Below are 57,671 nucleotides of genomic sequence, written 5' to 3' on the forward strand. Positions count from 1 at the left end.
GATTAAGATAAACAACCTCTCCGATCATCGGAGTAAGGATATGCAGACCTTTTTCTTTTCCTAAACCGGTAATTTTTTGTAGCGGCTCATTCCATGGGTGCAGTGCCAGTGCAAATTTTGACGAGTGAACCGGCAGGATTGTTTTTGCATTAAGATCTATACTTGCCTGGACAACATCTTCAGGTAGTGTATGAATGTATCTCCAGGCCTCTCCGTACTGTCCGTTCTCAAGAATTGCATAGTCAAAGGGACCATACTGTTCGCCGATCATTTTAAAGTGTGAATCATATCCGCTGTCACCACCCAGGAATATTTTTTTTGTCGGAGTTTCCAGTACATAGGATGTCCATAGGGTGTCATTTTGTTTTAATCTTCTGCCTGAAAAATGTCTTGCAGGAGTAAATGTAATTTTTATCTTATTCTTTAATTCAGCGGAAACGCCCCACTCTTCCTCAATAAGCTGAGATTCTTTATATCCCCATCTTTCAAGGTGTGCTCCTACTCCCAGCGGAACAATTGCATTTGCGGTGCGGTCTCTAACAGAATGTACAGTTGGGTAATCCAGATGGTCAAAATGGTCATGAGTGATCACCAGGTAATCCAAAGCCGGAATATCTTCAGGTTTAAAAATATCCGAACCTTTAAATGCTTTATTAAAAAATTTAAATGGAGAACCGTAAGAACTGAGAACAGGATCAATAAGGAATGAAACACCATCGGTCTGCAAATAATATGATGAATGCCCCAGCCAGATAAACACATCATCATTCTTATCTATATTTTTTATATCGGTTTGTATTGAAGGAATGTTTTTCAGGGGTTTTAACAAGGGATGTTTTTTACCGAAAAAGAAATCATAGGTAACTTTTGACATTTTATATCCTTCGGCAATAGAAGGGGTATGGCTGATATTCTGAAATTTTTTGTCTCTGTAAAGCTTCGACTGTCTGATCCGTTTTAATCTTTGCCCCTTCGGAACCGCTCCAAAAACCCTCATGTTGATCACTATACAAAAAGTAGCAGCAAGAACAACAATCGTTGTTATAATCCAATAAACCATCTTATCATAAATAAACATCAAATGTATTGACTTTTGCTTTTAAATAAAAATAACAAGAATTTATCTTCAAGTTTTTAACTAAATTTATTACGTTTTTCAGAAAATTTATCACTCATTTAAGTGGTGATTAACTTTAAACTCATTATTTTAGCAGCTTAAAAAAACTCAAAGTACATTGAAAAATTGTTCGGTAATATTCCTTCTTGTAATGCTTTCGTCATGTGCATCTATCAAAAAACATAATGAACAGCGGGCTTCCTGCATTCCTCCGGAGCAACTTAAAGAAGATATAGACTATGCTTATTCAAAATTGAGGCAAATGCATCCTCAACTGTATTGGTATATTCCCAAGAAGGAATTGGACCGTAAATTTGACAGCATTAAGCAGACCATCAATCAACCTCTTACTCCTCTTGAGTTTTATTTTAAGCTACAACCTGTGATTGCAGGTATCCGTGAAGGACATCTTTCTTTGAGAATTCCCAGAAAAAGGTTTACTAAAAAAGAAATTAAAACATTAGAACATAAAACAGGCCTTTTCAGCCGCTTTGAATATTATGTTGCAGATGACAGGATGTACATTATTCAAAACCGTGATTCTATTGAAAATATTCAGCCCGGAACTGAGATTTTATCCATTAACAATATTCCTGTTTCAGATTATATTAAAAAATACAGAAACCTCATCAGCAGCGATGGATACAATACAACTTTCCAGCCTTATTTTTTAAAAGACCTTTTCTTTAATTATTATACAGCAGAACACGGATTGTCTGATAAAGCAATTCTGGAAACTCTATACAAAGGTGAAAAGAAAACCATCACTTTACGAAGAGAAATAAAATCCGATACTGATCTTGAAAAGGATAAGGAAATGAAGAAAAGGACTCCGGAGAAGAAGATGAATGATTATGTAGCCTCCAGCAATTCTTATAACCGTAGTTTTAAGTTTCTTGATAAAGACAGTACCATCGCTTACATCAAAGTAAAAAGTTTTTCGCGCGAGTATTCGGACGAGTTTTATAAAAAAACATTTTCAAAGATTAAGGATGCGAAATCAGATTATCTGATCATAGATGTGCGAAACAACTATGGAGGTTCTCTCTACGAAATCAATAATCTTTATTCCTATCTGGCCAATAAGCCTTTCACTTTAATAAAGCCATCTCAGATTACTTCCAGAGATATTCCTTTGCGAACCAATTATTTCAGGAAAAGCAGTCCATTGGAGTTTGCTTTTAAAAGTATCGCCTACCCGAGTTACTTCTTTGCGCAAGCTTTCAGTACTTATAAAAAAGATGGCAAGGTTTTCTATAAGATGAAGGCAGATAAACCTACCAAACCCAATAAAGAAGCATTTCAGGGTAAAGTCTTTGTACTCATCAATGGTGGAAGTTTTTCTGCATCGTCTATTATTACAGCAAAACTTAAAAATGATAAAAGAGCTATTCTGGTAGGGGAAGAAACCGGAGGTGCCAATGACGGAACAGTAGCAGGGTTCTACTCCTATCAGAAGCTTCCCAATTCTGAAATAAAATTCCCTATCGGGTTGGTTCTTGTGCAACCTAATATCAATTTCTCGGATTCAAAAAAAGGAGTTGTACCTGATGTTGTCATTAAAGAAAGTATGCAGGATATTATCGATAAAAAAGATCCGCAACTGGATTGGATCAGGAATGAAATTGCAAAAGAAAAAGAAAATAAAAATTGAATCAATTAAAGTATTTTCAGAGAACAAACTACCACACCCAATTCCTGCTAAGAAAGCAAAAAACCCGGCAGAAAAAATACTGCCAGGCTCTTCATTGTGTTTTTTAAGTGGTGTGTAATAACTATTTTCTCAGGATAGTTGTCTGAAATAATTTCATATGTTGTTTTTACCTATTAATTAAAAACTAAATTCATATTATTCTCAGTTAGTAGAAAAAAAATAAAAATGTTACATCTATTTATAGAAAAAACCGAAAGAATACTCTCTTTCGGTTTTTTATTTTTCAGATATTATTATTACGATATATTTAATTTAATGTTTCCAGGGCCTGATGTAAGGTAACCTATTAATAAAATAATCACCAAAAGAACCGGCGTCAGGAAAAAGATCATAGAAATACTGCCAGGCTCTTTATTGTGTTTTTTTACTAAGTTCTCAAAATAACATTGTATTCGGAATCGATGTATTGAAAATCCTATTCAACAATTATTTTCTTGGTAGAAATAACCGTTCTATTGGAGGTAATTTTTAGAATGTAGATGCCTTTTTGAGTATTTTTAATGTAAATCGTATTCGCTCCGTTATGTAATTTCTGTGCAGGTTTAATCAATCTTCCTGCAGCATCGAATATTTCAACAAAAGCATTATTATTGTTATTGTCAATGGTAAATACACCATCTTTAACCGGGTTTGGATATATTGTCAACTGATCGTTCTCTTTGCGTGTGGATTCCGTAGTTGATAATACACCAGTCCCTATCCCTACGGCATACCACGCACTTACATTCTGCTGCTGCTCATTACTTTCGGCACCATACAGATCTGCCACAGCCTGCTTTGTTGCGTTATAGGCATCCAGATATGTTGTATTAGGGGTCATATAATTCATTAGAGCTCTATAGATAATTTTCTCTGCTTTTTCAATTGTAATTCCGGATACATTATAGGCATTTCCAATATCATTAGTTCCTGAACCGCCTTGTGACAGCAGGTAAAACCAATAATTTCCAACTCCACTGTTTGTATGAACTCCACCATAATCGTTTGAATCACTTGTATCAGCTGTATTCACCCAATTTACTCCCAGATAAGTATCGGGCTGAGGACCTGGGTTTACATTATTCGGATCAGACATGTTTCTCATATAAGGACTTGGGTTGGGAGTAAGAATGTTTGCTGTAGGAATTCCCTCACCTATTGTCCAATTCGGACTAGCACCGGAATAAAACTCGATGGCCGTTCCCAGCATATCTGCAATAGATTCATTAATAGCCCCTGATTCTGCTTCATAATTTAACCCTCCCAGTCCGTTTCTTCCGATAATCAGGTGGGAATATTCATGCCCGGCAACGTCTAAGCCCACAACAGGATTCATTAACGTTAGCATACCTCCCAAAATTTTTCCATTACCATACAACATACATACTATTCCTCCGTATAAAGGAGTATCTAAAGCAGCCGCATTTGCTCCTCCTTGAAGACCCCCAAAATCAAAGTTATAATAGTTGTCTATTTTTGCCCCATTTCCATCATAACTGTTTCTGTTATGCTTTGTCATATAGTAATCATAGGCATTCTTCATTCCCCAATGTACTTCTACCGGTGGTTTTGTATCGTCTGCCGTATAATCAGCCACAGGATTCATATACTCGCCCACATTAATGATCCCTCCACTTATTGTATCTATATCCAGATTAGTTCCATTCATAGTATGGATATTTCGGACATTATCCTTCAACCGGAATTGCCCGTTATAAGAGTCAACAGTGACAGACTGGTTTCCCTTGTAATATGTTGCACTTGTAGAAGGGGTATCTGTATCGTGAACCCTTGAATTTTTCTTAACAACTGCTCCAGTAGCATTATCTATATAATAGGTATACGCCTTTAAGGGTTTAAAAGAAAGCGCATCTATTTTAGAAGTATAAAATACAGCTGTCTTTCTAGCTTTATTTACCTTAGTAATAACTAATTCAGCATCAGAAATCTTTATTTTTCCCTGTGGATTAAGATCAGCAATGATAATCGATTTGATTTTTTGCGAATTAAGTTTCTTTTGACCACTTGAAGAAGGGATATCAGTAATAATTTCACCATTTACATGGGTAATTTTTCCATCTTTCTCATGAATCAAAATCATGTCATCCATTACTTTTATTTTTTTATAGTAATGTTCATACACAAGATGTCTGATTCCCACATCATCTTTATTTTCTTTAACAAGTTTATAAGAATGATCGTCATTTGTTCCCAACCAGTCACTCAAATGTTCCTGCAGGAATTTTAATGAAATATTCTGCCCGTTAAAATCTGCATTAAAAATTCCCATTCCTGGTGAAATTGAAATTCTAGGAAGGCTTTTCACTGAAATGTCTGTATGATCTCTGTTTTGAGCATTACCCAGCGACATTGATACAATCGAAATTGCCAATGACAAGATTAAAACCTTAGTAATAGTAGTCTTTTTTCTCATATTATTTAGTATTTTTTCACAGTTAGTAGAATTAAATAAGAAATGTTACATTTTTTCGCAAAAAAACCTGACAGGTATCTGTCAGGTTCTTCTCTCCTAAAATTAAGTTTCTAGTTCAGTTTATTCAGGGCTTTTAGCAAGGATCCTATATCAAGAAAGTGAAGTTTGGCACCGGCTATTATAACAATCAATAAAACGAGTGTCAAAAATAAAATGATAAAAATATACATTGAAACGAACCAAATAATGGTATTCATAATATGTCCTTTGATACCCATTTTATTCATAAAAAATTTCTGTGAACGTTCAAACCATGTCTGTTTCCTTTTCGATGGCTGGTGTACTTCAATACCGTTAAGTTCATCTACCAACTCTACCACATCATCAATATATCTTCCGTACATATAATAAATCCAGTATTTTATGACAAAATAGACCAGAAACAGTGTAATCAGGAAGCTGATTCCGAAAATAGCAAGGTTATATTCCTTGTCAAAATGAAAATTAATCTTGATAAGACACAAAAGAAGAGCGAGCGGGATATAGGAAATATAGTACGAAATATAAATTTCTTTTGAGACTAAAAGCTGGGTTTTAAGATTAAACAGGTCATAATTTGTATTGATACTATTTTGTTTGAGCAGCTTATAAAGCTTCAGAAACCTGGAATAAAAATAGATAATGAAAGCCAATGTCAGTATGGTAACAAAGGTTGATATCATCTTAATATTAAAATCCCGAGAAGCGAACGGAAAACTGATTAAAAGCATTGGCAGCGTAACGAGCATCAGCCAAAACTCGGTTTCCATATTTATTTTCAGCATCTGTAACGGAGAGCGTATCTGATGCTGTGTATCCAAAGAAATTTCAGGAGGATCCTGCCCTGTATCTTTATTCCAAAGTTCTTTAAAGTCGTCTAGTTCCATCATGTATGTTTAGTTTGAATCAGTTCTCTGTTTTACGATAATCTCTTTAAGCCTGGCTTTTGCCCTTTTTAATTTTACTCTGGCATTGACTTCGGAGATTCCCAGCTGACAGGCCATCTCCTTTCCCGGAAAATCTTCAAGAAAGAAGAAAATCAGCGCCTTATCAATAGGGCTTAGCTGGTGGATGGCTTCATACATAAGCTTCATATTTACATCATCAGTATCATTGTAAGGTTCTTGTTGGGAACTCAACCCATCAATATTCTGATTTTGTATAAAACTACGCTTTTTTTCACTTCTTAAGAAAACAATTGCAGTATTCAGTGCAGTTCTGTATAACCATGTTGAGAAATCACTCCTCTTTTGAAAACCACCGTATGATTTCCAGGCCTGGTAAATAATCTCCTGATAGAGATCATTCTGGTCGTCCTTATTATCCATATACATTTTAGAGATCTTGAAAACAACACCTTTGTGCTTTTCAATTTTCTCTAAAAATTCTTTTTCCAGTGAAGACATGGGTTTATACACTAATCCTTCAGCAATGTTTTATAAAAACACTACCACATAATTACAAAAAACTAAAATTCCAGCCTTCAATTTAAAAAATCCTTAAAAAACAGAGAAGTTTATTACGGATTTTTATTTTATGTTAAATTCAGCTTGAGATTCAGATTAGAAAATATAGTCGGTGCTTAAAAAGTTGGAATCATGCTCTCTCACGATGGTATTTAATAATTTTTTATTTGAATCAGTAAGCTTTGCAGCTACCAAAGACCTGATAGAAAATGAACGAAGGGCATCAAAAACAGAAAGTGTTCCTTCCGCACTGTCTTTTCTTCCGGTAAACGGAAACACATCGGGGCCACGTTGCGCCTGGCAGTTGATATTGACCCTGCTGACAAGATTCACGAACGGATCAATCAGTCTTGAAACTTCTTGGGGATCTTCACTAAAGATACTTACCTGCATCCCATGCGAAGCATTGACCTGATATTCTATGGGTTCTTCTATATCTTCAAACGGAACCACAGGAATCACCGGACCAAATTGCTCTTCGTGATACAGCTTCATATCACTGTTGACAGGATAGACAACGGCAGGGAACACAAATGATTCTTCAGTATACCCTCCATCTTTATTCAGCACTGCTGCGCCTTTAGTGAGAGCATCTTCTATACATTCTTTTAAATAAGGAGGTTTATTAGCCTCCGGAAGCGGTGTTATTTTCACATCTTTTTCCCATGGTAAGCCCGGTTTCAGGGCAGAGACTGCTTCACTTAATTTGGCAGTAAATTCTGCAGCAATTTCTTTCTGGACAAAAATCAGCTTTAACGCTGTACAGCGTTGCCCGTTAAAAAGAAAGAGCTCCCAGAATACATTCGCTCACTGCAACATCCAGATTCGCATTTTTGGTTACAATAGCTGCATTTTTAGCATCCAGACTTAAAATTGCTCTTAAACGGTTGACTTTCGGATGCAGCTTTTTTAATCCATTGGCAACTTTACTTGAGCCGATAAATGCCAATACATTTACCTTTCCGCTTTCCATGATAGGAGTGATAATTTCTGAGCCTTTTCCGTATAATGTGTTTACAGTTCCTTTCGGGAAAGCTTCCCTGAATGCATTTAACAAAGGATAATGTGCTAGTACCCCGTGTTTCGGAAGTTTAAATAAAATCGTATTTCCCATGATCAGAGCGGGAATCAAGGTGGTAAATATTTCATTCAAAGGATAATTAAAAGGTCCCATGCTCAGCACCACTCCCAAAGGAGCTCTTCTGATCTGCGCTATCGTACCTTCTGCCTGTTGAAAACGCGATGATTCTCTATCTAAATCCTTTAAAGCATCTATCGTCTGATTGATGTAATCTACGGTACGGTCGAATTCTTTGGCAGAATCCGCCAATGTTTTCCCTATTTCCCACATCAGCAGCTTAATAACCAGATCACGCTGCTGGATCATCAGGTAAACAAATTTCTGCATACATTTAATCCTGCCTTCAACAGACATGGTAGGCCACTCGCCAAGACCATTATCATAGGCTTTTACACAAGCTTCCAGGACGTCCATCGCCTCTTTGGAGCCAATAATCGGAATGCTTCCCAGGAGTTTTCTCTCCAATCCGTTTGCTGTGGGAATACAGACAGGTGAATAAATATTTTGTGTTTCACCCTTCCATTCTACCAGCTCACCATTGAGAAGATACACGTTCTGATGGATTTCAGGAATCCTGTATTCTTCGGGAATATCATTTTCGCTTTTAAAAATATCATGAAGTGAAAAATTGTCTGCTGAACTCATAAGTATATTTTTTAATAATTTGAATCTTTTTTGAAGAATAAAGTTAGATGTAAAAATTGATTCTAAGAATAGTGATTCAATAGATTTGCTCTATTTAAAAGCTATTTGAATGAAATTTAATTCAGCTAACTGAAAAAAAGAATAATTTTGTTAAAAATAAATTTCAATGTTTTCAAAAATAATTTTCAGTACTCTGTTTTGGGTATCGGCATTCGGTTTCGCCCAAAATACCAAAGCAAGTCCTAACACGGTTTTAATGAGAGGAGAAACTGTACGCACCTATTCAAAATTACCGGCACTTAATAAACCGGCTCCCAAGTTTACCCTGACAGACGTCAATATGAATGATCAGACTCTTGAATCGTACAAAGGGAGATATGTTATTCTCAATATCTTTCCAAGTGTGGACACGGGTGTCTGCTCTGCATCGGTTCATCATTTTAATGAAGATGCCGCCAATCTTCCCAACACGGTGGTTCTGTGTATTTCGAAGGATTTACCTTTCGCTCAAAAAAGATTTTGCGGGGCTGAAGGTATAGAAAATGTGGTGATGCTCTCAGACTTCCGTTCTGACTTCGGATGGAACTACGGGGTAGAAATGATTGACTCTCCAATGAAAGGTCTTCTGAGCAGAGCTGTGGTGGTAATTGATCCATCAGGAAACATCATCTATGAGGAACAGGTACCTGACATTTCACAGGAACCTAACTATGAAGCAGCTATCAAAGCGGTAAAAATGTAAATTTTATTTTATAATAGTCTCAAATAAAAACCTGCTGTAACGCAGGTTTTTATTTTGGTAACTTATATCTTCCTAAACTTTCACAATATGAAAATACCTCGGATCCGGATATTGAAATTCAAAATTAAGATCTGAAATTAATCTGGCTGATGAAATGATTCTGCCCTCGGTAGTACGTTCCCGGGAATACGGCAGCCCTTTCTGGGCATTGATAATCTCTTGTTTATTGGGGTGAACGGGTGCTGCCACATTATATACTTTGGAATGGGACTTATTTTCCAGCATTTTTTCAATGACTGTACAAATATCAGCATAGTGGATATGATTCACCAGCATCTCCAGATTTGAAATATTATAATTTTTTAAAAGTCTCTGATCGCCCATTAATCCAGCCAACCGCAGAATATTGACGTGAGGAAATTTATTTTTTATAACGCTTTCACTGGGAACATTATCTACAGGTTTATCATCCTCTGTAAATTCTTTTTCATCACCGGGATATACCCCGGTAGAACTCATTAAATAAAGCTGTCCTTTATAATCGCCGAGAAATGTAAGCAGATTCTGAGCTCTTTCGTTCAATGGAATTTCAGCACCTCTTATCCCTGCAAAAGGAACAGTAATGATCACCGCATCCAATTGTGGTGCAATTTTCCACGCTGTATTTGGTTCGGATAAATCATCCTCAAAACTAACTTGTGTGACGTGATACCCTTTATCAGAGAGATCTTTTATTTTAGATTCAGATGTAGTGGTTACAAAAATCTCATATTGCCCTTTCAGTCTAGCCGCGATATGACTTCCCAACCAGCCACAGCCTATTATTCCAATTTTTTTCATCCTTAAATTTATCAATTTATTTGATAAAACAGGGTATAATCGTCTATGAATGAGGTAAAATTTCCCCATCCTTTAAAAGGAGATACTCTTGCCCTATCTCTTCCGAAATTTCCTGCAAATCCCCATCATCAAACAACTGGGGAATGTAGCATTTTTCGTGGGCAAACAGTCCATAATGAATTGGAACCAGATATTTCGCGTGCAGTAAATGAGCTGCAGCAAAAGCTTCTTTCAGATTAAGAGAAGCCGGAACCGGACTGTATTCTAATCCTATAATTTCAAAGTTGACAACCACTCCGTTAACCGGTAAAAATGCGTAATCAATAGTGGGGTTTTCTTTTCCCAACTTCCAGAACTGGCTGTGCCAAATGGTATTACCACCATGAAAAATGGCAGTTGTTCCGTCTTTTACAATCCAGGAAGATTGTATTTCGCCGACACCGTCCATCGCAAAAACCGGCTTAAAGGTGATCTGATGTTCGGTAAAGGTTTCATCCAAATCCAAAACAACCATTTCAACCTGATCCAGATGTTTTCTGACAAAGGGCTCCAGTCCGGAATATACAATCAATTTCCCGTCTTTTTTCAGGCATTTTTCGACAACTCCTCGATCAAAATGATCTAAATGTAAATGGGTAAACAGGATATAATCTGCCTGTATCTCTGCAGAAAATTCAATGAGATCTTCTACCGCATCACCCAGGACGGGTTTATAATATGAGAAGTCTTCCACGGCATCTATTAGAACAATTTTACCGTGAGAAGTGAGCTTTATTCCCGCCCAGTTTAACTTTTGTATTTCCATATTTTTATTTTTAACAAAGGAAAACACTTGGGGAAAGTCAAACAATAAACAAAAGATAATTAATTAAGATAGAAGATGAAAGTTATTATAATCATAAAATAACCATACCTCAGTATCTTCACTTGATTTATTGATAAAGCTTCACAAAAACATAACACAAATACTAACTTCAAACTTTTTGTATCAAGCTTCTTACTTATCTCAAGTAATCCTTTTTCTGATCCGGCTTAAAGAAATAGGGGTTACCCCAATATATGAAGCCAGATATTTCAGGGGAATATTCTGAATATAGTGTGGCTTATGATTCAAAAGATATTCATACAGATCCTGTGGGGTGTTTTTAAGTAAAAGCATCTCGCGCTTCATGGCAGCATGCAATTTTCTGCTTAAATAATAGTTCTGAACAAAGCGGCATTCGGGATTAACAGCAAACATTTCTTTGACCTCATCGAGCGTAATTTCCCAGGCAAGACCATTGCTTATCGATTCATAAATCGCCTCAGAACCTTTTTCTCCGACAGTAAAAATATCACCCGGAAAGTAAAACTCCGCACATATTTCTATCTCAATATCTGAAGAATGACTGATATAATATTTACGGACAAGCCCATCTTCAACAAGATAGGCTTTATGGTCCGGAAATATCATTTTTTTGAAAATTCAACCTTAGCAAACTTCTCCCATACAGGATCATTATCCTCCACGTTCAGGTGTGAAAACATTTTTTTGTTGATCGTTGCCAATGCTGAATATTATATTTTACAGTAAATTTTCATCTACAAGGTTGGGAAGCGTCACTTTCAGATTCGGTTCCACTTCCATCGCTCTTTTAATAGCGAAAATAGCGCCTTCGTTTCTTGCCCAGCTTCTTCTGGAAATCCCGTTATTGACATCCCAGAAAAGCATCGATTTCAGTCTTCGGTTAGCATCAGCACTGCCATCCAACAACATCCCGAAACCTCCGTTGATAACTTCTCCCCAGCCTACTCCTCCTCCATTATGGATGGACACCCAGGTTGCCCCACGGAAACTGTCGCCGATGACGTTGTGAATCGCCATATCTGCGGTAAATCTCGATCCGTCATAAATGTTGGATGTTTCTCTGTAAGGGGAATCCGTTCCTGAAACATCATGGTGGTCTCTTCCTAAAACCACAGGTCCTATTTCTCCGTTTTTGATTGCATTATTGAAAGCTTCGGCAATCTTCATTCTTCCTTCCGCATCAGCGTATAGGATTCTTGCCTGTGACCCTACCACCAGTTTATTTTCCTGGGCGCCTTTGATCCACTGGATATTATCTTTCATCTGCTGCTGAATTTCTTCAGGAGCAGTTTTGATCATCTCTTCAAGTACTGCACAGGCAATATCATCTGTTTTCTGCAGATCTTCAGGTTTTCCGCTTGTACATACCCATCGGAACGGCCCAAAACCGTAATCGAAGCACATAGGTCCCATAATATCCTGAACATAACTAGGATATTTGAATTCTCTTCCTAAAGTAGGATTACCAGCCATTACATCTGCTCCCGCTCTGGAAGCCTCCAGCAAGAAAGCATTTCCGTAATCAAAGAAATACGTTCCTTTTTGAGTGTGTTTATTGATGGCTGCAGCATGTCTCCTCAAAGTTTCCTGAACTTTTTCTTTGAATAATTCAGGATCTTCAGCCATCATTGTATTAGATTCTTCAAAGCTCTGTCCTGCAGGATAATAACCACCTGCCCAAGGATTGTGAAGTGAAGTCTGATCGGATCCGATATCTATTCTCAGGTTTTCCTGATCAAATTTCTCCCAAACCTCCACAATATTTCCAAGATAAGCCAGAGAAACGGTTTCTTTATTTTCCTGTGCTTCTCTTACCCTTTTCACCAATTCATCAAGATTTTCATGGATTTCATTGACCCATTTCTGGTCGTGGCGGATTTTGGTAATCTTTGGATTCACTTCAGCACAAACGGTAACACAACCGGCGATATTTCCAGCTTTGGGCTGTGCTCCACTCATTCCTCCCAATCCGGATGTTACAAAAAGACCTCCTTTCGGTTCTTTGTTGATCTTTCTGAAAGCATTCAACACTGTAATGGTAGTCCCGTGAACAATACCCTGCGGGCCGATATACATATAACTTCCTGCTGTCATCTGCCCGTACTGGGTCACCCCAAGAGCGTTGAATTTTTCCCAGTCATCAGGTTTAGAATAATTCGGGATCATCATTCCATTGGTTACAACAACCCTTGGTGCCTCTTTGTGTGAAGGAAATAACCCCATCGGATGCCCGGAATACATTACCAAAGTCTGCTCATCACTCATTTCCGATAAATATTTCATCGTCAGCAGGTATTGCGCCCAGTTCGAGAAAACGGCTCCGTTTCCACCATAGGTAATCAACTCATGAGGATGCTGTGCAACGGCATAATCCAGGTTATTCTGGATCATCAGCATAATCGCTTTCGCCTGCTCAGATTTTCCCGGATAATCACTGATAGACCTTGCTTTCATCTCATAATCCGGACGAAAACGATACATATAAATTCTTCCGTAGTCTTCGAGTTCCTGCTTAAATTCAGGAATCAGCTCTGCATGAAACCGAGGATCGAAATAACGTAAAGCATTTTTTAATGCGAGCTTTTTCTCTTCTTCTCCTAAAATCTCCTTACGTTTTGGAGCATGGTTGATATTTGTTTCATATGGTTTTGGCTGTGGCAGCTGAGTAGGAATTCCCTGTTGGATTTGTTCTTGAAATGTCATATTGCTATTTAAAGTTCTATGTTTAAACAATTTTTTATGTTTTAAAGATATTCAAATTATAAAATATAGGCAAGTAGAGGTGAAAAGCGAATTTGTTTATTTTAAATTATCATCCTGAATTTACTATTTAGTACTATATTTGAGAAAAAGCACTCAGTTCCCCTCCTCTGGAGGGGTGGATTCGTCGAAAGACGAAGACAGGGTGGTTACACACACAATCATGAAAGAAATCCTCACTACTATTAATGGAATCCCCATTGTCCGAAACTTTGTAGAAAATTTACCCTACAGTCCCCATTTAAAATCATTGCTAAAAGGAAAACGTAAAGCCCGGATTCTAGGCGAAGTATTATTCTGGAAAGAAGTCAGAGCAGGGATATTCTATAAAATTGATTTTGACAGACAAAGAATTATCGGAAATTATATTGTTGACTTTTATGTGAAGACATTAGGATTAGTCATTGAAATTGATGATTCAAACCATGATGAAAAACAAGACTATGATGTTGTAAGACAAAAATACCTTGAATCTTTAGGGTTATTAGTATTCAGCATTGATGATTATGAGGTGCGAAATAATATGAATAGAGTAATGAAAGAGCTGGAGGCATTTATTATTCTGCACTATGGAACCACCCCGTCTTCAAAAATTGAATAATTTTTGAATCCACCACTCCAAGGGAGGGGAATTTCCCGTTACCCAATCAGGTTATCATTTAAAATAAAGAGACCTTACTGAGATTCAGCAAGGCCTGTATTTTTCTATACGTTCAAATTTTAGGTTAAAACATCATCATTTTCTTCCTCATGATCATCATCATTGTCACTTAAGCTCCAATAATTGTTTTCTTCATCTTCCTCCCCTATTTCTTCCATTTTATCATCCTCTTCTGCTCCCGGGATATCGAGCCCCTTATCTATTTTATCTTCATCGGGGTCTTCGTCTACAATCGGATTTCCGTCTCCGTCTAGCGGAATATGTTTTTCTCTTTTAAATATATCTTCATTAGGACTATAATCCATTTGTTCTAATTTCCTGTTTTGCTCATTAATATTTTTCTCTGGTGCCATAATGTTGAGATTTTAGGTTTGTAAAGAGAGAACAAAAATAATTCCAACTTACTATGAATGGTGGGAATAAACTTCCGGATTGGCACAATACGGCATCTTCTCACCCCTGGAAAATGCTATCAGGTTTTCTGCGGCAAGTCTTGCCATTCCGTTTCTCGCTTCCATGGTGGCAGATCCTATATGAGGTAACACACAAACATTTGAAAGTTCCAGCATAGGATCGTCAGAAGACATAGGTTCCGGATTGGTTACATCCAGGCCTGCCCCCCAGATCGTGCCATCAGTTAATGCCTGATACAAATCTTTTTGGTTTTGAAATCCACCCCGGGCAGTGTTCACAAAAATAGCATTGGATTTCATTTTTTTAAAGACTTCTTCGTTGAAAAGTTCTTTATGTTCAGGCGTAAAACTAGCATGAATGCTCAACACGTCAGAACTTGTAATTAATTCTTCAAAGGACACGTATATTGCTCCCAGTTCTTTTTCTGCTTCTTCATTTCGGTTTCGGTTGTGATAGATAATGTTCATGTCAAAAGCATGCTTTGATTTTTTAGCCATTTCAAAGCCTATTCTTCCCAATCCGAAGATGCCCAATGTTTTTCCATACAATTCCTGCCCCAGGGCATGTAACGGATCAAAACTTCCCCAATTGCCATTTTTTACTTTCTGGAAATTATAGCTTGCCTTCCTCGCTACAGCCTGCATGAGTAAAAAGGCAACATCTGAAGTCGCTCTGCTCAGCACATCAGGAGTATTCCCAACCGGGATATTTCTCTTTACAGCCTCATTAATATCAACATGGTCAAAACCTACAGAATACAGAGCAATCGCTTTGATATTCGGGCAGGTATCAAAAAATTTTTTATCGTATTTAAAATCATTTCCAATACTTAATATCACATCCACAGACCGGCAATACTGCAGCCATTCCTCCTGTGTTAGATTTTCATTTTCAGGAAGTATCACTTCCAGTCCTGCTTGTTTCAACAGATTCATCCCGATTTCAGGAATCATTTTATTGACAAAAACTTTCATAGTATCATTGATTGGTTAAATAAAAAACCTTACTCTGTGAAAAGTAAGGTTCTAACTTTAATATTAAAAATTATTTTTCTTCACCTGAATGTTTTTTATGTTTATCCCAGGCATCTGAGGCCATCTCCTGAATTTCTTCCCATACTTCTTTTGCTGATTTTTGGGCATGGCTCATAAACCCTTGTTTTGTCGCTTCCTGATTCTTCCCCTTCATCTCGCTGAGATAATCTTTTACCTGTTGAGAATAGCTTTCTACACTATATCCGGGGTTATTATGCAAATTTTTCTGAACATTACTAAAATCGTGTGACGATTTGAATCTATTCGTATCCATAATAATAAGATTTTAAGTGGTTGAGTTCATAATGAAGTTCAATTTTCATTCCGAAACGGGTCTAAAAATTTATTAAAAAAGATAAAATTTATTAATTCTGCTGACACTCAATGTCACCACGATTTATAAAATATTATCTATCCGGCTAAGTAATTCTTCCTTATGGGCTTACATACGGTATCATCTTAAACGTTGTTAAGTGAATTAAATTGTTTTATTTTAAGGAAATTAATGATAAAATAACACTGAATTATCCTACTGGTTTGTATTTCCCAGCATAGGAACGAATTTATAAGCTCCGAATTCTTCTTTTTCAAATTCGGTAGGTCCTATTTTGGTAAATCTGAATAATACCTGTTCGTCGGTAGGACCCAGCGGAATTACCATTTTCCCTCCTATATTCAATTGTTTCAATAGCTCTGTAGGTAATGTGGAAGCCCCACAGGTGACGATGATTTTATCAAAAGGAGCGAACGTCGGCAGTCCCGCAAAACCGTCACCAAAACTTTGAAATTTTGGAAATAAATGGAGTTCACGCAGTTTTTTCTTCGAAAAATCAAATAAATCTTTCTGTCTTTCCACCGTATAAACATGAGCTTTCATCGTAAGCAACACAGCTGTCTGGTATCCGCAACCCGTTCCTATTTCCAGTACTTTTTCCCCGGCTTTTACCTGCAACAACTCGGACTGCTCTGCCACCGTGGAAGGGTGTGAGATGGTCTGGTGTGCCAGAATCGGGAATGCCCGATCCTCGTAAGCAAAATCTTCAAAAATACTTTCGATAAAAAGGTGTCTCGGAACTTCACTCATTGCCCGAAGTACATTTTCATCCGAAATTCCAATTCTGTGTCGAAGATATTCAACTAAAATCTTTCTTTTTCCTTTATGTACAAACGAATCATGCATCTGGCAAAAGTAAGAAATTAGATTTTAGATTTCATGGATTGGAGAAAAGAATTATCCACAAAAAACAATTTCTGACCTTTGGAATCTAACTTCTTTCTTATCTTTACAAAAATTTAATACAGCTATGTTAAAAGCAGGTTTGGTAGGTGCCGGACACTTGGGAAAAATACACTTAAAACTTCTTAATCAGTCAGATAGATACGAGTTGGTAGGTTTCCATGATAAAGATGTTGAAAACGGAAAGAAATTAGAAGCCGAATTCGGATATAAATATTTTGAAAATTTTGATGAATTGCTGGATCAGATTGATATGCTGGATATTGTTACTCCTACAATCTATCACTACGATTATGCTTTAAAAGCCATCGAGAAAAAGCTGCATTTTTTCATTGAAAAGCCGGTTACGCAAACCCTTGAGCAGGCGGAAGAAATCTTACGTCTTTGCCAGGAAAACGGGATCAAAGCGCAGGTGGGTCATGTGGAAAGGTACAATCCGGCTTTTATCGCCACCAAAGATTATATTAAAAACCCGATGTTCATAGAGATTCACAGGCTTGCTGAGTTCAATCCGCGTGGAACTGATGTTTCTGTGGTACTGGATCTGATGATTCATGATCTTGACATTTTGTTGAGCATGGCTAAGTCAAAGGTTAAAAATATTCATGCCAGCGGAGTTTGTGTAGTAAGTAAAACACCGGATATTGCCAATGCCAGAATAGAGTTCGAAAACGGATGTGTAGCCAATCTTACGACTTCCAGAATCTCTATGAAAGCGATGAGAAAAAAGCAGATTCTTCCAGAAAGACGCTTATATTTCTGTTGATTTCCTTGAGAAAAAAGCGGAAGTCATCAGAATGAAAGACGCTCCTGAAACTCCTACTCCATTTGACATGATTATTGAAAATGCGGATGGAGAGAAAAATCAGATTTTATTTGAATATCCGAATATTCAACCTAACAATGCCATTTTAGATGAGCTTAATTCCTTTGCTGACGCCATTACGGCTGATAAAAATGTAGAAGTTTCTCTTGAAGACGGGACTGAAGCATTAAAAGTAGCGTTGGAAATCGTAAAACTAATCAGCTAAAAGAGTAGAAATACAAGACTGTTATCGCATATTCCGTAACAGCCTTCACCATACTATCTTGTCCTCGGAAATGAGGACAAGATAGTTTTTTTTAAAACTCATTCATAGCAGTACAATGTCTGAAAATGTTTTTAAAATCATAAATAATGACAAAATACATTGATTTATCGACATAAATTTATTTATAAAACAAAAAAACAATATATTTGGAAAACAATTCAATAAACTATTGAAAAATTTTGTTTTGCATATCAGATGGATTAGGATAAATGGAGTCAATACAGATTTCCACCATGCGATGTCCATCGGGCATATTAACCTCTAAACAATCCATACTCATTAAACCATTCCAATTATGAAAAAAACGATCTTATTTTCCGCTTTATTATTGTCTCAATTTGGGACATCACAATTATTAAAAACTGATGGACAAAGAATTATCAATGACAAGGGTGAAAACATTCAGCTGAGAGGTCTCGGTTTAGGAGGCTGGATGCTGCAGGAAGGCTATATGCTGAAAACCGCTGATTTTGCCGGGCCACAATATAAGATTAAGGAAAAAATCGCAGAACTCATTGGTGAAGACGGAATGCAGGAATTTTATAAGGCGTATTTGAAAAACGGAGTTACCAAACAGGATATTGATTTTCTGGCTAAAGCCGGATTCAACTCGATCAGGCTTCCGATGCACTATAATCTTTATACTCTTCCTATTGAAAAAGAACCTGTGAAAGGTAAAGATACCTGGCTGGAAGAAGGTTTTACGATGACTGATGATCTTCTCAGATGGTGTAAGGACAATAAAATCTATCTGATTCTCGACCTCCATGCTGCACCCGGAGGACAGGGAAATGATGCCAATATTTCTGATAATGATAAAACGAAGCCCTCACTCTGGGAAAGCGCTGAAAATCAAAGGAAAACGGTAGCCTTGTGGAAGAAACTGGCAGACCGCTATAAAAATGAACCATGGATGGGCGGATATGATATCATCAATGAACCCAATATCAATTTCACAGGCAAGAATCCAAACGGTACGGATGAAATGTCTAATGCCCCGCTCTGGAAATTACAGAAAGACATCACAACCGCCATTCGTGAAGTGGACCAAAAGCATATTATTTTTATCGAAGGAAACGGCTGGGGTAATAATTACAATGGCCTGATTCCGATCTGGGACAAAAACATGGCTTTCAGTTTCCATAAATACTGGAATTACAATGATGATCAAACGATACAGTTTGCTTTGGATTTAAGGGAAAAGCACAATATGCCGATATGGCTCGGTGAAACCGGTGAAAACTCTAATGTCTGGTTTACTGAACTGATCCAGTTGTTGGACAAGCATAATATCGGATATGCATTCTGGCCTATGAAAAAAATTGATAATATTGCCGGAATTACGAATGTAAAAACCACACCTGAATATGAAAAACTTTTAGAATATTGGAAAAATGGTGGTGAAAAACCTTCAAAAGACTCTGCTAAAAAAGCTTTGATGCAAATCGCAGAAAATTACAGACTGAATAACACGGAAGTCAAAAATGATGTTATTGACGCCATGTTCAGGCAAACGAATGACTCTGCAACAAGGCCGTTTAAAAATCATTCGGCTCCGGGAAGGATATTTGCTTCAGAATATGATTTGGGCAGAATGGGTTCTGCTTATCTGGACAAAGATTTCATCAATCTTTGGGTAAGTGATCCTGCCAAAAGATCAGAATGGAACTCCGGTCAGCAGATGAGAAATGACGGCGTTGATATTTACTTGTGTAGTGACAAAATTACGAACCAGTATTATGTCGGGAAAACAGAGGCCGGTGAATGGATGCAATATACCATCCGTTCCAATGCCGAAAAAAATTACAGGGTGGAGATCAGATATTCCAGTATAAAGCCAGCGAAAATAAGATTGGAAGATGCCGCCGGAAAGATACTGGCTGTGGTTCCGCTGCAAGCTACCGGAAAAAATGAAAACTGGGCGACTGCGGTTGTGCAAAATATTCGGCTTAAAAAAGGCGAGAATAAACTCAGAGTACATTTTGAGGATGATGGCGTCAATCTGAATTATTTTGAAATAAAATAGCAATAAATATCTTAAATTGCAGCTCCCTTTATCATTTTAAAAGGGAGTTTTTTTTTAACCTTATCTCTATGAAAAAAATAACATTTCTTTTACTGATGGTTTCTGCCTTTGCTACTGCACAGAAATCCGTACTTGACGAAAAAATCAGTGCTGTTATAAAAGATAAAAAAGCGACCGTAGGAGTTTCTGTTTTGGGTTTTGAGAATGCTTTCAAGTACAGTAAAAACGGAGATAAGAAACTGCCGTTACTCAGTGTTTTTAAATTTCACCTGGCCTGTGCTGTATTGGATATGGCAGATAAAGGTAAATTTTCAACAGATCAGAAGTTTTTAATAAAAAAATCAGATCTATTGGAAAATACATGGTCTCCGCTACGCGAAAAATTTCCGGAAGGAAATATTGAACTTTCTTTAGGAGAAATTATCACGTACACAGTTGCTCAAAGTGATAACAATACCTGTGATTTTCTTTTAAGATTGATAGGCGGTCCTCAGGTTGTTCAGCACTTCATGGATTCTAAAGGAGCAAAAGACCTTCAGATCAAATATAATGAGGACGACATGCACAGGGACTGGAAAAACCAATATGGGAACGAAAGCAGCACCAATGCGACTGTCTCACTATTGAAAAAATTCTATGATGGTAAGCTTCTTACAAAAAAATCGACGGATTTCCTGATGCAGATTATGTTGGGAACTACAACAGGAACCAATAAAATCGTTGAACAGTTACCCAAAAGTACGCCTGTTGCTCATAAAACGGGTTCTTCCGGAAAGCCGGACAATATACTTACTGTTGCAGAAAATGATATGGGGATTATTACCCTTCCTAACGGAAAGCATTATGCAATCGCTGTATTTGTAAGCAATTCAACGGAAACAGAAAAGGTAAATACAAGGATGGTTTCTGATATTTCAAAGATCGTTTGGGATAATTTTAATAAATAAAATATTAAGCTTAATTTTAGCACGAAAATTGAGAGAATTCTCAATTAAATCAACTTACATGAAAAAAGTCATAATAGCAGTAGCTTTATTTTCTTTCACATTCTTTTATTCACAAAAGAATCAAAATTATTTAATGATCTCTTATGGAAGTTCATGCTGTGGACCGCCATCGGAAAAGCCGGTCATCAGCTATCTGAAAGAATTTAAGAAAAAAAATCATCTGAAAAGTCTTGAAATCCTGCAGCAAAGCGGTATGGGAAGAGAAGGTGAGTTCAAATTGTATGTAGGCACCGATTCTTTTACCGACAATCAGAAAAGACGTCTTACACGAGGGCTTATGGCTGCGGTATCGAACCAGAATAACAGCAGAAAACAGAAAAGTGAAGGAACTGTTTTTTTTGATTCTGCCACTACTGTGCAACAACAGGACCTTGTGAATGCAAGAAATCTAACTATCTATAAAAAATAAAGGAAAATGATCAAAAACATTGTAGTTATCGGAGCGGGAACCATGGGGAATGGTATAGCACATACGTTCGCACAAAGCGGTTTTAAAGTAAATCTGGTAGATGTATCTCAGGAAGCTTTAGACAGAGGCTTAAAAACCATTACGACCAACCTTGACAGAATAATTGCAAAGGGAAACCTTACTGAAGAGCAAAAAGCAGAAACATTAGGAAATATTACCACGTTTACAGCATTGAATGATGCCGCAGGATCAGCAGATCTTATTGTAGAAGCTGCTACTGAAAACCTGGATCTGAAGCTGAAAATCTTCGGACAGATGGATGAACTGGCTCCTGCAGGCTGCATCCTTGCTACCAATACTTCTTCCATCTCTATCACTAAAATTGCTGCTGCCACAAAAAGAGCAGATAAAGTAATCGGAATGCACTTTATGAATCCGGTTCCTATCATGAAACTGGTAGAAATCATCAAAGGATATTCTACTTCTAAAGAAACTTTCAACGCCATTTACGAAATGAGTAAAACCTTAGGAAAGGTACCTGTTGAAGTAAATGACTATCCTGGTTTCGTTGCCAACAGAATATTAATGCCTATGATCAACGAATCTATCGAGACACTTTACAATGGTGTTGCCGGTGTAGAAGAGATCGACACGGTAATGAAATTGGGAATGGCTCATCCGATGGGACCACTTCAATTGGCTGATTTCATTGGTCTTGATGTATGTCTTGCGATTTTGAACGTGATGTACGACGGCTTCAAAAATCCTAAATACGCTCCGAACCCATTGCTTGTAAACATGGTGACAGCAGGAAAACTGGGAGTAAAATCAGGGGAAGGATTCTATGATTATTCAGAAAGTAAAAAAGCTGAAAAAGTTTCAAAAATGTTTTTGAACTGATTTTAAGTCAATAATTTTATTTATCTTTGAGCAAGTTAAAACATTAAAAAAATGAAATTACCAAAGTTTTTATTAGCAGATAATTCGGAATTTCCAGAAGATTTATTCGTAGTACACACTGAGTATCCAAGATTTATCTTAAACGTTGAGGAAGAAGAAGTTGAGTGGTTAGATGATCTTGAAGGTGACGATGAAGAAACTATGGCAGACGAAGCTACGAAAGTGGTAGAAGCAGCATTCAAATGGTGCGACGAAGAGCTGGCTAAGTATGACGAAGAAGAGGAAGATTAATCACACAGTCTAAAACATAAAAAAGGAACTCCAATGAGTTCCTTTTATTTTTTATTCAGATTTTGTAAATTTCAATAGTAGAAGATTGTCTTTGTACAACTCTAGGGTATTTCCGGAAATTACATATTTATTTGCCTTTCCCATCATATCCATAAAGTTCTGCTCTACTCCGATATTGTTACACATCATTTTTGTAGAACCCATCTGCCCTGCAGAGAACCCTCCTGTAGACGGATCTATTTTAGCAGTTCCGAAATAGTTGTTACAACCGGCATTACCTGTTATCTTTTCTCCTTCAATATTCAATGTTGGGATTTTACCTTTTACATTGTCAGCCAATGTCCATTTTGTATTAACAAGCGCAGGCTGGGCTTTTCCTACTTTAGACGCAGAAGGGCTTGTCATAGATCCACAAGATGCCAATACTGCTGCTGCACATATACTTAAAAAAAGATTTTTCATTTTTTTCTTTTTGAATTCATCCAAATTTACGGAAATAATATTATTTAAACAGGTTGCAGTGAATTTTATTATTCTTTAACATCCTGTATTTTGAAATTTTTTTTGATGACAGGATATGTGCCAGATTGTATTGTGCTATCGGAAAGCCGGGAAACGCAATGACGCGAAGAAGTGTAAACGAGCCGTTTTAAAGGCAAAAAAAACGGACTTACAAAAAGTCCGTTTTACATATTTTTTTACTCTTATACAATTAAGATCTCAATTCTGCATTGAATTCCTTCTGGAAAGATTTGATCAGAGAATCCATTACTTCTGAGATTTCCTTTTCTTCAAGGGTTTTCTCTTCGTTTAATAATTCAAAGCTCATCGCGTAAGATTTTTTCCCTTCAGGAAGATTTTTCCCTTCATAGACATCGAACAGATTGATGCTCTTAATGAATGGAGACTTGTTCTTTTTCGCTGTTTGGTATAGATCCTCGTAATTCACTGTTTTATCAATCAGTAAAGCAAGGTCTCTTCTGATTTTATTGAATTTCGGAATATCTTTAAACTTCAATTCATTTTTAGCACGCAGTTCCTGTGCCAATTCAAGCTCAATTTCAGCATAGTAACATTCCTGATTTATATCGAAATCTTTCAACAATACCGGGGCTACTTTTCCGATTCTCACTAAAGCTTTTCCTTCTGCTTCATACACTAAAGCATCAGAGAATCTTTCGTCAGATAAGGCTACTTCTTTATAATCAATTGCCAGCCTTTCCAGCAATACTTTTACATAGGCTTTAAGGTTGTAGAAACTCACAGCAGATTTAGGCTGTAACCAGTTTTCTGCTACATCTCTTCCGGAAACAAGAAGGGCCAATTGTTTTCTTTCTTCGTATTTCTCTTTCTTATGATAGATTTTTCCGAATTCAAAGAACTTGATATCCTGGTTCTTTCTGTTGATATTATATACTGTATTCTGAAGAAGTCCTTCCAATAAAGACTTTCTCATGAATGCCAAATCATTACTTAAAGGATTCAACAGCTTTACGGCATCAGTTTCATCTTTCACTGAAGTCAATGAGTTGTTCATCACTTCATTGAAACCCACGCTTTGTAAGGTTCTTGCCCAGTTGTTTTCCAGTTCATCCTGATCGTTTGCGTTAATCTTTACAGGAGTGAAGGAAATCTTCTGTGGAGCATCAATTTTATTGTATCCATAGATTCTTAAAATCTCTTCAATAACATCGATTTCTCTTGTTACATCTGCCCTGTAGGCAGGTACAGAGATTTCAAAGCCGTTAGGAATTACATTCAAAACCTGAATTTCCAAAGCTTTTAATATTTCTTTTACTTTTTCTCTGTGAATTTTGGTTCCTAAAATCTGTTCGATCTTTGAGAATCTCAGGATCACATAGCTGTCTTCTATTTTCTTAGGATATTCTTCCAGTAGATCACCTACCAGTTTACCTTCAGCAATTTCCTGAATTAACTTGATGGCATGAGTGATCGCCGTTCTTGTAATATTTGGATCTACTCCTCTCTCAAATCTGAAAGAAGCATCAGTATTTAAACTGTGGGCTTTTGCCCCTTTTCTTACTGCAATCGGGTTAAAATATGCACTTTCAAGGAAGATTGTTTTGGTAGCATCAGATACTCCAGAAGTTTCACCACCAAACACTCCTGCAATACACATCGGAGTATCTTTCCCGTCTTTGATCATGATTTCAGAACCATTCAATGTTCTTTCAACACCATCTAAAGTTGTGAACTTCGTTCCCGGTTTTACCACGCCAACTTTTACTTTTTTGCCAGCAATTTTATCTGCATCAAATGCGTGAAGCGGCTGTCCGTATCCGTGAAGGATATAGTTGGTAATATCTACAACATTATTGATAGGGCTTAATCCGATAGCTTTCAGCCTGTCTTTTAACCAGGTAGGAGATTCTGCAACCTTTATATTCTCTATCACAGCACCGATATATCTCGGAGCCAATTCTGCATCTTCAACTTCCAGGGTAAAATCGTGTGAACCTTCGTTATTTAAAGCTTCAGAAGCTATTTTATTGAACTGTGATTTCAACTGATTGGTAGAAAGATAAGCATGCAGATCTCTGGCAACACCATAGTGAGACATTGCATCCGTCCTGTTCGGTGTTAAACCGATTTCAAAAACTTCATCATTAGCCAGTTCAAAATAATCTGCAAAATTCTTCCCTACTTCGTATTTTGTTTCGTCCAACACCATGATTCCACCGTGATCTTCGCTCAGGCCAAGCTCATCTTCTGCACAAATCATACCCTGAGAAACTTCGCCTCTGATCTTCGCTTCTTTGATTTCAAAAAAGTTTCCGGTTTTATCATAGATTTTAGTTCCGACAACAGCTACAGGAACTGTCTGTCCTGCTTCTACGTTAGGAGCTCCGCAAACGATATTCAATACCTTTCCGTTTCCTACGTCTACTGTAGTTTTCTTTAGTTTATCAGCATTCGGATGTTTGTCACAGGTCAATACTTTACCTACAACAATTCCTTCCAGACTGCCTTTTACACTTTCAAATTTATCTATCCCTTCAACTTCAAGACCTATATCTGTAAGAAACTCACCGATTCTTTCAGTTTTCAATTCCGTTTTCACAAAGTCCTTCAGCCAGTTGTTTGATATTTTCATCTGATAATTTTATTTTTTCTAAAGCCGGATGAAATGCTTGTTTTCATCCGAAATATTTTCAAAAATTTATTTGAATTTTGTTCGATGATAACCGAACGGTTTTAAGCGTACAAATGTCGTGTTTTTTTGAGAAATACAGAAATTTGAAGACAACTTTAAGATAATAAATTTTCGTTAATTTCACTTTTACAGATATGTTTTACAGCCCAGCTGCCGGTCCTTATTTTAGTCTGAAGATTTTCAGGATCATAGATGAAAAATCTATCTTTCTTCAAAGTCCTTGTTTATAAGGATTGACAACCTTTTTCAAACTATCCGTAAACAGCACCAAACCTCCGGCCATCATGATAATATCTTTCAGTACAAGGCGGCCCGCGCCTGACAAATAAGGGAAACCATGTTGCGGAGAAGGAAAATCCCCACCAAGATCAGGAACATAAACTTCCGGAGTTGTTATGAGAAATGATAGCGTAACCAATGACATGAGGAACGTCAACGCTCCCCCAACAGCTCCCGTTTTGGGAAACCATATTCCCAATACCACAAGAATTCCGATGGTTATAATCATAAGACCAAGGCCATATGCGAAACCGTAAGTCCCGTTTTCTTTGTGCCAGTCAATATTTTTCTGTACCACTTTTCCCTCAGGGTTTTTGTACAGTGTATATTCGGAAACGGGCTTCTGATCTTCGTTAAGCACTTTATGTCCGGCATTTTTATAGAAAAAGCTCATCAAAGGACTGTTGGCAACAAAAGGAACAATTCCGTCGGCTTCGTACTGAAAAGCCTTAAGACCGCCAATCCAGGCCATCACAATAAAGATTGAAATTCTGAGAAAATTGAGTGCATAGACATCCAATTGCTGAAGACTGCTGAATAATTTAGTGTTTTGCATATGTTTTACTTTTGTACAAAGGTATTCACATGCCTCAGGCAGCGACATAGATATTTAAGGACATTACATGGACATTTTCGCCACCACGGAAATCCCAACCTTTTCTCTGTAATTTTTCGGGGAGCAACTTACCGATTTTTTAAAGTATCTGCTGAAATAAAACTCATCTTCGAATCCCAGTTCCGAAGCTATTTCTTTCACAGACCGATAGGTTAAATGCAGTAATTTTTTAGATTCCAAAATTATTCTTTCGTTGATGAGCTGAGTAGGTGTTTTGGCAAATTCTTTTTTAACAATCTTACTTAAGGTATTGTTGGTAATATTTAACCGGTCACTGTAGAATGACAATTCTTTTTCCTTTTTATAATACATCTCAAGTAATTTCTGAAATTCTGTTGCTTTTTTGTTCGGGATCTTCTCATGACCGGACGCACTGGATTCAAAGCCGCTTTTTTGTTTGCTGCAGATCGCCAAAATGAGCTGTATATAGGTTTTGATAATTGATTCGGAGAACTGATGTTTTTCGGATTCTTCCTTTCTGATATGGTTAAAAAGTTCGAGAATATACCGGTAGTTCTCTTCGGCAAGTTCAATGGCGGGATCTAAGTAAATATTGTTAAAAAGAAGCCCGTTACAGGCTACTTCTTCTTTGTGATATTCTATACAGTAGTAATCACCATGAAACAAAAGAACAGAAATATGCTCACCTGACTGCGCCAGAAACTTTAGCTTTTGATAGGGTGAAATAAATAAAATATGGCATCCCTTGTAGGCATAATTGATATCATCCACAGAAAAAACACCTGAACCTTTCCAAACAACTACAGTATAATTTTCACTAGTCAATTCTGACGGAAAGTCTGAGGGGTGATAGGATTGTATTTTTGCTTCCATAATGAATGATATTTTTTAAACATTAAGGATTGTTTAGAAGATAAGTAAAAGTTAAGAGTACAGCTAAAGCTCTTTATTAGGCTAATTTTATGTCTGATGAGGCTTCCCTTAAAACTTACTTTTTTATTAGTGATTCAATATTTTCCGAAAACGAAAAAAGCCGGATTGCTCCAGCTCTTTTTATTTATTTTTCATCTTACAATCCGATAACCGGCATTGAAAGCATTAAGATATTTTCGTTTTCTTCAAGACCGTCAAGAGGCTCGATGATCCCCGGTCTGTTGGGCTGAGACATTTTCATTGTAATATCATCAGATCCTAAGATTGTCAACATTTCAGTTAAGAATTTTGAGCTGAATCCGATATTGATATCTTCTCCGTTATAGTCACAAGGAATCTGCATATCTGCTTTGTTTGCATATTCAGTATCTTCTGCATGAAGGTGAAGAATATTTCCGGAAAGCTTAAATCTTACCTGGTTGGTCGATTTATTAGACATGATCGATGCTCTTTTGATGGCTCCCAACAAAAGGTTTCTGTTGATCGTCAATACATTTGGATTTTCTTTTGGAATTACCGCTGTATAGTTTGGATATTTACCATCAATCAGTCTACAGATCCAGATATGTTTATCAAAAGTAAACTTAGCCATGTTTTCATTGAAGTCGATTTTCACTTCTTCATTTGAGCTTGCCAGGATATTTTTGAAAATATTCAAAGGTTTTTTAGGCATGATGAATTCCATAGGTTCAGCATTCATCAGGTCTGCCCTCTTGTAAACTACTAATCTGTGAGAGTCTGTAGAAACGAAATTGGTTTCATTTTCTCCAAACTGGAACAAAACACCGGTCATCACTGGGCGAAGAGAGTCGTTACTTGTAGCAAAAAGTGTGTTTGTAAGAGCTTCTGACAATACTCCTGCCGGCATTACAACGCTTTGGGAAGCATCAAATTCAGGTAACTCGGGATAGTCATCAGCATTATCTAATGCCACTGCGAAATTGTCTTTTTCATCTAAAATCTCAAGCTGACTTCCAGTTCCTTCCGCATTGTCTTTTACAACAAACGTAAGGGGTTGTTCGCCATATGTCTTGATAAAATCTTGAAAAATTTTAGCAGGAACAGCAAATTTACCTGAGTCATCAGACTTTACTTCAAGAGAAGTTACAAGAGTCGTCTCGCCGTCAGATGCTGTAATGGTAACATTATTTCCGTCTAGTTCAAAAAGATAGTTTTCTAAAATCGGTCTCGATTGAGAGCTTGATATTACGCCACTTACAGTTTGCAAAGCCTTCTGCAGTTCACCACTTGAAATAATAAATTTCATAGATTTAAAAATAAGTTTCTACAAATATAATAAATTGATATAACAAAGAAAAAAATAATCTCTAGGAGTTTTTAACAAACATCATTAATCTGTTTTAAGACTTGATATTACGTTTAAAGTTCTGTAGTCTTTTAATTTTACACGAAAAATATCGGCATTATAATAATTTATCGTCGCTTTTTTGTTTAATAATGCGTTGTATTCACTGGTAAGATCGATGTTTGATTCTATGGTAACCCGATTATTTTTTTAAAAATTTTTGTTTTCATCCAGCAGATAAAATACCACAAAATTATTTTTTCAATCTTTACCAGTGTTCCGTGCAAGGTCAAATCTTTTTGTTTATTCTTTCCAGGCTTTCCTTTATCTAAAAAATCAGAAAATGTCTCTGTACATTCAGTGATCATCTGAAATTTAGGGAATACTATCTTACAATCAAAATACAAAACCTATCTTTGTTAAAAATAAAAAAATGCAAAAACCTCCTCTTCATAAAAGTTTTCTGAATGCTTTCCGGGGAGTTTTTTTTATGCTGAAGACGGAGAGAAATTTTCAAATTGAGCTTCTGGCTTTTTTGGTAAATCTGTTTTTAATTTTTTATTTACAACTTTCCGGTATTGATGCTGCTCTGATCCTTTTTGTTTCTTTTGCCGTTTTAAGTGCGGAAATTTTTAATACATCCATTGAAAAGATCTGTGATTTCATACAGCCTGATTTTGATAAAAGAATCGGTTTTATTAAGGATATTGCAGCCGCCGGAGTGGTACTTATGACTACTGCTTCCATTATTGTGGGAATTCTTGTGTACTGGAAATACATTTTTAACTGAATAATAACAACATAGGTCGGGGGCAGTTTTAAAACCATTCACCCGATCTAAAATTCTATGGTTTCCCCCTCCAAGGGAAGGGGAATTTCACACCTTCAATTCAAAAAAATTATGAGGGTAAAGTTTTTCCGGAAAGCTTATTTCACGGCAATGAAAATATCTACTTCTGCATCTGATGGATTTTGTGCTTTTTCTCCATAAACTTCAAAATCAGCTGTAAATGCTCTATCCATATCCATTTCCCAGATTTTTAACCATTCGTTGATCACCAGATCTTTTGCTAGGTCTCCCTTTGTGGTAAACTTTATATAATCTCCGCCATCAAAAGATTTCCCTACCATTCCTTCAGGGATATGATCGAGGTTTTCTACCTTACATCCGAGAATGGTTGTATAAGGTTTTGTATGATCTTTTTCATAATCCGTGTAGATGGAATATATCGTATTATCAGTTTTATTGGGAATACGATTCAGAATATCCTCATTCATCAAATTTTCCCACAATACAGGAATATCTTTTGCGGCCTGATTATTTTCATTTGTAGTTCTTACTGAGATTCCAATGACCTTAAAAGGTTCCATTTTTACGTTATTCATTTCTTTTAGTATTGTTGCAGGACAAAGATAAATACAACTTGTGACAGCTGTTTGTCAGGAGAGATTTCATGATCAATAATAAATAATGACAGATGCATGAAAACGGTCGGTCACAAAATATATTTACCCAAACACAGATTGTATAGATTTCGGGAACACGTGGCGTTTTTATGTTTTGGCTAAAGCCAATGGATGGGTATTTAAATGTTAAACGGCCTAAAGCCCGTTTCTATTGATATAAAGATTCTGTCTGCTAAATTATATCGAGCGATCTTATTTTCCTACATAAATAAAACCGTTTTTCCCTGATGTAAATAAGGTTTCGATTCTTTTATAATCATCCACTTCGTATTCATCTGCCTGCAGGATTTCATCTTCTGTCACTTCGAAAAGTATTCCTTCCACCTGATCTTCGCTACTTCCTGAAAACTGCAGTACCGGATGGTATTTTTGCCCGCTTTTCCGGAGGACTTCAGGATCCGTAATTTCAATCATATCGAGTTGATAGCCTAAAAGCGTGTCTTTTTCACCTTGTAAAATCCGTCCGAAAGTTTCAAGCTGCACCTGCTCTTTCTGCAGGGTTCCGTAAGAGAATAAATAAGGCATTACAAATATTTTTCAATGACAGGTATTGCAATTTCAGCCATCATTCCATAGCCTTTTTCGTTAGGATGTACTCCGTCGGCAGAAAGTAAAATTTCTTTATCTTCAAAAAAAACGCTGTGAAAATCAATATATCCAAGAGAATGGTCTGAAGCGAGTTCTTTGAGAATCCGGTTATAAGCAAGAACTTCGTCATTGGTCCTGAATTTTCCCGAGCTTACTACTACTCCATCTATTTTCTGAGACACCGGAAGAATGCTTACCAGATAAATATCTTTTGAAAATTCTTTTGATTGCTGAATAGCAGCTTCCATATTCTTTTTAAAATCTTCAGGAGAGACAATGTACGATCCTTCTTTTACGGCAAGATCATTAGCGCCGTAAGCGAGAAAAATAAGATTTCCGTCAGCGGAATTACGGGCATTCAATTCATGAGGTAAGCGCTTCATCAATCCTTCGGTACTTTCACCACCGATTCCAAGATTGAAAAGTATTAATTCGTCTCCATTTCCTTCGTGAAATTTTTTGAAGGGCATATCTTTTCAGGATGTCTACCCAGCCTCCAAACACGCCATCATATTCTCCGTAAGTAATACTGTCTCCAAAGAACAGTCCATATACTATTTTCTTCATTTTGCTAATTCTTTTCTTTTTGGTTTTTACTTCTGTTTTAAAGCTTTTAAAATATGATTAAAAGTAAGGTAAATTCTTTCAAATCTGTTTAATTTGTGAGTGTTTTTTTAACGCAAAGATGGTTTGCCTTATGAATATTTTTTAGGAAGCGAAGATGAATCAACAAGTTGATTTGATCACATGAATGGAAAACTTTGAAAAAATGTTGAAAAAGGTCTCTGTTTTAATGGAACTTCTTTGAAACTGTTACTTACTGCTTATCAGCTCAACGTCAAACTAATATTAGTGTGTGATTCTATGATCTCAACCAGAATATCAAACAAAGTTGGTCCTTTTCCGGAAATCAAATCATCAAGTTTCTGCTGAATCAGTTTTATATTGAAAGGCTTTCCCTGTTTGATTTTATTTTCGTAGAATTCCCGGGTAGCGATAAAGCCGAGCTCTTGTTTTGACTTTTCTGATTCTTTCCAGAGGATTTCAATTTCTTCATGGTTTTCAAATACTCCGAAACCGCCGTACAGAATATCATCAAAGCCATCGAGTGTACCCACATTCCAGTCTGTACCTTTCATCAGGACTTTGGAGACTTCTTCGTAGAAACCTCCTAAAGACGAAAAATGACCGCCATGGATGACGATCATTTTTCTTGTATTTTTATTTGAAGTATTCAACACCGTTTTTGAATATATTGTGATAATTCGCGGTTGGTATATTTTTCATGAGACCTTCAGCAAAACGTTCAGGGTGTCCCATTCTTCCGTAGATCTTTCCACACGGGCTGGTAACTCCTTCGATTCCGAACAATGAATTATTAGGATTGAAAGGCATTCCGTGGGCAATGTTTCCATCAAGGTCTATGTACTGGGTAGCAATCTGTCCGTTTTCATACAGTTTCTTGATTTCTTCTTCTGAAGCCATGAAACGGCCTTCGCCATGAGAAATCGGGATGGTGAAAACCTGACCCTTCATTCCTGTTAACCATGGACTTTCGTCATTGACTACTTGTACGTTTACCATCTGAGAAATATGTCTTCTGATAGCATTGTGGGCCAATGTAGGAGAGTTTTCATCCAGATCTTTGATTCTTCCGTATGGTAGCAATCCTGACTTCACCAGCGCCTGGAAACCGTTACAGATTCCGATAATCATTCCGTCCCTGTCCAGTAACTCATGAACGGCATTTTTCATTTTCTCATTTTTCAAAACGTTTACGATGAATTTTGCAGAACCATCCGGCTCGTCACCGGCAGAGAAACCTCCTGAGAATGCAAGAATCTGAGAGGTTCTGATCTCTTCCACCCATGCATCAATGCTTTCATCAAGCAATTGGTGATTGATATTGATTAAAGGCAGGCTGCTTACCACAGCTCCTTCTTTCTGGAATGCATTTAATGTATCGTACTCACAGTTGGTTCCAGGGAAAACCGGAGCAAATACTTTCGGTTGTGCAATTCCGTGTTTTTTAATGATAATATTTCTTGGGTTGACAGAGTTTGATTTCTCATCAATTTCAACCGTGATCTTTTCTTTTTCTACTGTTGGGAAAAGGTTTTCAAATGTATTGGTGTATGCAGCTAAGAGCTCCGTGATACGGGTTTCCAGATTGTTAATCTTTAAAACTCCTGAATCTTTTACTTCCCCGATTAACTGTAGAGATGTGTTGCTGAGCTCTTCTTGGGATTCGATGATTAAGCTTCCGATATTTTTAGCTAACAAAGTCTTTTCATCAGCATTTATTTCTGCTCCTAATCTGTTTCCGAAGCTCATTTTTGCCACAGCCACTGCTACTCCACCTTCTTTAACTGTTTTTACAGAAACAATTTTTCCTGCTTTAATGTTTTCAAAAATCAATTCGAAGACTTCTTTTAAAGCGTTATAGTTTGGAAGTCCGTTTTCCTGTGCCCCATGATTGAAGAAATACAATTTATTTCCCGCATTTTTAAATTCCGGAGAGATAATATTTTCTTTTTCGCCGTTGGCACAAGCAAAAGAGATCAATGTTGGCGGTACATTAAGATCCTGATAGGTTCCACTCATGGAATCTTTTCCTCCGATAGCTGCCAGTCCAAGGTTGATCTGAGCATCATAAGCACCTAATAAAGAAGCAAGAGGTTTACCCCATTTTTCCGGAGCCTGTCCTAGTTTTTCGAAATATTCCTGGAAGCTTAGCCTGATATTTTTGTAATCACCTCCCATAGCCACAATCTTTGCAACACTTTCCACTACGGCATATGAAGCCCCCAACAGTGAGTTTTGCTTTGAAATTCCGGCATCAAATCCCCAGCTTGCCAAAGAAACGGTTTTAATATCTTTAGCTCCAAAGATCGGTAATGTCTGAACACTTCCTTCCATAAGGGTCTGCTGATATTTTCCACCCAGAGGCATTGCCACTGTCGTTCCTCCTACGGAAGAGTCGAACATCTCCAGTAATCCTTTCTGCGAGGCTACGTTTTTATCTTTTAAAATATTCAGGAAGTTTTCTTCCGTGAATGCTTTGGTTTCTTCTTTTACTTCTTCGAGGTGATTGATTTTTACGTCCTGAGATTTTGAACATCCGTTGGTATCAAGGAATGCCCTTGAAAGGTCAACGATCTTGTCACCTTTTCCAGAACATCTGCATTCTTCCTGAATCTGTTACTTTTGCTACTTCAACAGCAACAATGTTTTCAGCTTCACAGAATTTGATGAACTTTTCTTTATCTTCAGGATCTACCACCACAGCCATTCTTTCCTGAGATTCTGAAATAGCGAGTTCGGTTCCGTTTAATCCTTCGTATTTTAAAGGCAGTACGTCAAGGTTTACTTCAAGAGAGTCTGCAATTTCACCGATGGCCACGGAAACACCTCCTGCTCCGAAGTCGTTTGATTTTTTGATCAGCTTCGTTACTTCAGGGTTTCTGAATAGTCTCTGGATTTTACGTTCTTCAACAGCATTTCCCTTCTGAACTTCTGAACTCATCGTATGAATAGAGGTTTCATCCTGTTCTTTTGAACTTCCGCTTGCTCCTCCTACTCCGTCACGACCGGTTGCTCCACCTAAAATAATGATAGAATCGCCGTTTTCAGGTTTTTCACGTCTTACCCAATCTACAGGAACAGCCCCGGTAACGAAACCAACTTCCATTCTTTTGGCTTTATACCCTTCGTCATAAATCTCAGATACCATTGTTGTTGCGAGACCAATCTGGTTACCATAAGATGAATATCCGTTAGCAGCCTGTTTTGTAATGGTTTTTTGCGGCAATTTTCCCGGTAATGTTTTGTCTACTGATTCTAAAACATCAGCAGCACCCGTTAATCTCATCGCCTGGAACACAAAAGATCTTCCGGACAAAGGGTCTCTGATGGCTCCACCGAGACAAGTGGATGCACCTCCGAAAGGTTCAATTTCTGTCGGGTGGTTGTGCGTTTCATTTTTGAATAATAAATACCATGGTTCTTTTTTACCATCATATTCCGCTTCAATCCGGATAGTACATGCATTGATCTCATCGGAAATCACCAGATTATCCAGGTTTCCTGTTTTATGGAAATATTTTCCGCATACTGTTGCCAGGTCCATTAAAGAGATCGGCTTCAGCTCGCGGCCTAAGAATTTTCTTTTTTCGATATAATCATTGAAAATAGTTTCCAATGTATGTTTGAACTGACCTTCAAACTGGATATCTGACAATTCTGTTTCAAACGTCGTGTGGCGGCAGTGGTCACTCCAATATGTGTCTAAAACTTTCAATTCAGTTTCCGTAGGGTTTCTTTGTTCTGTTTTGAAATATTCCTGAATGAATTTTAAATCATCCAGTCCAAGTGCAAAACCATGGGTATTAAAGAAATTTTCAAGTTCAGCATCATTAAAATTGATAAAGTTTTCGTGAACGATTACTTTTGAAGGGATTTCATCGGCAGGAATATCCAGGATGGAAAGGTCTTTTTCCTGAGATTCCACTTTATTGATCAGAAGGTCTTTGATTTTCACCAGGTCAGCTTCGGAAACTCCCTCAAATTCGATCAATGTACCACTTCTTACTTTTGATTTTTCATTTTCTGTTAACAGGGCAATACATTGCTGTGCAGAATCTGCTCTCTGATCGTACTGACCAGGTAAAAACTCCATTGCAAAGTGGATGTTTTTTGCAGGATTTTCTGCGTGCAGGATGTCGGTAACAGGGTCTACAAAAGTATTGTTCACCACTTTTTCAAATTCTCCGTCATTCAAATTGAAAATGTCGTACACATTGTAGACTTTTACCCTTTGAATTCCCGGAACAACCGCTTTTACTTCATCAAAAATTTTTGGACTTTCAACATCGAAAATTCCTCTTTTTTCTACGAAAATTCTTTTGTTTTTAGACATTAGATGTCAGATTTTATTTAATATTAGATTTATTTCTCTTTTTTACTTGGTTTAAGTGTGAGCCTTTCTCTTCAGAGAGAGACCAACTTAAATATCTTTTGCCTCATTTGCGCTGGAAGCGTTTTCAGCATTTATCATCCAACGATTCTTACAGTGTACAAATTTAAAAGAATATGTGTTATCTTTCAATTTTACGTGCACCAATTACCAATATTATCCTAATTACTGAATAAATTTATTGGGATTATCGGGATGTTCTTTTTGATATTGCTCTGTTTGCATTATTTCTTCCTTCAGCCAGCTTTCAAAAGGAAACATTTTACGTTCATAATTTAGAATATAAACATTTTTTCCGTCCTCTGATACAAAGAACTTTAAATCATCAAACGATCCCAGATTACTTTTTTCATAATTATATGTATTGATCTGGTAATAGGGAAAGTTTTCTTTTGGTCTTTCTACAATTTCAAAAAGAAGTTTTTTATCCTTTTCAGACATTTTGCTATATACATTTACATAATAAATTCCTGAAATTGTTTTATTGTGTTGTTCAAAAAACTGAAGGATATTTTTTTCTTTTTCGTTATATTGAAAAGGATCAGGATAATATTTCCCGTCAATCTTCACATCGTTTTCCTTTGGATCAGCAAGGGGCTGAACTTTTTGTCCTTTTGTATTCATCACTCCCCATGTTCCACCTACCATTGCTTTATGTTCATCATCTGTTTTTTCCCAATCACATCCGTCACAAAATACGGCATAACCATAATTGAAAGAGCTCGCAAAATCATGTTCAGGGGCAATGACTGTTTTCCCATTCCGGTCAGCAAAGCCTATTTTACCTTTTTTAACAAATCTTCTCAGTCCTTCGGAGAAATAATCCGGGCCATTATCATATAAGAATGGGGTATACAGAAAGTTTCCTTTTCTGTCATATACGTATCCCCAGCTATTTTTCTGAAGTTTTTCCCCTTCTTTAGTTCCGTCAAAAAAAATGGTTTCTTCTTCTACAGGATCACCATCTTTAAGGTAACCGAAGATTTTAAACTGTGCAGGAATGATAATTTTACCTGCTTTATCTTTTACTCCAACCAGAGAGTCTTTGTTTTTAAAATAATGCAATCCTTCTTTTTGCTGGGCAAAAGAAATAATGGGGATCAATGAAATGGTTAATAGTAGTTTTTTCATAGTAATAGGTTGGAAAAAATATGCAGCCCAAAAGGGCTGCACCATGTTTATACTTTAAGATCAGCTTCCAATCCTATTAAGTCTTTATTCTGATCCAGAATCGGCTGTACTTCATTTTTAATGAATTCTTCCGTCTGAATCGGTGCAAACCCGATAAAGTTCTTAGGATCTAAAACTTCTTTTAATTTTGATTTGTCTAATTTTAAGGAATCGTCATTTAAGATTCTCTCAATAAGATCATTTTCCTTACCTTCTACTTTCACTTTTTTGGAAGCTTCCATAGAATGGACCCTGATCACCTCATGGATTTCCTGACGGTCACCACCGGCCTTCACTTCTTCCATAATGATGTATTCCGTTGCCATGAAAGGAAGCTCTTCCATAATGTGCTTGTTGATTCTGTTCGGATAAACTACGATTCCGTTCATGATATTATTCCAGATCAACAGAATTGCATCAACAGCTAAAAACGCCTGAGGAATTGTTAATCTCTTATTGGCAGAATCATCCAGTGTTCTTTCGAACCATTGTGTGGAAGCTACCATTGCAGAACTCGTCGTCAATGACATTACATATTTTGCCAATGCCCCGATTCTTTCACTTCTCATTGGATTACGTTTGTAAGCCATGGCAGAAGAGCCAATCTGGTTTTTCTCGAATGGTTCTTCAATTTCTTTAAGATTTTGAAGCAAACGTAAATCGTTGGTGAATTTATGGGCAGACTGAGCGATATTTCCTAATAAGGCAACAACTTTAGCATCAATTTTTCTGTCGTACGTCTGTCCTGAAACTCCAAAAAACTTTTTCGAAACCGAATCTTTTTGAAAGTTCTTTATCCAGATGTTTTACTTTCGAATAATCGCCATTGAAAAGCTCAAGGAAACTTGCAGCAGTTCCTGTTGTTCCTTTTACTCCTCTGAAACGAAGGGTTTCCAGGAAGAAATCCAATTCTTCAATATCAAGAACCAAACTTTGTAACCAAAGAGTTGCTCTTTTTCCAACTGTTGTCAACTGAGCCGGCTGGAAGTGTGTAAATCCTAAGGTCGGAAGATCTTTGTACTGAATAGCAAAGTCAGAAAGACCTTTCATAACGTTCACTAACTTCTTCTTCAAGATTAAGAGTCCGTCACGGATCTGGATTAAGTCTGTATTGTCTCCTACAAAAGCTGAAGTTGCTCCTAAGTGGATAATTCCTTTTGCTGAAGGCGCCACATCACCGTACGTGTGAACGTGAGCCATTACATCATGACGGAATTTCTTTTCATACTCTGCTGCTTTCTCATAATCGATATTTTCAGCATTAGCTTTTAACTCAGCGATCTGCTCGTCTGTAATTTCAAGTCCAAGGTCTTTTTCGATTTCAGCAAGAGCTATCCAAAGTTTTCTCCAATTCTGGAATTTGTTATTATGTGAGAAGTTAAATAACATTTCTTCACTGGAGTAGCGCTCTTCCAATGGATTTTTGTAGGAATTCATTCGTTCTTTTACTTTTTAGATGTACAAAAATACGGTTTTTCAGTGAGAGATGAAAATGCTGTTTTTATGATTTTTGAACCTTAAGTATTTATCTTTTCTACTGAGATCAGTTTCTCCTTTATAGCTTAACATTGAATAGACAGCATGGCAAAAGCCACCACTGTTCCTGGTATAGCAATACAACTTCCAAGTATATTTAACATCAAAATAATAAGTTTATCACTCATATTTTTAAAAAATGTGATGATTGCAGGAATCAAAAAAATATTCGAAACCATTAACAGAGCAGATAAATTCATTTCTCCTTCAAAAGGGGAAGATCCTTTTTTATGACATAGATATTCAGAGAGAATATAATCAGGTTAAGAATGATGATTATAACAGCTAGTGTACGATTTATTCCGGATCGCACAAATATTGTATAAGGGAGTACAAAATAACGAATAAATATTTTATTGCTAATACTTCCTATTGTACTATTCTAAACATTATGAATGTGCATCTGTAGTCTTGTATATTGAATTTCAGGTATGAATCGACCTTGCATACGAAAGGCTATCTCACTTCTGAAACAGCCTTTTTGTATTGGATAAATCTATTATTTAGATGTATGTTAATCAATAAGTCCACATTGTGATCCTACCGGAATACATTTTTTCATAAATGAACACCAGAAGTACCCCGGCAAACACATTGGGATGCCTCCCACAACTGTTTTCAATTCTTTTTTTGATAATTTTCTTAGATTTTTCATAGTTCTATTTTTTTGGTTGTTCCTACTTTGTATGCTTTTCGGATTCTGCTTTGATTTGTAGATCTAAGATACATATTTTCCACATAACAAAATATAAATCAATCATTTAATATCATTTATTAAGTAATTTATTTTTTTCAAATTATATTTCAAAAAATGAAAAGAGACTGTCTATAAGACAGCCTCTCCCTTAGTATATGCTTTTTTCAAAAATAATTCTCCCAAAAGAAACCTGCACCAGGAATTGAATCCAGTTTTTGTTTAATGGGGGATTTTTTTCAATCCATTTTTTCAATTCATCATTAGTTTTTAAAGTACTGTCTGTAACAGGAACGTTAGCGTATAATCTGTTATTATGAACATTACTATTCAAGTAAATCACTAAATACTTTTTATTGACTTTCTTTTCAGCAACTGAATATGATAAGTTTCCTATATCACAATTCGATTCATAGCTTTTACCATTTAAATCAAAGGTATAAATAAACTTAAATCCTGTTCCTCTGCCATATCCTTTAACTTTCTGTATTGTTCCGGTCGTATACAAGCCGTCTTGTTTATATGAGTTTTTAAACTTTTGCAAGAATAAATGATCATAGAAAATGATAGCTCCTATTATAATGACAATAATATAAATATAATATTTTTTCAAAAAAATGATCATGTCAATTACTTTTGTTTTTTCTGAATTTCTGATGCATTTGCTCCCGCAAGTCCATACATTGTTGTCCCAATAAGGAAATTGTTTACTCCAACTACCGTTTTATCGAGACCTTTCGCTCCTGTAGCTGTTGCTCCATTTACTTTCCCTAATCCTTTGCTTATAAAAGCAAATCCAATATTAGAAGCAGCTTCTTCAGGTGCCATTCCACCACCATTGAAGACTGTTCTGAATGCCGGCTGACCTTTTCTGAGTTTGGACCATGAAAGTTCACTAACCCCTCCCAGAATTTCTCCTGTACCGTAGGCTCCAAAAGTATCTCCAACAACACTCATTAAATTAACGTCTCCTGTCCCTACATATTGAGTTGCCCCACTTAAAACAGCTTTCCCAAGCAACGTCTTGGCTGATCCCCCTGAAACAAGATATGGTGAACCTTCCAATAATAAAGGAAATGCTACAAAGGCTGCCATAAATGTACCAAATTGGTCAACAGGTTTCATATCTGTATAGTGGTCAGCATCTTTAAAAGCTTTTCCATCAACCGTATAATTTCCGTCTTCTCCTAAAACGACCTTCTGTTCTACTCCGGTATCCACTCCGTTTCTTGCCAGGGTTGTTGTATAGCTACTATTATCATCTCCTCTTCCATTTGCGTAAGACACAAATCCAGCATCTTTAGCTTCCTGCTCTGAATTAATATCACTTCTATATTCCCAATTGCTATGGCCTGTCCTTCTTACCCAATCATTGACTCCTCTTCCATCAGGATCAATAAACCTTATCGGGTTGTTGACAGCATAATTGTATACAGAATGCCTGCGATACTGCTCAGCTAGTGGATCTGTCACACCCCATCTTCCGATATCAGGCATATAGAATCTTGCGCCATAGTCATACATTCCGCTGTTTTGTAGTTCTTTCCCGTTGTATTTGTAATTCTTATAACTCGCCTCGCCATAGAATGAATTACCCGTCTTCAGGTGGTTCATCCCGAATGGATAATAATCATTGGCATCGGTGATGTCCAAAGCTCCAGCACTGTTTCTTGTAAAACTTATCCGCACATTCCCTAAATGATCTTTGTACTGATAAATATACTGATCTTTAGTGTAATCATAAAATCCTTCTGCGGTTGGGAAAAAGATCAATCCCTGAGTCCTAAAGATTTTAGCAGTCTGATTTCCTCCTCCTACTTTACCATCGGAATCAGGGAATAACTCCATTTCAGGTCTTTCAAGAGTAAAGGCCTGCTGTTCCTGGGCATGTTTCAGCTTCTCGGTATGCATACGTAAGGATTCAACCGGGCCACCCGGAGTGCCCCCTCCGTTTTCCATCTGCTCTCTGAAATACTGGAAGCCATCAAGATAATCTGAAATAGAATTCACCGTGTAACAATTGATAATTCCACACTCAAACCTGGGAATAATCTTCTGGAGTTTTACGCCATCCCCACGGAATAAATAATTATTCGTTGCCAATGACCCTAAATCCCCATATTCTATCCTGCTCGGCAGATTCAGGTAATTGTACTTAATGTTACTGATATTCTTATCAGGCATCTTCCACATATTCCCGTTCAGATCATATTCGATCGTCCCGTTTCCTCCTTCATAACCGGAAGGGTTATTCATATGGTCTTTGATATTGGAAACCTGGTTGCCCTTCGTATAGGTATACTCCAGGTTATCAATAGCAGTGGCAGTGGTATTGTTGTTTTCAATAGCGGTGGTTCTGTAAAGACCGGTAATATTCCCATTCAGGTCATAGGCTAATGATTCTGTATGTTCTTTGCTATATGAATTATTGGGATTCTGATAATATCCTGCCGTCAGCCGGTTCAAAGCATCATACGCATAGCCATATCTTTTAGGAGTTAAAGAGGGATTGGCTCCCAGAGATTCTACGGCTCTCCAGTCTACTTCTGCTATATTACCATTGTACCTGGCTTTTACATCTTTTCCGGGAAACAACGCGGTATCAGGATTGGTAATCCCGTCTTTCTGGGTGTATTTGATTTTGTAGGAAAATAGTTTACCTCCCAAATCTGAGGCTCCCATCTGGTCTTTATTGATATCGGTCATCCAGCCTCTGATGTTATAGGCATAATCGATACTCTGAAGGTTGTTCCCTACTTTTTTATTGGAAAGCTGGGATAATTCATTGTATGTATTTTGTGCCAGCAACTGCTCCGGTTTGCTGTCTACCTGGTGCCAGTGTTCCTTCAACCTGTTTTGGGAATCATACACAAAACGCTCAGAGATCGTTACACCTGCTTCGGTAGCTAATCTTAAGTGACGGGTCACAGTTTTCTTTGGGGCTCCGGAGAAATCAAGCTGGGATTCTACACGGGTATACCCGCCTAAATGGTTAATGGAATGGGTACCCACTATTCGGCCTTTGGTATCGTAATAGGTATAGGTCTTGGTCCAGTTATCATCTTCAATATTTTTCACTACTCCTAGCAATGGAAGCCCTTTTAAGCTGCGACCTTCTGATGAAGGTGTTTCTGTTAGGGTTGGTTCTCCTAAAATACTTGCAGGAAAGGCAGGGTTGAAGGTATAACCAGGATAAGTATCGTAATAATTGATACTGGTGAGCTTAAAATTCGTGGTAGGGTAAGCACCGGTATTGGTGTAAAAGACATCCATCCCGCTGTTATTCCAGCTGGAAGTGCTTCTGGTTTCTGTATTGGCACCTGCTCCTTCTACCGCTGCCACCTGTTGTACTCTCCCGGGAGGACTATCCAGAATACCGGTATAAATTGGACGTGATAGCTGGTCATATTTGGTAAACATCCATTTCCCCTGGGAACGGAGATTGGCATCCTGGGTTAGGACAAGACGGTCGGCCTTATCATACACCATATATTCCCAGCCTTTACCGGGAAGTCTTTTCTCAACCATCCTGCCCTTGCCGTCATAACGGTACTGGTAGCAAAAATTGTTCAGTAATTCATCATTAATAGGCTTGTGAACAGCATTGGGGGAAAGTACAAATGCCAGTTGATTGTATTCATTATACACATAATAGGTATCTGCATGAACGCTGGTGCTCAGAACTTTTCTCACCAGTAAAACCTGCCCTTGCCCATTTTTAAATTCTATCGTTTCATTACCGTCTTCATCTTTTATCGTATTCTTATACAGCTGATTCGCTCCATAGGTGGTGTTGGGTGCCAAACTCAGAACACTTTTGGTTGCTCCGTTTTCCCAGGTTGTAGAGGTAACATATTGATATACCTCTCCGGCTACATTGGCTGCATACCCGAAGCTGACAGGTTTAGCACTCCAGTCATTGCCCACCTGGATCTGCTGCTGAATACGGTCTAAGGGTGAATTTTCCAGGATCTTCTCGGAAAAAATCTTTTCACTGCCATAGATAGAAGGTGCATTCCCTAGCGGAGATGTATAAATAGCTCCGTTCTGAGTCCCGGATTGCGGCACAGGAAGGTAATCTTTAACCTGTCTGCCAAAAGCATCATATTCAATATGGCTTACCACATCTTTACCTTGTGGGGAACCTTTGATATTAATCGTTTGCTTGGCTCGACCCAAACCGTCAAAATACTGAACCGTTTCGGATGACTTGGTAGCCTGGGTGCCCGTATAATCTAAATACGTTTTGGTTTGAACGTAATTTTCTGTATTGGGAAGTGGAGTAACCTGGGCTTTGATATGGCCTGTTACCAGAAGTACTCCTATTGGGATTATTAGTTTTTTCATGGATAGTCTTAGTTTTTATAGTTGTACTTCATCTCTTTCAGAACCTGACCGTTGGCATCTACAACCTTTTCAAGGCGACCGGCTGAATCATATTTGTAACTTTCCCGGATCCCAGAAGGTGGGGTGATGCTGCGAACCCCGATCAAGGGATCATAGGTATACGTGGTCATCTGATATGCTGGATAACTATCCCTGAAAGTTTTTAAGGCACCCAATAATGCCAATTCATCGTTATTAGGCACAGCGGCAGCATCTACATCAGAAGCGTTGACGATCAATGTAATAGCTGATTGCGAAATATCTGATAGTTTTGCATTTTCAATTTTTGCAATAGGTTGGGTATTATTATATCCCCAGATAACAACGGTAGAAACTCCGTCTTTCGTGGTATATTGTTTCACATTCCCATTAACAGGATCATACTGATCATACGTAACTTCGGTAGTAGGAGAAGCATTCTGCAGGTCAAAAGATCTAGCCGATAATGGCAATACAAGATTCCCGGATTGAGAGGTTGGTACCGAAGATGGATAAAGCGTTTCAACTCTCGATAAGGTTTTATTAGCACCATTCGTAGTTTGGGATGTGATTGTTTCCAAAGGAATACCTACCATATTTTTACTGATCATCAGCTGGTTCCCTTTTTCGTGGGCGTAACTGTAATCAGTCTGATTATTAATACCATCAGGAGAAATATTTTTTTGCGTTAATAACTGATGGTGATTAGTTGTACCATAGATATACTGTGTAGATGATGTTACAGGATTATTATTAAAATATTCAATATTTGTAGTTGATATGAGAGGGGTATGATGTGAGTAAATGGTATGTGCCGACATTTTAGAAACAACATGCATCTGTGCAATCATATCATACATTGCCATATTAACAGGCTTTCCATAAACATCTGCTATATAACTGATGGATCGTATTTTATCTGTTAATCTTGAAGGATTTGTATTATAGTTATATACGATTTCTTTCAATAGATTTTTATTACTGTCATAATATCTTTCACTCAAAGGTTTGCCTCTTTCAACTTCTAAATTATTATAGGCAAGTTTATCAAGAGCATTTTTCACAATACTTATATTAGCTGGCTCAAACGTATTTACATATCCAATATTTCCCTGGATAAGCTGATAATTATTTGATTTTAAATCTTTAAATCCATTATCCTGGTTAGAGAAAGTATGTTCAGTAACAGCTCCATTCTCCGATCTTTCATATACTTTAGAATAAGTAACATAATTACCATTAGTATAATTTAACGGAATATAAGATGATGAGGACAATTTCCAGAATTCTAAGTTTCCATTGTTTATATTCGCTTCGTCAAAATAATTTGGCATTCCTCCAAGAACTCCTGACGATGTAGTGGAACCATTGAGATAATCGTCTACATAAAAAAATGATTTACTATAAGTATTTACCAGATCATTGGTGAACATTTTTTTAACTCTTGCTCCACCTGCTATTTTGTTTCCGGTAGCATTTACATCAAACCCACTGATTGTTTTATTTAACAGTTTAGAATAATTATGAGGTTCATATTCAATTAAAGTATATCCTTTGGTTGGATATATGATTTTCTGCAACAATTCAGCAGTACCATAGGTAAAGTCCGGCTCCCTGTATTGAGGATATGTGAGCATCTGAGCTTTTGAATAGGTATAATTAGTCTGCGGAACAGTTGTTTCAAAGTTTTTGTTGTTATAATTTCCCCAGTGATCTGTTTTATTGACATTAAACTCAGGTAATCTTAAAGGGTTATACTCGAAAGAATATTGTTGTTTTGTCTGTTGACTTTTACCAATAGATACATTTAATAATCTCAATCTATAATTCGCAGTGTTTTCATAATTGAATGCTACCGCATTCGTTCGGACATTATTTGCTTTGACTACAATACTATCCAGCTTATACCAATGTTTTCTGTTATTATAATTACCTGGGTAATGAATCATCTCATAATTAGTATTAAGCTGTCCCCATGGTACAGATTGTGTATCATAATCCAATGCATTAGAATATGATTTATAAAAACTAATTTCGTTGTTATCAAATTTTATTTTACTCAAATATTTATAGAAACTTCTATCAAGGGTCAATAAATTGAAATTTCCTGAAGTATTGCTTTGAGATACAGAAGATGATTGGGTCTTATATGTAGAGTAATATGCCGAACTATGAACCACATAGGTTGCTCTGTTATCAAAAGCATATTCAAAAGTCATATTTTTTCCGTTAGCATATTCTATTTTGGTCAGATACCAGCTTTTCACATACATTGCCGGATTATATGCTGTGTCTACAGTTTCTATCCCATTAATTTCAAGTGCATTCGGATCTTTTCCGAAGGTATATTTCGTACCATTCTGATCTGTTAAAACAAATCCGTAAATAATTCTTTTAAGAAACCAGTCTACCTGGTTGGTAGGCCCTCCATTTTCGCGGAAAGTAAAGTCATACTTCAACTCCTCTTTAACATCTATATCTAAATTCTGATTGGCTTTTACAACCCATTTCCCTTCATGGTTTTTAAAAAAGCTTCCGTTTAAACCATTTACATTGAATGCAAATTCGTCCGGTGATGGAAAAGCTTCATTATGTGTTGGGAAAAGCGGTGTCATAAATTGATAATATTGAGTCATCTTTGCATCACTAAACCAGTCAGGAGTATTCAGTCTTGTATAATGATCATAATAGGAAAATACTGTTGGATCGGTAAAACCATTTAAGTAGCATTCATCAATCCCTCCGTTAACCAATCTGGTAATGGCTCCTCCCACTGAAAGATTCCACCCCAATCCTACCCAGGAAGTCTGAAAATCAGGTTTTACAGAGGAAATATTGTAATTCAAACTGATATCTGCATCGTTTCCATAATTGTTATTTGAAAATAACGGGATTCCGATATTAGGCTGACCTGTTGAAAGGTTCATGGGAAACATTCCAAAGGAACCTAACGCAGAGACATTAGGGCTTGACGGGTAATATCTTGGAACAAAAGCATTTCCCTGAACAACCTGAGCGTTGACCCATAAGAAAGCATTTAGTATTAGTGTAAATAAAACTATTTTTTTCATCATCTTTACTTTTTAATCAGTTTGGCATTAGCAGTTTTGTTGGTATCCGTTTTTATGGTAATCAGGTAAGCTCCCTGGATCAAAGCCTGGGTATCTATCTTGGTGACCCGGTTCTTGGTCTTTAGATACTGAAGCTGCCTGCCACTCATATCATACAACAGAATTTCTGCTTCCTTAAAGTCGAAACCAATTTCTACATACGCATAATCAGTAACAGGGTTAGGATAGATCTTCATGTCATACTTTGCAATAAGCTGATCCACCTGCTTATCTCCCAACTTTACGATCTTCCAGTTTTCCTTGCCTAATTCTTTGGCACTTGTCCCGGCCAAAACTATAGAACCATCTTTATTGAGCTTAAGATCAGATAATCTTTCTTCTTTTTGTCGGGATTCCCCACTCACGTATTTTCGCCATTGTTCATTGCCATTCTGGTCCAGATACAGCATCCAGAATGTTTCATCGTCTTTTTCTATTCTACCCTCGGCCTGAGTGTAACCGCCCAACAAAATTCCTTTTGAACTTTGCTCATCACCTGAATAAATGACACTCGTGCTCATCAGCACATCACGGTTTTTAAAATTGTAGGATTTCTGCCATTGCTCCTCTCCTCTATCGTTTAACGAAATCAGCCAAAGATCGGTACCTTCTTCAACTCCTACACTTTTGTTTCCCGACCTTTCCGATCTGGATTCGCCTCCGATAAGGTAACCTGATGAGCTTAATGAGAGTGTTCTTAAGTGATCATCTCCTTTCCCTCCATAATTCTTCTCCCATTCCACTTTGCCGTTTTTATCCAGTTTCACAATCCAGTAATCCCCTTCTCCAAAGTTGCTGCTGGATTTTGCCATCTGGTTAATAGCTACAGGAGATTGATTTCTGGAGGATATAGGGTCTTTACCATTCGTTGCTGAAGGCTTATTGTTATTCGTAGTAGCTCCGCTTCGGGAATAAATCCCCAATAAGGCGCCACCATCTTTCGTGGGAATCATTTTCTCCAATTCATCCAATCCTTTACCGCCTAAGATTAATTGGGAAAGCTCTTTCCCGTCTTTATCCAGTCGTGTGATAAAGACATCTTTGGAACCGTAACCCTTCGAAGAATTTTGGATATTCCCGGCTACAAAGAATCCCAGATCAGTGGTTTGAATCACCGCGCGGGCCTCTTCATCGGAAGTACTGCCCAAAGTCTTTTGCCATAATTCATCGCCCGATTCATTGATTCTGATCAGCCAGATATCGGAACCTCCTTTCAGATCATCTTTTTGTCTAAGCCTTTCCCGGAATAGGAAGTACCGGCCAGTAAAAAACCACCCTCCTGGGTGCTGACTGTAGATGATAAATAGTCGTGGTTTTGACCGGAAAAGTATTTTTCCCAAACCTGTTCGCCTTGCTGGTTGAGTTTCACCAAATGGAAATCGTAGCCGTTGTTTTGTTGTTTGTTGCTCTGAATTGAGCTTCCGGTGATCAGGTATTGCTGATCAATCGTAGTGGTAACCTGGCTTAAGAAATCCTGGGTACTGGATTTAATGTCTTTTTGCCAAACCACTTCCTGAGCAGACAGTACTGATGCAGCACATAAGAGTAATGCGCTCATGTAGAGTTTTTTCATTCTCAAGTAATTTGTCGAGTTAGTATTAGTTTTCGTTTTCACAAATTTAACTTTTTTTATTACATACCAACCGTATATTATAATTTACTTTGAATATTGCTAACGTTTTACTTTTTTTGATAACAAAAACACAATTACAACAGATCAACAAAAAGACCACTCTTCCGAATGGTCTTTTTGTTGATTGTTAAATAACTTATTTTATTGATAGATGACAATATCATCTTTTTTAATCTGATAGCTTTTTTTTATAAGGAACTAAAATGTAAGTTTCTTTGATGTGACTTCCGCTTTTCCAGATTTTAGCCTTCCCTTCCTTATCAAGAATAATACTCTTTGCCATTCCGTCCGGAATGAAAACTTCAGCCCGTTTCATATCTTTACTAAAAATTACCGCTGTCATTGAAGAAGAGCTTTTATCCGGGCTCACTTCTTTTAATTTGATTTTCTGCTCAAAAACTCTCACACAATTATTTCTGATTTGTGAATAGGTATAACCTGCAGAGCCTTTACAGCCATGAACATCTCTATCACCTCCGAGGACAGGAGCAGCCTGTTGGGCAATAGCTAAAGAACCCAGGAACATCGCGCAAAATAAAATTGTTTTTTTCATATTTAAATTATTAAGGTTTTCAGTGGAGTATAAGTATTTTGGAATAAAGATATTAATTTCATTCCTAGTTTACAAAAAACATGACTTTCAGGGAAGCTGAACCTCAGGGCTAGCGTAAGATTTTAAAAATCCCTCATTGCGCACAAAAAAGGCCACTCTTCCGGGTGGCCTCTGTTTTTTTGAAAATTGATATTACTGGTAAATGACTACGTTATCCTTTTTAAGCTGATAGCCGCTTTTTTTGAAAGGAACCAATACATAACCATCTTTTTTCCATGCCTTAGCTTTTCCTGCTCTGTTTAGAATTACGCTTCCGCCTTCCGCATCTTTCACGAAAACTTCAGCTTTTTTCATGTCTTTGCTGAAGATAACGGCAGCCATATAGTCTCCATTAGTAGCAACTTCTTTTAACTTTATTTTCTGTTCAAAAGTTCTTACACAGTCTTTTTTAATCTGCGAATACGTATACCCTGCTGAACCAATACATCCGTGTGCATCTTTATCACCACCTAATACCGGCGTTTTTTGTGCAAATACTAAAGTCCCAAGGAACATTGCGCTAAGTAAAATTGTTTTTCTCATGTTGTTTTGTATTATTTTAATAACTGCTGATGTATTATTAAAAATCGTGCCAAAGCAACATAAAACACATTTCTGTGAATAACTTTGTTTCAGAATCTACTTTGTCCAGGTGATTTTGGAGTGTTTAACATCATCAGAATTGGTACCGATCATGATATCAAACTCACCTGATTCCCAGTCAAATTTCAAATCTCCATTATAGAATTTTAGGTTTTCAGGCGTAATATCAAAAGTTACTTTTTTAGATTCTCCCTTCTTTAAAAATATTTTCTGGAATCCTTTTAATTCTTTTACGGGTCTTGTAATCGTTCCTACAAGGTCCCTGATATACAACTGTACGACTTCAGCTCCGTCATAGTTCCCGTTATTAGTCAATGTTACCGATGCCTGGATGGTTTGATTTCCTTTTGGATTTGTATTCGAAACCGTCATGTCCGAATAATTGAATTTGGTATAACTCAGTCCATACCCGAATGGATACAACGGTGTATTACACTCATCCATATAATTGGAACGGAATCTCTGATATTCGCACTTATCTACCAGTTTCTGATCCAGCGGACGGCCTGTATTTTTTGCATTATAATAAATAGGAACCTGTCCAAGGCTTCTTGGGAAAGTCATCGGAAGCTTTCCTGATGGGTTTACTTTTCCAAAGAGAACGTCTGAGATTGCATTTCCGGCTTCAGAACCCGGGAACCAGGCATTTACAATCGCGTCAGGTGTATCTTTCACATTTGTTAATGCTAGCGGACGGCCTGTGAAAAGTACCATAGCTATTGGTTTTCCTGTTTTCTTCAGTTCATTCAGCAAATCAACCTGGGATTGCGGAATGGTAATTTCACTTCTTGAAGAGGATTCTCCGCTCATCTCTGCAGATTCTCCGATTGCCAGAACAATAACGTCAGCTTTATTGGCTACCTCAACGGCTTCTTTTAATAATTCTTCTTTTGAGCGGTTATCTCTATCTGTTTTTTTACCATGGGCAGCGTAGATTTCTTCTAATTTTGCATCATAGTCGATATTGGCTCCTTTTGCAGAGATGAATTTAACTTCTTTGCCATAATTAGCCTGTAGTCCTTGCATTAAATTCACAGAAACCGCGTGCTTGGTAGCAACACTCCAGGTTCCGCCCATATTCATTGAATTGTTTACCAAGGGGCCGATTACAGCAACTGTTCCGGATTTTTTTAATGGTAGCACCTGGTTTTCATTTTTCATCAAGACCATAGATTGCGCTGCCACATTTCTGGCTATATTGCGGTTTTCCATATTATAAACCTCTTTGGCAGCCAGCTTTGCATCTCCATGTTTATATGGATTATCAAATAAACCTAAATCATATTTTGCCTCAAGAATTCTTCTTGTCGCCATATCGATTTCAGCTTGCGTAACTTTTCCTTCAGATAAAGATTTTTTTAATGTGGTTAAAAAGCCTTCACCTACCATATCCATATCAATTCCTGCTTTTAAAGCCAATGCAGATACTTGCTGAATATCTCCCATTCCATGGTCAACCATTTCATTGATCCCGGTATAGTCGGTTACCACAAAGCCTTTAAATTTCCACTGATTTCTCAGTACTTCAGTCTGAAGCCATCTGTTTCCTGTTGCAGGAACACCGTCCACTTCGTTAAAAGAAGCCATAACGGAAGCTACTCCTGCATCAACTGCAGCTTTATAAGGGGGAAAATACTCGTTGAACATTCTTATATGACTCATGTCCACGGTATTATAATCTTTCCCGGATTCCCCGGCACCGTATAAGGCAAAATGCTTTACACAAGCCAGAATATTTGTTCCGTTGGCCAAATCTTTCCCCTGGTATCCATACACCATATTTTTAGCGATCTCGCTCCCCAGATACGGGTCTTCACCTGAACCTTCGGAAACTCTTCCCCATCGTGGTTCACGGGAAATATCAACCATCGGCGAGAAAGTCCAGTTGATTCCGTCAGATGCCGCTTCTCTCGCTGCTACTTTTGCTGACTGCTGAACCAGATTCATATCCCACGAAGAGGCTAATCCCAAAGGAATCGGGAAAGTAGTTTCATATCCGTGAATAACATCCATTCCGAAAATCATGGGGATTTTAAGACGGCTTTTTTCAACGGCTACTTTCTGAACGGCTTTGATTTTGTCTGCTCCTTTAATATTGAACAATCCGCCTACCAATCCTTGCTCTACTTTCTTTCCAATATCTGAGCTTTGGGCCATTCCTGTAGTAAAATCTCCGGAAGTCGGCAGGTTGAGCTGTCCGATCTTTTCGTCTAGTGTCATTTTAGATAAAAGATTATCTACAAAAGCTTTCTTTTTGCCTGATATTGGGCTGTCTGATAAGACTGTACGGGTTTATCTACCATTTCCTGAGCGGAAAATACCGGTGACAGGGCTAAGGCAGCGAGTACGATTAGTTTTTTCATAAATCTAACTTCTTATTGTTCTATTTTAATCAACGCCATAGCGTTATTTATTTCTAATGAGTATCTATTTGACTTATTTATTATTGTCTCCAAAAAAGACAATATTCAAAAGTAAGGAAAATAATTTTTATTCTTCCACAATTCAGGATATTGATTTTCCGGATTGAAGGACCATTAATTTTTCTTAATGACTATTTCTTTTTCGAAAGCATCCATTCATAAAGCTTAGGATCTGAATATGCAGAATCCCAGGAATTATGGTTATCATTCGGGAAAATAGTCAATTCTGCATCAGGATTAACAGGATGGAGTTTCTGATAAAATTTAAAAGCATTTTCCGGTAATACAATATCATCCATCCCTCCATGGTACATTTTAATATTCAAATTTTTATATTGTTGAATATTAGCGGTCATCACCTGATCGGTTGGTGCACAAACGGATGCTACGGCAGCAAACATTTCCGGATGTTCCATGGCAAGCTTCAAAGTGCCCCAGCCTCCCATGGATAGGCCTGTAAGGTATATCCTGGAAGCATCAATTTTATATTTTTTCTGAATTTCTTTAATTAAATTATATACAGTAACCGTATCCCACCAGGTATCTGCAGGGCATTGCGGAGCAAGTATTGCTACGGGTTCTTTTATCAGGCTTTTATAGGTAAAGGGACTGTGTGCTTTTACCAGATCCAGGTTGTTGCCTCGTTCTCCCGACCCGTGCAAAAAAACGATCAAAGGAACATTTGTTTTGGTTTTTTGAGGATAATCGAGAATGTAGGACATTTTTTCGGTCCTTTTTATTTCTTTATTGAGCTCAGCTTTTATTTCCTGTCCATTTAATTGTAATGAAATTGGCAGCAGTAAAAATGAGATATATTTTAATTTAAATTTCATACTGTATTTAGGTTTTGGCTAAAGCCATTGAATATTTTATAATGTAATTAAACGGGTTAAGCCGGTTTCTATTGAATGTGATCTGTTTTTAAAGACTATCCCGACCTTCTATTTGATTCCGTATTTAGAGGATTGGAAACTTAATTTTTTCAATCCCTGCTGAATTTCCGGGGCATTCATAAATAGTTTCCAAAGAAATCCTGTTCTGTAATTTTCAATCATCGGCGCTATGGTTCCCTGATCGATAGCCAGATATCTTGGGGTAAACCAATTGTTGTAATGGATGGAAGTAGCGTCATAAGGTCCCGCAGTGCCTATAAATTCCGGTTTTTGAGTATAGATAAACCGTAAGAAATCCATAGATTCTTTAGGAGTATAAGGGAAACTGCTTAAGGCGGCAGTAGGTGTTATCACTCCGTTATCATTAGCAGGCATGTGAGCTGTATATCCTGTGCTTCCGTCGTTATTTCTGGTATACCCTGCCGTTAATCCCCAGTAATTTTTCCCGTAGCCTTTCCATTGTTTTGGATTTTCAACACAATATTTATAATCGATAAGGGTTTGATTTTTATTGACATCAAAGTAGTTGTTAACCAATTTATCTGAAAGTCCTGTCGGATCAAGTCCGATATATGAATATTGAGCCCAGAATAAGGGTCCCCCATATTCTTCGGCATAATTGTGTTTAACGTATAAAGGCAGTCCGTATTTCTTTTTGTCTGTAAGATAGCTTCCGTTTCTCGTCCATCCTTTATAATAGGTTTCCGCATCGATAGGATATGTTGGTGAGGATGCTGCCATGATATAGGTGATCAAGCATTCGTTGTAGCCTTCAAGCGGAAAATTCATTTCCCACTGGTATTCAGGCGACCAATGCCAGTACAGTACTTTTTCACCACCTTTGGTGTACCAGTTCCATTGAATACCTTTCCATAGCATATCACATTTACTGGCCAATACCTGTTCATCGGGACTTCCATTTTTAAAATATTCACGAACCATGAGAATTCCTGAAGCCAGGAATGCTGTTTCCACCAAATCGCCTCCGTTATCCTTTTTACCAAAGGGGACTGTTTTTCCGGTTTCACCGTTAATCCAGTGTGACCAGGCTCCTTTATACCGATCTGCCTTTGCCAGAAAACTCATGATGTGGGAAAGTCTCCTTACAGCTTCCTCTCTTGAAATAAATCCCCGGTCTACCCCCACAAGAATTGTTGCCAATCCAAATCCGGAACCTCCGGTAGTGATCACATGTTTATCATTATCGGGATACACATTATCTTCATGATAACGTTCCCGCCCCATAAAAGAGTTTGGCTCAGCATAATCCCAGAAATACTTCAAAGCATCTTTCTGCACTTTGTCCATAAGCTGTTCGTCTGTCATTGAACTTTTAATGGTTGTATTTTGAGCTGTTTCGTGATTGGCTAATTGGTTATTTTTACAGGAATAGGTAAAAAATAAAGCTGTTACGGCGATGGAGAAAAGGGTCTTTTTCATCGGTACAATTGTTTACAGGTTTATAAAAGTAGAGGAGAATTTTCACTCTCCTCTAGCTTACGGTTATATGTTAATATCCTGGGTTTTGTTGGGATAATCCTCCGGCTTCCATGATGAAGTCCTGAGGTAACGGGAACAGTTCATGTTTCCCTACTTTGAAGACTTTCCCACCGTCAGCAGCCATAGCTGCTTCTGCCTGTCCTGTTCTTACCAGATCAAACCATCTGTCATGTTCGAATGCCAGTTCCAGTCTTCTTTCTTTCCAGATTGCTGTTCTTACATCTGCCTGGCTGGTTGCTGTGGTAGCTGGTACTTTGGCTCTCTGTCTTACCTGATTCAGGAAAGGAACAGCTGCAGAAGTTTGCCCCAGCTCATTCATCGCTTCGGCTTTGATGAGCAGAATTTCTGCATATCGCAAATAGCGGATATTTACATCCGTTGAAGCCTGGTCTCTGTAATTAGATGAATAAGCTTTATAGTTGTAAAATTTATTTTCGGTATTAGGGCCGACATAGTATCCGTCGTATAAGGTCATATCTCGGTGGATAATGGTAGCGTCTCTTCTGGTGTCTGTTGCTGAATAGGCATCATACAGGCTTTGAGTTGGAGTCGCAAAGCCCCAGCCCCAACCGGTAGTTCCTCTTGCACCTTGTACCTGGCTGTATTGCTGAATTGCTCTTCCCGCAGTTCCTCCGCTACCATTTATTTCGAATATAGATTCTGCATTATTTTCTCCTGAAACTTTATAAATATCCTGGAAATTTTCTGTCAGGGAATACCCTGTCACCTTATTACATTCATCAATTGCGAGCTGCCATTTCTTCTGGTAAAGATAGACTTTAGCTAATAAAGCATGAGCTGCTCCTACGGAAGCTCTGCCCACATTATTTCCTGTATATGCTGATTTTTCGGGTAATATTTCGATAGCTTCCTTCAGATCTTTTTCAATAAAAGCGTAAATATCTTCTTTTGACCTTCTGGTAAGAGCCATTATTTTATCTGCTTCAACACCTGTTACTGAAACATGATCTACTAAAGGAACTCCTCCAAATGATTTCACCAAAGTAAAATACATGAATGCCCTTAGAAATTTAGCTTCACCGGCGAGTCTTGCACGCAATTCAGGGTTGGCTTTATCCAGCAAGGGAAGATATTTCAATGCCTGATTACATCTGTTGATTCCCTGGTAATTGGAGGCAAATAATTCTTTGAATGAGGGTGTCGCTGCTGTGAAATTCAGAGCGTCCAGAATATCTTTATCTGATCCGGAATCACTTGAGCTTGATCCTTTGTCGGCGTCATCTGAAACAATGGAGGTCACACCAATCCAGGCAAATGTACTCATATTCCAGTCTAAAAACTTAGCATAGATAGCGGTCACTAAACTATTAGCACCCTCATCATTATTATATATTTCACCAAGTGCGGCTTCCGGGATTGCTTCTGTAGGCGACACATCGATGAAGTCATTACTACAACTCTGGTTTACAGCTCCTAAAATCAGGAATGCAGCTGCTATGATATATTTCTTATTCATTTTTTTAAAAGTTTAGATTAACACCAAATACAAAAGATCTTAAGGTAGGATAAGCATCAAGTTCGATACCTGCTCTTTTATACGGATCTCCTTCTGCGGTAGTATCTGTAGGGTTATATCCTGATAATTCTGATGTGTATCCTGAATATTTCTGGAATACAAAAGGATTAATTGCACTTACATAGAGTTTAATCGATTTCATGTAATCCGTTACATTTTTAAATGTATATCCTACTGAAATATTATTAATTCTGAAGAAATCTCCGTCTTCAAGATAGAATGTTGATGCTACCGGAATACTTGAAGGATTTACAGGATTGGCAGCATTTCTGTTGTTTGGTGTCCAGAAATTATTAGCTACCGAAGCTTCTACATTCTCTCCACCGTTTCTCTGAGCCTTTTTACCATTGTATACTTTGAAGCCGAAAGCCCCATACCCATTAAGGGCAAAATCCCAGTTTTTGTATGACATTGAAACGTTTACTCCCAGAGTAGATTTTGGGATATAGGAATCGAAAAAGCGTTTGTCTTTTGCATCTATAGTTCCGTCACCATTTAAATCTTTGAACTTAAGTTCTCCTTTATCATTATAACCATCTGCTTCGTATAAATAGAAACTTCCCAAAGCATACCCTACTGCGGAAGGATTGAATAGTTTTGTATCTATTCCGTTGCCCAGGTTTCCTCCTACTATTTGAGAAACGGGCTTAGAAGTATCCATGCTGGCAAGTTTATTCTTGTTGTATGAATAATTGGCCCCTACGGAATAAGAGAAATCTTCTCCTACTTTATCAGCCCAATTTAAGCCAACTTCAAAACCTTTATTCACAACACTTCCCATGTGAGAGTAGTTTAACTCAGAAATACCTGTAGCCATATAGGGTACAACACCTAAAATAAGATTTTTTGTCTTTCTGTTATAAATGTCAAAAGTACCCGTTAATCTGTTTTTCAGGACACCAAAATCCAGTCCCAAAGAAGATTCTTCCGTAACCTCCCAGCCTAAATCCGGATCATAGCCTTTATTTACAGTAACTCCGTTGCTTACAGGAGAGCTTCCAAATCCATAATTATAAGAAGACCCAAGTGACAATGGTAAATAGTTCAGTGGTACGGTTTGGTTACCAATCTTACCCCATCCTCCTCTAAGCTTCAGCATATCAAAGAATCCGTCCTGCATAAAGCTCTCCTGAGAGATGATCCATCCTGCACCAAATGATGGAAATGTTCCCCATCTCTGTCCGGCGGCAAATTGTGAAGAACCGTCTCGTCTGATTGTTGCGCTTAACAGATAACGGTTCATGAATTTATACTGAAGCCTACCGAAGTAAGAGATCGTAGTATTTCTGTTTCCTTTTATCGATTCAAGGGCCTTTGTATCACCTTCACTGAATAAGTTTCCGTAGTAATCTACTCCGCTAAGATTCCAGTAATCCTCCGAAACAGGAACGTTTTTTCTATTGATAATGAGTGTTTCCAGGCCACTTTTTACAGAGGCTTCTGTACCGGCAACCAATTCAATATCATGCTCTCCTACTTTTTTAGTATATGTCAGGTAGTTATTAAGTAACCAGTTTGAATAATTTTGGCTTTTATTTGTCAACCTTGTGAGTGGAGAGGTTGCAGAATACTGACTTTCTG

General features: G+C 37.5%; 40 protein-coding genes and 7 pseudogenes (2 of these 47 only partly in view). 11 read left to right on the forward strand and 36 right to left on the reverse strand.

Annotation, left to right across the window (positions count from 1 at the left end; genetic code table 11):
- Positions 1–1,060: the 5' portion of an MBL fold metallo-hydrolase gene (locus H3Z85_21605; GenBank protein ID QPQ53976.1), read on the reverse strand. It extends 38 nt beyond the left edge of the window; only the first 1,060 of its 1,098 coding nucleotides appear in the window; it begins with the start codon at positions 1,058–1,060; its stop codon lies off the left edge, out of view.
- A 175-nt stretch (positions 1,061–1,235) separates the two neighbouring features.
- Between H3Z85_21605 and H3Z85_21610 the strand changes: the two genes are divergently transcribed.
- A complete protein-coding gene (locus tag H3Z85_21610) occupies positions 1,236–2,771 on the forward strand; it encodes a S41 family peptidase (GenBank protein QPQ51774.1) in 1,536 nt (511 codons plus the stop codon).
- 475 nt (positions 2,772–3,246) lie between these two features.
- Here the strand turns inward: H3Z85_21610 and H3Z85_21615 are convergent, their stop codons facing one another.
- The 4 genes and pseudogenes from H3Z85_21615 to H3Z85_21630 form a co-directional block, all read right to left on the reverse strand.
- Positions 3,247–5,244, reverse strand: coding sequence for a M4 family metallopeptidase (locus tag H3Z85_21615; GenBank protein QPQ51775.1), 1,998 nt, complete (start codon positions 5,242–5,244; stop codon positions 3,247–3,249).
- 110 nt (positions 5,245–5,354) lie between these two features.
- Positions 5,355–6,170 (reverse strand): hypothetical protein, encoded by an 816-nt coding sequence (locus tag H3Z85_21620; GenBank protein QPQ53977.1) that lies wholly within the window; start codon positions 6,168–6,170, stop codon positions 5,355–5,357.
- Positions 6,171–6,179: 9 nt separating this feature from the next.
- Positions 6,180–6,689, reverse strand: coding sequence for a sigma-70 family RNA polymerase sigma factor (locus tag H3Z85_21625; GenBank protein ID QPQ51776.1), 510 nt, complete (start codon positions 6,687–6,689; stop codon positions 6,180–6,182).
- Positions 6,690–6,845: 156 nt separating this feature from the next.
- Positions 6,846–8,475: pseudogene (locus tag H3Z85_21630) on the reverse strand (NADP-dependent glyceraldehyde-3-phosphate dehydrogenase).
- A 166-nt stretch (positions 8,476–8,641) separates the two neighbouring features.
- On the opposite strand from H3Z85_21630, the gene tpx reads away from it, so the two are divergent.
- Entirely contained in the window at positions 8,642–9,217 is a 576-nt protein-coding gene (tpx, locus tag H3Z85_21635; GenBank protein ID QPQ51777.1) for a thiol peroxidase, read from the forward strand.
- 72 nt (positions 9,218–9,289) lie between these two features.
- On the opposite strand, the gene H3Z85_21640 is transcribed toward tpx, so the two are convergent.
- The 4 genes from H3Z85_21640 to H3Z85_21655 form a co-directional block, all read right to left on the reverse strand.
- Positions 9,290–10,057: a hypothetical protein gene (locus tag H3Z85_21640; protein ID QPQ51778.1), complete on the reverse strand. Its 768-nt coding sequence runs from the start codon at positions 10,055–10,057 to the stop codon at positions 9,290–9,292.
- A gap of 43 nt (positions 10,058–10,100) precedes the next feature.
- Positions 10,101–10,862 (reverse strand): MBL fold metallo-hydrolase, encoded by a 762-nt coding sequence (locus tag H3Z85_21645; GenBank protein ID QPQ51779.1) that lies wholly within the window; start codon positions 10,860–10,862, stop codon positions 10,101–10,103.
- A 201-nt stretch (positions 10,863–11,063) separates the two neighbouring features.
- Positions 11,064–11,510 carry a Crp/Fnr family transcriptional regulator gene (locus tag H3Z85_21650; GenBank protein QPQ51780.1) on the reverse strand — a complete coding sequence of 149 codons (447 nt, stop codon included), beginning with the start codon at positions 11,508–11,510 and terminating at the stop codon, positions 11,064–11,066.
- A 111-nt stretch (positions 11,511–11,621) separates the two neighbouring features.
- Positions 11,622–13,607: a urocanate hydratase gene (locus H3Z85_21655; GenBank protein ID QPQ51781.1), complete on the reverse strand. Its 1,986-nt coding sequence runs from the start codon at positions 13,605–13,607 to the stop codon at positions 11,622–11,624.
- Positions 13,608–13,827: 220 nt separating this feature from the next.
- Here H3Z85_21655 and H3Z85_21660 point away from each other — a divergent pair, with 220 nt between their 5' ends.
- Positions 13,828–14,265 (forward strand): DUF559 domain-containing protein, encoded by a 438-nt coding sequence (locus H3Z85_21660; GenBank protein ID QPQ51782.1) that lies wholly within the window; start codon positions 13,828–13,830, stop codon positions 14,263–14,265.
- 119 nt (positions 14,266–14,384) lie between these two features.
- Here H3Z85_21660 and H3Z85_21665 read toward each other — a convergent pair whose 3' ends face one another.
- From H3Z85_21665 to H3Z85_21680, 4 genes are all read right to left on the reverse strand, one after another.
- Positions 14,385–14,678, reverse strand: a complete 294-nt coding sequence (locus tag H3Z85_21665) for a hypothetical protein (protein ID QPQ51783.1) — start codon at positions 14,676–14,678, stop codon at positions 14,385–14,387.
- 51 nt (positions 14,679–14,729) lie between these two features.
- Positions 14,730–15,713: a D-glycerate dehydrogenase gene (locus H3Z85_21670; protein ID QPQ51784.1), complete on the reverse strand. Its 984-nt coding sequence runs from the start codon at positions 15,711–15,713 to the stop codon at positions 14,730–14,732.
- Between the two features lie 70 nt (positions 15,714–15,783).
- Complete coding sequence (locus H3Z85_21675; protein QPQ51785.1) at positions 15,784–16,047, reverse strand: prevent-host-death protein; 264 nt, start codon at positions 16,045–16,047, stop codon at positions 15,784–15,786.
- Between the two features lie 255 nt (positions 16,048–16,302).
- Positions 16,303–16,953: a protein-L-isoaspartate(D-aspartate) O-methyltransferase gene (locus tag H3Z85_21680; GenBank protein ID QPQ51786.1), complete on the reverse strand. Its 651-nt coding sequence runs from the start codon at positions 16,951–16,953 to the stop codon at positions 16,303–16,305.
- 124 nt (positions 16,954–17,077) lie between these two features.
- Here H3Z85_21680 and H3Z85_21685 point away from each other — a divergent pair.
- From H3Z85_21685 to H3Z85_21710, 6 genes and pseudogenes are all read left to right on the forward strand, one after another.
- Positions 17,078–18,041: pseudogene (locus H3Z85_21685) on the forward strand (Gfo/Idh/MocA family oxidoreductase).
- Between the two features lie 355 nt (positions 18,042–18,396).
- Positions 18,397–20,127, forward strand: coding sequence for a cellulase family glycosylhydrolase (locus H3Z85_21690; GenBank protein ID QPQ51787.1), 1,731 nt, complete (start codon positions 18,397–18,399; stop codon positions 20,125–20,127).
- A 68-nt stretch (positions 20,128–20,195) separates the two neighbouring features.
- Positions 20,196–21,074, forward strand: a complete 879-nt coding sequence (locus H3Z85_21695; GenBank protein ID QPQ51788.1) for a class A extended-spectrum beta-lactamase CIA-1 — start codon at positions 20,196–20,198, stop codon at positions 21,072–21,074.
- A gap of 58 nt (positions 21,075–21,132) precedes the next feature.
- A complete protein-coding gene (locus tag H3Z85_21700) occupies positions 21,133–21,543 on the forward strand; it encodes a hypothetical protein (protein ID QPQ51789.1) in 411 nt (136 codons plus the stop codon).
- A 9-nt stretch (positions 21,544–21,552) separates the two neighbouring features.
- Positions 21,553–22,443 carry a 3-hydroxybutyryl-CoA dehydrogenase gene (locus H3Z85_21705; GenBank protein QPQ53978.1) on the forward strand — a complete coding sequence of 297 codons (891 nt, stop codon included), beginning with the start codon at positions 21,553–21,555 and terminating at the stop codon, positions 22,441–22,443.
- Positions 22,444–22,494: 51 nt separating this feature from the next.
- Positions 22,495–22,734 (forward strand): hypothetical protein, encoded by a 240-nt coding sequence (locus H3Z85_21710; protein QPQ51790.1) that lies wholly within the window; start codon positions 22,495–22,497, stop codon positions 22,732–22,734.
- Positions 22,735–22,785: 51 nt separating this feature from the next.
- Here H3Z85_21710 and H3Z85_21715 read toward each other — a convergent pair whose 3' ends face one another.
- The 5 genes from H3Z85_21715 to dnaN all read right to left on the reverse strand — a co-directional run bounded on the left by H3Z85_21715 (position 22,786) and on the right by dnaN (position 28,965).
- A complete protein-coding gene (locus tag H3Z85_21715) occupies positions 22,786–23,196 on the reverse strand; it encodes an META domain-containing protein (protein QPQ51791.1) in 411 nt (136 codons plus the stop codon).
- 250 nt (positions 23,197–23,446) lie between these two features.
- Positions 23,447–25,849, reverse strand: a complete 2,403-nt coding sequence (locus tag H3Z85_21720) for a phenylalanine--tRNA ligase subunit beta (protein QPQ51792.1) — start codon at positions 25,847–25,849, stop codon at positions 23,447–23,449.
- A gap of 271 nt (positions 25,850–26,120) precedes the next feature.
- Positions 26,121–26,744 carry a YkgB family protein gene (locus tag H3Z85_21725; protein QPQ51793.1) on the reverse strand — a complete coding sequence of 208 codons (624 nt, stop codon included), beginning with the start codon at positions 26,742–26,744 and terminating at the stop codon, positions 26,121–26,123.
- 63 nt (positions 26,745–26,807) lie between these two features.
- Positions 26,808–27,638 carry a helix-turn-helix domain-containing protein gene (locus H3Z85_21730; GenBank protein ID QPQ51794.1) on the reverse strand — a complete coding sequence of 277 codons (831 nt, stop codon included), beginning with the start codon at positions 27,636–27,638 and terminating at the stop codon, positions 26,808–26,810.
- A gap of 196 nt (positions 27,639–27,834) precedes the next feature.
- Positions 27,835–28,965 (reverse strand): DNA polymerase III subunit beta, encoded by a 1,131-nt coding sequence (gene dnaN, locus H3Z85_21735; GenBank protein ID QPQ51795.1) that lies wholly within the window; start codon positions 28,963–28,965, stop codon positions 27,835–27,837.
- A gap of 472 nt (positions 28,966–29,437) precedes the next feature.
- Here dnaN and H3Z85_21740 point away from each other — a divergent pair, with 472 nt between their 5' ends.
- Complete coding sequence (locus H3Z85_21740) at positions 29,438–29,794, forward strand: diacylglycerol kinase family protein (protein QPQ51796.1); 357 nt, start codon at positions 29,438–29,440, stop codon at positions 29,792–29,794.
- A 137-nt stretch (positions 29,795–29,931) separates the two neighbouring features.
- Here the strand turns inward: H3Z85_21740 and H3Z85_21745 are convergent, their stop codons facing one another.
- The 7 genes and pseudogenes from H3Z85_21745 to H3Z85_21775 all read right to left on the reverse strand — a co-directional run bounded on the left by H3Z85_21745 (position 29,932) and on the right by H3Z85_21775 (position 38,641).
- Complete coding sequence (locus H3Z85_21745; GenBank protein ID QPQ51797.1) at positions 29,932–30,390, reverse strand: AraC family transcriptional regulator; 459 nt, start codon at positions 30,388–30,390, stop codon at positions 29,932–29,934.
- A 273-nt stretch (positions 30,391–30,663) separates the two neighbouring features.
- Positions 30,664–30,996, reverse strand: a complete 333-nt coding sequence (locus tag H3Z85_21750; GenBank protein ID QPQ51798.1) for a gamma-glutamylcyclotransferase — start codon at positions 30,994–30,996, stop codon at positions 30,664–30,666.
- A pseudogene (locus H3Z85_21755) lies at positions 30,996–31,626 on the reverse strand (SGNH/GDSL hydrolase family protein). Before H3Z85_21755 ends, H3Z85_21750 begins: the two are co-directional and overlap by 1 nt.
- A 260-nt stretch (positions 31,627–31,886) precedes the next feature.
- Positions 31,887–32,300: a ribonuclease inhibitor gene (locus tag H3Z85_21760; protein QPQ51799.1), complete on the reverse strand. Its 414-nt coding sequence runs from the start codon at positions 32,298–32,300 to the stop codon at positions 31,887–31,889.
- Positions 32,281–35,977, reverse strand: a pseudogene (locus H3Z85_21765) (phosphoribosylformylglycinamidine synthase). Before H3Z85_21765 ends, H3Z85_21760 begins: the two are co-directional and overlap by 20 nt.
- A gap of 222 nt (positions 35,978–36,199) precedes the next feature.
- Positions 36,200–37,165, reverse strand: a complete 966-nt coding sequence (locus H3Z85_21770) for a WG repeat-containing protein (GenBank protein QPQ51800.1) — start codon at positions 37,163–37,165, stop codon at positions 36,200–36,202.
- Positions 37,166–37,212: 47 nt separating this feature from the next.
- Positions 37,213–38,641 (reverse strand): annotated as a pseudogene (locus H3Z85_21775) (adenylosuccinate lyase).
- A gap of 144 nt (positions 38,642–38,785) precedes the next feature.
- On the opposite strand from H3Z85_21775, the gene H3Z85_21780 reads away from it, so the two are divergent.
- Positions 38,786–38,974 carry a hypothetical protein gene (locus tag H3Z85_21780; GenBank protein ID QPQ51801.1) on the forward strand — a complete coding sequence of 63 codons (189 nt, stop codon included), beginning with the start codon at positions 38,786–38,788 and terminating at the stop codon, positions 38,972–38,974.
- Between the two features lie 611 nt (positions 38,975–39,585).
- On the opposite strand, the gene H3Z85_21785 is transcribed toward H3Z85_21780, so the two are convergent.
- From H3Z85_21785 to H3Z85_21835, 11 genes and pseudogenes are all read right to left on the reverse strand, one after another.
- Entirely contained in the window at positions 39,586–40,047 is a 462-nt protein-coding gene (locus H3Z85_21785; protein QPQ51802.1) for a hypothetical protein, read from the reverse strand.
- Between the two features lie 17 nt (positions 40,048–40,064).
- On the reverse strand, positions 40,065–43,781 hold the full coding sequence (locus H3Z85_21790; protein QPQ51803.1) for an RHS repeat-associated core domain-containing protein: 3,717 nt from the start codon (positions 43,779–43,781) through the stop codon (positions 40,065–40,067).
- Between the two features lie 8 nt (positions 43,782–43,789).
- Positions 43,790–46,873: an RHS repeat protein gene (locus H3Z85_21795; protein ID QPQ51804.1), complete on the reverse strand. Its 3,084-nt coding sequence runs from the start codon at positions 46,871–46,873 to the stop codon at positions 43,790–43,792.
- 2 nt (positions 46,874–46,875) lie between these two features.
- Positions 46,876–48,482, reverse strand: a pseudogene (locus tag H3Z85_21800) (T9SS type A sorting domain-containing protein).
- Between the two features lie 201 nt (positions 48,483–48,683).
- Positions 48,684–49,095: pseudogene (locus H3Z85_21805) on the reverse strand (hypothetical protein).
- Positions 49,096–49,287: 192 nt separating this feature from the next.
- Positions 49,288–49,677 carry a hypothetical protein gene (locus H3Z85_21810; protein QPQ51805.1) on the reverse strand — a complete coding sequence of 130 codons (390 nt, stop codon included), beginning with the start codon at positions 49,675–49,677 and terminating at the stop codon, positions 49,288–49,290.
- 96 nt (positions 49,678–49,773) lie between these two features.
- Positions 49,774–51,957: a beta-glucosidase BglX gene (bglX, locus tag H3Z85_21815; GenBank protein QPQ51806.1), complete on the reverse strand. Its 2,184-nt coding sequence runs from the start codon at positions 51,955–51,957 to the stop codon at positions 49,774–49,776.
- A gap of 334 nt (positions 51,958–52,291) precedes the next feature.
- Positions 52,292–52,993: a prolyl oligopeptidase family serine peptidase gene (locus tag H3Z85_21820; protein ID QPQ51807.1), complete on the reverse strand. Its 702-nt coding sequence runs from the start codon at positions 52,991–52,993 to the stop codon at positions 52,292–52,294.
- 108 nt (positions 52,994–53,101) lie between these two features.
- Positions 53,102–54,493 carry a beta-glucosidase gene (locus H3Z85_21825; GenBank protein ID QPQ51808.1) on the reverse strand — a complete coding sequence of 464 codons (1,392 nt, stop codon included), beginning with the start codon at positions 54,491–54,493 and terminating at the stop codon, positions 53,102–53,104.
- Between the two features lie 70 nt (positions 54,494–54,563).
- Positions 54,564–56,030 (reverse strand): RagB/SusD family nutrient uptake outer membrane protein, encoded by a 1,467-nt coding sequence (locus tag H3Z85_21830; GenBank protein QPQ51809.1) that lies wholly within the window; start codon positions 56,028–56,030, stop codon positions 54,564–54,566.
- A gap of 4 nt (positions 56,031–56,034) precedes the next feature.
- On the reverse strand, positions 56,035–57,671 hold the 3' portion of the coding sequence (locus H3Z85_21835; GenBank protein ID QPQ51810.1) for a SusC/RagA family TonB-linked outer membrane protein. It continues 1,204 nt past the right edge of the window; 1,637 of the gene's 2,841 nt are visible here — the last part of the coding sequence; the start codon falls outside the window, past its right edge — the gene reads right to left on this strand; its stop codon occupies positions 56,035–56,037.

Source organism: Chryseobacterium indologenes (assembly GCA_016025055.1).
GTDB classification, from domain to species: Bacteria; Bacteroidota; Bacteroidia; order Flavobacteriales; family Weeksellaceae; genus Chryseobacterium; species Chryseobacterium indologenes.

Coding starts and splice junctions, on each gene's coding strand:
- H3Z85_21615 (QPQ51775.1), bottom strand. CDS start 5,244: ATGAGAAAAAAGACTACTATTACTAAGGTTTTAATCTTGTCATTGGCA.
- H3Z85_21620 (QPQ53977.1), bottom strand. CDS start 6,170: ATGGAACTAGACGACTTTAAAGAACTTTGGAATAAAGATACAGGGCAG.
- H3Z85_21625 (QPQ51776.1), bottom strand. CDS start 6,689: ATGTCTTCACTGGAAAAAGAATTTTTAGAGAAAATTGAAAAGCACAAA.
- tpx (QPQ51777.1), top strand. CDS start 8,642: ATGTTTTCAAAAATAATTTTCAGTACTCTGTTTTGGGTATCGGCATTC.
- H3Z85_21640 (QPQ51778.1), bottom strand. CDS start 10,057: ATGAAAAAAATTGGAATAATAGGCTGTGGCTGGTTGGGAAGTCATATC.
- H3Z85_21645 (QPQ51779.1), bottom strand. CDS start 10,862: ATGGAAATACAAAAGTTAAACTGGGCGGGAATAAAGCTCACTTCTCAC.
- H3Z85_21650 (QPQ51780.1), bottom strand. CDS start 11,510: ATGATATTTCCGGACCATAAAGCCTATCTTGTTGAAGATGGGCTTGTC.
- H3Z85_21655 (QPQ51781.1), bottom strand. CDS start 13,607: ATGACATTTCAAGAACAAATCCAACAGGGAATTCCTACTCAGCTGCCA.
- H3Z85_21660 (QPQ51782.1), top strand. CDS start 13,828: ATGAAAGAAATCCTCACTACTATTAATGGAATCCCCATTGTCCGAAAC.
- H3Z85_21665 (QPQ51783.1), bottom strand. CDS start 14,678: ATGGCACCAGAGAAAAATATTAATGAGCAAAACAGGAAATTAGAACAA.
- H3Z85_21670 (QPQ51784.1), bottom strand. CDS start 15,713: ATGAAAGTTTTTGTCAATAAAATGATTCCTGAAATCGGGATGAATCTG.
- H3Z85_21675 (QPQ51785.1), bottom strand. CDS start 16,047: ATGGATACGAATAGATTCAAATCGTCACACGATTTTAGTAATGTTCAG.
- H3Z85_21680 (QPQ51786.1), bottom strand. CDS start 16,953: ATGCATGATTCGTTTGTACATAAAGGAAAAAGAAAGATTTTAGTTGAA.
- H3Z85_21690 (QPQ51787.1), top strand. CDS start 18,397: ATGAAAAAAACGATCTTATTTTCCGCTTTATTATTGTCTCAATTTGGG.
- H3Z85_21695 (QPQ51788.1), top strand. CDS start 20,196: ATGAAAAAAATAACATTTCTTTTACTGATGGTTTCTGCCTTTGCTACT.
- H3Z85_21700 (QPQ51789.1), top strand. CDS start 21,133: ATGAAAAAAGTCATAATAGCAGTAGCTTTATTTTCTTTCACATTCTTT.
- H3Z85_21710 (QPQ51790.1), top strand. CDS start 22,495: ATGAAATTACCAAAGTTTTTATTAGCAGATAATTCGGAATTTCCAGAA.
- H3Z85_21715 (QPQ51791.1), bottom strand. CDS start 23,196: ATGAAAAATCTTTTTTTAAGTATATGTGCAGCAGCAGTATTGGCATCT.
- H3Z85_21720 (QPQ51792.1), bottom strand. CDS start 25,849: ATGAAAATATCAAACAACTGGCTGAAGGACTTTGTGAAAACGGAATTG.
- H3Z85_21725 (QPQ51793.1), bottom strand. CDS start 26,744: ATGCAAAACACTAAATTATTCAGCAGTCTTCAGCAATTGGATGTCTAT.
- H3Z85_21730 (QPQ51794.1), bottom strand. CDS start 27,638: ATGGAAGCAAAAATACAATCCTATCACCCCTCAGACTTTCCGTCAGAA.
- dnaN (QPQ51795.1), bottom strand. CDS start 28,965: ATGAAATTTATTATTTCAAGTGGTGAACTGCAGAAGGCTTTGCAAACT.
- H3Z85_21740 (QPQ51796.1), top strand. CDS start 29,438: ATGCAAAAACCTCCTCTTCATAAAAGTTTTCTGAATGCTTTCCGGGGA.
- H3Z85_21745 (QPQ51797.1), bottom strand. CDS start 30,390: ATGAATAACGTAAAAATGGAACCTTTTAAGGTCATTGGAATCTCAGTA.
- H3Z85_21750 (QPQ51798.1), bottom strand. CDS start 30,996: ATGCCTTATTTATTCTCTTACGGAACCCTGCAGAAAGAGCAGGTGCAG.
- H3Z85_21770 (QPQ51800.1), bottom strand. CDS start 37,165: ATGAAAAAACTACTATTAACCATTTCATTGATCCCCATTATTTCTTTT.
- H3Z85_21780 (QPQ51801.1), top strand. CDS start 38,786: ATGGCAAAAGCCACCACTGTTCCTGGTATAGCAATACAACTTCCAAGT.
- H3Z85_21790 (QPQ51803.1), bottom strand. CDS start 43,781: ATGAAAAAACTAATAATCCCAATAGGAGTACTTCTGGTAACAGGCCAT.
- H3Z85_21795 (QPQ51804.1), bottom strand. CDS start 46,873: ATGATGAAAAAAATAGTTTTATTTACACTAATACTAAATGCTTTCTTA.
- H3Z85_21810 (QPQ51805.1), bottom strand. CDS start 49,677: ATGAGAAAAACAATTTTACTTAGCGCAATGTTCCTTGGGACTTTAGTA.
- bglX (QPQ51806.1), bottom strand. CDS start 51,957: ATGACACTAGACGAAAAGATCGGACAGCTCAACCTGCCGACTTCCGGA.
- H3Z85_21820 (QPQ51807.1), bottom strand. CDS start 52,993: ATGAAATTTAAATTAAAATATATCTCATTTTTACTGCTGCCAATTTCA.
- H3Z85_21825 (QPQ51808.1), bottom strand. CDS start 54,493: ATGAAAAAGACCCTTTTCTCCATCGCCGTAACAGCTTTATTTTTTACC.
- H3Z85_21830 (QPQ51809.1), bottom strand. CDS start 56,030: ATGAATAAGAAATATATCATAGCAGCTGCATTCCTGATTTTAGGAGCT.